The organism is Tardiphaga sp. (assembly GCF_041424195.1).
Taxonomy (GTDB): domain Bacteria; phylum Pseudomonadota; class Alphaproteobacteria; order Rhizobiales; family Xanthobacteraceae; genus Tardiphaga.
In genome coordinates this window covers 5,822-63,492 of record NZ_JBGMOE010000224.1, presented here as the reverse complement: position 1 = coordinate 63,492, position 57,671 = coordinate 5,822, and the positions used below count along the sequence as shown (strand labels likewise).

43 protein-coding genes and 1 tRNA gene (1 of these 44 cut by a window edge) are annotated in these 57,671 nt (G+C 63.2%); 22 read left to right on the top strand and 22 right to left on the bottom strand.

Annotation, left to right across the window (positions count from 1 at the left end; translation table 11 throughout):
• Positions 1-1,695: the 5' portion of an alkaline phosphatase family protein gene (locus tag ACEK02_RS30765; RefSeq protein WP_371425273.1), read on the bottom strand. The gene continues 135 nt to the left of window position 1, outside the view; only the first 1,695 of its 1,830 coding nucleotides appear in the window; the start codon lies at positions 1,693-1,695; its stop codon lies beyond the left edge, outside the window.
• A 156-nt stretch (positions 1,696-1,851) separates the two neighbouring features.
• On the opposite strand from ACEK02_RS30765, the gene ACEK02_RS30760 reads away from it, so the two are divergent.
• The 3 genes from ACEK02_RS30760 to ACEK02_RS30750 are packed head-to-tail and all read left to right on the top strand — an operon-like array spanning position 1,852 to position 5,045.
• A complete protein-coding gene (locus ACEK02_RS30760) occupies positions 1,852-3,867 on the top strand; it encodes an acetyl-CoA carboxylase biotin carboxylase subunit (RefSeq protein ID WP_371425271.1) in 2,016 nt (671 codons plus the stop codon).
• Positions 3,868-3,923: 56 nt separating this feature from the next.
• Positions 3,924-4,745, top strand: coding sequence for an oxaloacetate decarboxylase (locus tag ACEK02_RS30755; RefSeq protein ID WP_371425486.1), 822 nt, complete (start codon positions 3,924-3,926; stop codon positions 4,743-4,745).
• Positions 4,746-5,045: an acylphosphatase gene (locus ACEK02_RS30750; RefSeq protein ID WP_371425269.1), complete on the top strand. Its 300-nt coding sequence runs from the start codon at positions 4,746-4,748 to the stop codon at positions 5,043-5,045.
• 15 nt (positions 5,046-5,060) lie between these two features.
• Here ACEK02_RS30750 and lipB read toward each other — a convergent pair whose 3' ends face one another.
• Positions 5,061-5,789, bottom strand: coding sequence for a lipoyl(octanoyl) transferase LipB (gene lipB / locus ACEK02_RS30745; RefSeq protein ID WP_371425267.1), 729 nt, complete (start codon positions 5,787-5,789; stop codon positions 5,061-5,063).
• A gap of 81 nt (positions 5,790-5,870) precedes the next feature.
• Here lipB and ACEK02_RS30740 point away from each other — a divergent pair, with 81 nt between their 5' ends.
• Positions 5,871-6,113 carry a FliM/FliN family flagellar motor switch protein gene (locus tag ACEK02_RS30740; protein WP_371425265.1) on the top strand — a complete coding sequence of 81 codons (243 nt, stop codon included), beginning with the start codon at positions 5,871-5,873 and terminating at the stop codon, positions 6,111-6,113.
• A 101-nt stretch (positions 6,114-6,214) separates the two neighbouring features.
• Positions 6,215-6,299: transfer RNA gene (locus ACEK02_RS30735), tRNA-Leu, on the top strand.
• 94 nt (positions 6,300-6,393) lie between these two features.
• Here the strand turns inward: ACEK02_RS30735 and ACEK02_RS30730 are convergent.
• Entirely contained in the window at positions 6,394-7,959 is a 1,566-nt protein-coding gene (locus ACEK02_RS30730; protein WP_371425263.1) for a winged helix-turn-helix domain-containing tetratricopeptide repeat protein, read from the bottom strand.
• Between the two features lie 151 nt (positions 7,960-8,110).
• Between ACEK02_RS30730 and ACEK02_RS30725 the strand changes: the two genes are divergently transcribed.
• The 9 genes from ACEK02_RS30725 (at position 8,111) to ACEK02_RS30685 (ending at position 26,968) form a co-directional block, all read left to right on the top strand.
• Entirely contained in the window at positions 8,111-9,304 is a 1,194-nt protein-coding gene (locus ACEK02_RS30725) for an acyl-CoA dehydrogenase family protein (protein ID WP_371425261.1), read from the top strand.
• A 30-nt stretch (positions 9,305-9,334) separates the two neighbouring features.
• Positions 9,335-10,237: a GNAT family N-acetyltransferase gene (locus ACEK02_RS30720; RefSeq protein WP_371425259.1), complete on the top strand. Its 903-nt coding sequence runs from the start codon at positions 9,335-9,337 to the stop codon at positions 10,235-10,237.
• A 481-nt stretch (positions 10,238-10,718) separates the two neighbouring features.
• The gene (locus ACEK02_RS30715; RefSeq protein WP_371425257.1) at positions 10,719-11,585 is read left to right on the top strand and encodes an STN domain-containing protein; all 867 of its coding nucleotides are present in this window, start codon (positions 10,719-10,721) and stop codon (positions 11,583-11,585) included.
• Positions 11,586-11,633: 48 nt separating this feature from the next.
• The gene (locus ACEK02_RS30710; protein WP_371425255.1) at positions 11,634-12,158 is read left to right on the top strand and encodes an RNA polymerase sigma factor; all 525 of its coding nucleotides are present in this window, start codon (positions 11,634-11,636) and stop codon (positions 12,156-12,158) included.
• Between the two features lie 85 nt (positions 12,159-12,243).
• Positions 12,244-13,221 (top strand): FecR domain-containing protein, encoded by a 978-nt coding sequence (locus ACEK02_RS30705; protein ID WP_371425254.1) that lies wholly within the window; start codon positions 12,244-12,246, stop codon positions 13,219-13,221.
• 271 nt (positions 13,222-13,492) lie between these two features.
• Positions 13,493-25,813, top strand: a complete 12,321-nt coding sequence (locus tag ACEK02_RS30700) for a filamentous haemagglutinin family protein (RefSeq protein ID WP_371425252.1) — start codon at positions 13,493-13,495, stop codon at positions 25,811-25,813.
• A gap of 134 nt (positions 25,814-25,947) precedes the next feature.
• Positions 25,948-26,298 carry a transposase gene (locus ACEK02_RS30695; protein ID WP_371425250.1) on the top strand — a complete coding sequence of 117 codons (351 nt, stop codon included), beginning with the start codon at positions 25,948-25,950 and terminating at the stop codon, positions 26,296-26,298.
• On the top strand, positions 26,298-26,783 hold the full coding sequence (locus tag ACEK02_RS30690; RefSeq protein ID WP_371425248.1) for an IS3 family transposase: 486 nt from the start codon (positions 26,298-26,300) through the stop codon (positions 26,781-26,783). The genes ACEK02_RS30695 and ACEK02_RS30690 overlap by 1 nt, the downstream gene beginning before the upstream one ends.
• Complete coding sequence (locus tag ACEK02_RS30685) at positions 26,711-26,968, top strand: integrase core domain-containing protein (RefSeq protein ID WP_371425484.1); 258 nt, start codon at positions 26,711-26,713, stop codon at positions 26,966-26,968. Before ACEK02_RS30690 ends, ACEK02_RS30685 begins: the two co-directional genes overlap by 73 nt.
• A 254-nt stretch (positions 26,969-27,222) precedes the next feature.
• Here ACEK02_RS30685 and ACEK02_RS30680 read toward each other — a convergent pair whose 3' ends face one another.
• The 15 genes from ACEK02_RS30680 to ACEK02_RS30610 form a co-directional block, all read right to left on the bottom strand.
• Positions 27,223-27,876: a prepilin-type N-terminal cleavage/methylation domain-containing protein gene (locus tag ACEK02_RS30680; RefSeq protein ID WP_371425246.1), complete on the bottom strand. Its 654-nt coding sequence runs from the start codon at positions 27,874-27,876 to the stop codon at positions 27,223-27,225.
• Positions 27,845-28,246, bottom strand: a complete 402-nt coding sequence (locus ACEK02_RS30675) for a hypothetical protein (RefSeq protein WP_371425244.1) — start codon at positions 28,244-28,246, stop codon at positions 27,845-27,847. Before ACEK02_RS30675 ends, ACEK02_RS30680 begins: the two co-directional genes overlap by 32 nt.
• 170 nt (positions 28,247-28,416) lie before the next feature.
• A complete protein-coding gene (locus tag ACEK02_RS30670) occupies positions 28,417-28,902 on the bottom strand; it encodes a hypothetical protein (protein ID WP_371425242.1) in 486 nt (161 codons plus the stop codon).
• The gene (gene gspG, locus ACEK02_RS30665) at positions 28,877-29,341 is read right to left on the bottom strand and encodes a type II secretion system major pseudopilin GspG (protein WP_371425482.1); all 465 of its coding nucleotides are present in this window, start codon (positions 29,339-29,341) and stop codon (positions 28,877-28,879) included. Before gspG ends, ACEK02_RS30670 begins: the two co-directional genes overlap by 26 nt.
• A gap of 32 nt (positions 29,342-29,373) precedes the next feature.
• Positions 29,374-30,486 carry a type II secretion system F family protein gene (locus tag ACEK02_RS30660; RefSeq protein ID WP_371425240.1) on the bottom strand — a complete coding sequence of 371 codons (1,113 nt, stop codon included), beginning with the start codon at positions 30,484-30,486 and terminating at the stop codon, positions 29,374-29,376.
• A 197-nt stretch (positions 30,487-30,683) separates the two neighbouring features.
• Complete coding sequence (locus tag ACEK02_RS30655) at positions 30,684-32,384, bottom strand: GspE/PulE family protein (RefSeq protein ID WP_371425238.1); 1,701 nt, start codon at positions 32,382-32,384, stop codon at positions 30,684-30,686.
• 13 nt (positions 32,385-32,397) lie between these two features.
• The gene (locus tag ACEK02_RS30650; protein ID WP_371425237.1) at positions 32,398-32,796 is read right to left on the bottom strand and encodes a hypothetical protein; all 399 of its coding nucleotides are present in this window, start codon (positions 32,794-32,796) and stop codon (positions 32,398-32,400) included.
• A 197-nt stretch (positions 32,797-32,993) separates the two neighbouring features.
• Positions 32,994-33,578: a type II secretion system protein GspM gene (gene gspM / locus ACEK02_RS30645; protein ID WP_371425235.1), complete on the bottom strand. Its 585-nt coding sequence runs from the start codon at positions 33,576-33,578 to the stop codon at positions 32,994-32,996.
• Between the two features lie 92 nt (positions 33,579-33,670).
• Positions 33,671-34,711, bottom strand: coding sequence for a PilN domain-containing protein (locus ACEK02_RS30640; RefSeq protein ID WP_371425233.1), 1,041 nt, complete (start codon positions 34,709-34,711; stop codon positions 33,671-33,673).
• An 18-nt stretch (positions 34,712-34,729) separates the two neighbouring features.
• Complete coding sequence (locus tag ACEK02_RS30635) at positions 34,730-35,638, bottom strand: hypothetical protein (RefSeq protein WP_371425231.1); 909 nt, start codon at positions 35,636-35,638, stop codon at positions 34,730-34,732.
• Entirely contained in the window at positions 35,635-36,327 is a 693-nt protein-coding gene (locus tag ACEK02_RS30630; protein WP_371425229.1) for a prepilin peptidase, read from the bottom strand. The genes ACEK02_RS30635 and ACEK02_RS30630 overlap by 4 nt, the downstream gene beginning before the upstream one ends.
• 28 nt (positions 36,328-36,355) lie before the next feature.
• Positions 36,356-38,608: a type II secretion system secretin GspD gene (gene gspD, locus ACEK02_RS30625; RefSeq protein WP_371425227.1), complete on the bottom strand. Its 2,253-nt coding sequence runs from the start codon at positions 38,606-38,608 to the stop codon at positions 36,356-36,358.
• Between the two features lie 307 nt (positions 38,609-38,915).
• Positions 38,916-39,563 carry an RNA polymerase sigma factor gene (locus tag ACEK02_RS30620; RefSeq protein ID WP_371425225.1) on the bottom strand — a complete coding sequence of 216 codons (648 nt, stop codon included), beginning with the start codon at positions 39,561-39,563 and terminating at the stop codon, positions 38,916-38,918.
• Positions 39,564-39,833: 270 nt separating this feature from the next.
• Positions 39,834-41,960, bottom strand: a complete 2,127-nt coding sequence (locus ACEK02_RS30615; protein ID WP_371425223.1) for a tetratricopeptide repeat protein — start codon at positions 41,958-41,960, stop codon at positions 39,834-39,836.
• A 53-nt stretch (positions 41,961-42,013) separates the two neighbouring features.
• Positions 42,014-44,131 (bottom strand): tetratricopeptide repeat protein, encoded by a 2,118-nt coding sequence (locus ACEK02_RS30610; RefSeq protein WP_371425221.1) that lies wholly within the window; start codon positions 44,129-44,131, stop codon positions 42,014-42,016.
• A 412-nt stretch (positions 44,132-44,543) separates the two neighbouring features.
• Between ACEK02_RS30610 and ACEK02_RS30605 the strand changes: the two genes are divergently transcribed.
• Together ACEK02_RS30605 and ACEK02_RS30600 are read left to right on the top strand one after the other, a co-directional pair.
• Positions 44,544-46,283 (top strand): substrate-binding domain-containing protein, encoded by a 1,740-nt coding sequence (locus tag ACEK02_RS30605; RefSeq protein WP_371425219.1) that lies wholly within the window; start codon positions 44,544-44,546, stop codon positions 46,281-46,283.
• 92 nt (positions 46,284-46,375) lie between these two features.
• Positions 46,376-47,371, top strand: a complete 996-nt coding sequence (locus ACEK02_RS30600) for a UDP-glucuronic acid decarboxylase family protein (RefSeq protein ID WP_371425217.1) — start codon at positions 46,376-46,378, stop codon at positions 47,369-47,371.
• A 200-nt stretch (positions 47,372-47,571) separates the two neighbouring features.
• Here ACEK02_RS30600 and ACEK02_RS30595 read toward each other — a convergent pair whose 3' ends face one another.
• Both ACEK02_RS30595 and ACEK02_RS30590 read right to left on the bottom strand, forming a co-directional pair.
• Positions 47,572-47,874 carry a hypothetical protein gene (locus tag ACEK02_RS30595; protein ID WP_371425215.1) on the bottom strand — a complete coding sequence of 101 codons (303 nt, stop codon included), beginning with the start codon at positions 47,872-47,874 and terminating at the stop codon, positions 47,572-47,574.
• 248 nt (positions 47,875-48,122) lie between these two features.
• Positions 48,123-49,307, bottom strand: a complete 1,185-nt coding sequence (locus ACEK02_RS30590) for an MFS transporter (RefSeq protein WP_371425213.1) — start codon at positions 49,305-49,307, stop codon at positions 48,123-48,125.
• 460 nt (positions 49,308-49,767) lie between these two features.
• Here ACEK02_RS30590 and ACEK02_RS30585 point away from each other — a divergent pair, with 460 nt between their 5' ends.
• Positions 49,768-50,142: a hypothetical protein gene (locus ACEK02_RS30585; protein ID WP_371425211.1), complete on the top strand. Its 375-nt coding sequence runs from the start codon at positions 49,768-49,770 to the stop codon at positions 50,140-50,142.
• A gap of 6 nt (positions 50,143-50,148) precedes the next feature.
• On the opposite strand, the gene ACEK02_RS30580 is transcribed toward ACEK02_RS30585, so the two are convergent.
• Both ACEK02_RS30580 and ACEK02_RS30575 read right to left on the bottom strand, forming a co-directional pair.
• Positions 50,149-51,447, bottom strand: a complete 1,299-nt coding sequence (locus ACEK02_RS30580; protein WP_371425209.1) for a polysaccharide deacetylase family protein — start codon at positions 51,445-51,447, stop codon at positions 50,149-50,151.
• 105 nt (positions 51,448-51,552) lie between these two features.
• The gene (locus tag ACEK02_RS30575) at positions 51,553-52,380 is read right to left on the bottom strand and encodes a polysaccharide deacetylase family protein (RefSeq protein WP_371425207.1); all 828 of its coding nucleotides are present in this window, start codon (positions 52,378-52,380) and stop codon (positions 51,553-51,555) included.
• A 136-nt stretch (positions 52,381-52,516) separates the two neighbouring features.
• On the opposite strand from ACEK02_RS30575, the gene mgtE reads away from it, so the two are divergent.
• The 5 genes from mgtE to ACEK02_RS30550 all read left to right on the top strand — a co-directional run bounded on the left by mgtE (position 52,517) and on the right by ACEK02_RS30550 (position 57,575).
• Entirely contained in the window at positions 52,517-53,947 is a 1,431-nt protein-coding gene (gene mgtE, locus ACEK02_RS30570; protein ID WP_371425204.1) for a magnesium transporter, read from the top strand.
• 322 nt (positions 53,948-54,269) lie between these two features.
• The gene (locus ACEK02_RS30565) at positions 54,270-55,493 is read left to right on the top strand and encodes a CaiB/BaiF CoA transferase family protein (RefSeq protein WP_371425202.1); all 1,224 of its coding nucleotides are present in this window, start codon (positions 54,270-54,272) and stop codon (positions 55,491-55,493) included.
• A 178-nt stretch (positions 55,494-55,671) separates the two neighbouring features.
• A complete protein-coding gene (locus tag ACEK02_RS30560) occupies positions 55,672-55,992 on the top strand; it encodes a helix-turn-helix domain-containing protein (RefSeq protein ID WP_371425200.1) in 321 nt (106 codons plus the stop codon).
• Between the two features lie 95 nt (positions 55,993-56,087).
• Positions 56,088-56,906, top strand: a complete 819-nt coding sequence (locus ACEK02_RS30555; RefSeq protein WP_371425480.1) for an aldo/keto reductase — start codon at positions 56,088-56,090, stop codon at positions 56,904-56,906.
• 132 nt (positions 56,907-57,038) lie between these two features.
• Positions 57,039-57,575, top strand: a complete 537-nt coding sequence (locus ACEK02_RS30550) for a hypothetical protein (RefSeq protein WP_371425198.1) — start codon at positions 57,039-57,041, stop codon at positions 57,573-57,575.
• The last annotated feature ends 96 nt before the right edge of the window (positions 57,576-57,671 follow it).

The following is a 57,671-nucleotide window of genomic DNA, read 5'->3' as shown; positions in this document are numbered from 1 at the left end:
TGCCGTCGGCGTCTCGCCGGTCACCGTCGCTTCGCTCATCACGCGGCCGATCAGGCCGCCTTTGGCGTCGCGCTTCAGGCCAAGCAGATGCGCAGCGGTGATGCCGGTATCGGCATTGCTGACCGGCAGGGGATCGACAAAGCCGGCTTTGAAGTCCGGGCCGATCGCCGCCATGAAGTTATGGGTATCGCCGCGCCCGAATGAACCATGCATGCCCTGGCCCTGACGCAGCACGGTATCGGCGACCTCGATCTGACACGCCGCCGGCTCTTCGCAGCCTTCCGAATAGGAGCGGAATGAGACGGCGATCGCGGGATGCGGCGTCACGGCCTTGCCGGACAGGTTGATCGACGACAACGGCAATGCGCCGGGGAACGAGCCAAGCGCATCGTCGACGAAGATGCCGCTGATGTAATCCTGCTTCAGCAGCGCCTTCACGGTGCGGCCGGCGAGGTCCTTGTCGCCGCTCGGCAGATAGATCAGGTCGGAGCCGCCATTGGTGGCGATGATCAGCTCGGGCTTGTCTTTATCCGTGCCGATGAAGGCATTGCCGGCCTTCGGATAGGCGTTGTCGGCGACGGTCTTGAACCCGTCGTTGGGATCGAACAGCGGCAGGTCGAGCGACCTGGCGAGATCGATGGCCAGGAATCCCAGCGGCAGGAAACCTTCCGGCGTGTCGGTATAGGTGCCCTTGATGGTCGCGGAGGTCTTGCTCTCCTTGGAGATGGTCGAGAAGCCGTGATCCGCCGAAATCATGATGTTGGTATTGGCGGCGAGGCCGAGATCGTCGAGCGCCTTGCGCAGCTGAGCGAGATTGTCGTCGGCATTCTTGATGGAGGCCAGCGATGAGGGGCCGTTGATCCCCGGCATCACCTTGTTGAGGCTGTCGCCCTGATTGTGCTGGGTGCCGTCGGGATCGCGCGACCAGAACACCAGCACGAACGGCTTGTTGCGCGCCTTGAACATCGGCAGCACCACTTTGCTCGCGACATCGGCCATATAGGCCTGCTGCTTGATGTTGGCTTCAGTGGTGCCGGGCGTCTTGGCGTCGCCGGCCTTGCCGTTGTCGCCGCGGCCAGGTGTTTCCACCCCTAGGCCGGCCTTCGCGAGAGCGTCCTTCATTTCATCCGACAGAGGGATGCCGAGCAGCTTGCCTGATTTGTCGACGCCGCCGGTCTGGTCGTCGATGGTGATCGTCTCCTTGCCGGTGCGTTCGGTGTGGTCGAACATCAGCGTCGGGCCGACCTTGCCGATGGCGGCGGTGGAATAGCCGGCCTTGCGCGCAGCTTTCAGCAGCGTCTCTTCATTGAGGTAGTCGCCGTTGAATTGCTCGTCGAGGTCGCCCAGCACCTGATCATGTTCGATGAAGGGGATCGGGCTGTTGTTCTGCACCGGGGTGGGGTGGCCGGTATAGATCGAGTTCGAGAACACGCCGGTATCGCCGAGATAATGGCCTGAGGCCATGCCCGACGCATTGGCCATGGTGAAGGTCGGAAACAGCGAATGCGAGTTGCGGAAATTGACGCCTTTATCCCGCACTGCGGACATCGCAGGTGCCGTTTCCGGCGTCACTTTCAGCGCCCGGAGCCCATCAGGTACGAACAAAATGAGGTTGCGGGGAGGGCTGTTTTGGGCGAAAGCCGTTGTAGCGGATATAAAAGCAAGACTGAGGGAGAGGATGGTGGCGCAGCGCATGAAAAACCTCGCTTCGAACGAACTCGGCCGATCCGGTCCAGACGTCTTTTCTAGTTTTTGCCCGCGACAGAATTGTTACGACTGCGGCGCCATGCCACATTGTACCGTCGCCTCCATCTTCCCGATCCCGCCTCAAGGTTGCAAGTAAGACAGCTCATGTTCAAAAAAATTCTGATCGCCAATCGCGGCGAGATCGCCTGCCGGGTCATCAAGTCCGCCCGCAAGATGGGTATCAAGACCGTCGCCGTCTATTCCGAAGCCGATCGTGATGCGCTGCATGTCGAGATGGCCGATGAGGCCGTGTTGATCGGGCCACCGGCCGCGGCCGAGAGCTATCTCTTGATCGAGAAAATCGTCGAGGCCTGCAAACAGACCGGCGCCGAGGCGGTGCATCCCGGCTACGGTTTCCTGTCCGAGCGCGAGGCGTTTCCGCGCGCGCTGGAAGCTGCAGGCATCGTCTTCATCGGCCCCAACCCGGGCGCCATCGCCGCCATGGGCGACAAGATCGAATCCAAGAAGGCCGCAGCCAAGGCCAATGTCTCCACGGTGCCGGGCTATCTTGGCGTCATCACCGACGACAAACACGCGGTGAAGATCGCCGACGAGATCGGCTATCCCGTGATGATCAAGGCCTCTGCCGGCGGCGGCGGCAAGGGCATGCGCATCGCGCATTCGACCTCGGAAGTGGCTGAAGGCTTCAATCTCGCCAAGGCCGAGGCGAAGTCGTCCTTCGGTGACGACCGCGTCTTCATCGAGAAGTTCATCGTCGATCCCCGCCACATCGAAATCCAGGTGCTGGGCGACAAGCACGGCAACGTGATCTATCTCGGCGAGCGCGAATGTTCGATCCAGCGCCGCAACCAGAAGGTCATCGAGGAGGCGCCGTCACCGCTGCTCGACGAGACCACCCGCCGCAAGATGGGCGAGCAGGCCGTGGCGCTCGCCAAGGCGGTGAATTACGACTCTGCCGGCACGGTGGAATTCGTCGCCGGCCAGGACAAGAGCTTCTACTTCCTTGAAATGAACACCCGTCTGCAGGTCGAACACCCCGTGACTGAACTGGTCACCGGTGTCGATCTCGTCGAGCAGATGATCCGCGTCGCCGCCGGCGAGAAGCTGCAGCTTGCGCAGAAGGACGTCACGCTGACTGGCTGGGCCGTCGAGTCCCGTGTCTATGCGGAAGATCCGTTCCGCAACTTCCTGCCGTCGATCGGCCGTCTCGTGAAGTATCGCCCGCCGGCGGAAAGCAAGGCCGACAACATCACCGTGCGCAACGACACCGGCGTGGAGGAGGGCGGCGAGATCTCGATCTATTACGATCCGATGATCGCCAAGCTCGTCACCCACGCCCCGTCGCGCGCCGCCGCCATCGAGGCGCAGTCCCATGCGCTGGACGCCTTCTATATCGACGGTATCCGCCACAACATTCCGTTCCTGTCGGCGCTGATGAGCCATCCGCGCTGGCGCGAGGGCAACCTCTCCACCGGCTTCATCGCCGAGGAATTTCCGAAGGGCTTCACCGCCAGGCCGCCGGAGGGCGAGGTCGCCCGCCGTATCGCCGCGGTGGCCGCTGCCGTCGACGCCGTCTATGGCGAACGCAAGCGGCAGATTTCCGGCCAGCTGATCGGCCGTCCGGTGACCCGTGCGGGTCGCCGCGCGGTGTGGCTGGAGCGCGAGGAGATCGCGCTCGACGTGGCCCGTGACGGCGATGTCGTGACGGTGGCCTTTGTCGGTGCCGACGGCAATACCGGTACGCCGCATAAGCTCTCGTCGTCCTGGAAGCCCGGCGTGCCCGTCTGGGAAGGCACCATCGATGGCCACAGCGTCGCCATGCAGGTGCGCCCTCTGGCGTCGGGAATCCGCATCGCGCATCAGGGGTATGAAGTCGCCGTCAATGTCTTTACCGAAACCGAGGCTGCGGCCGCGCGCCTGATGCCGGTGGGCGTCAAGGCCGATACCGGCAAGAAGCTGCTGTGCCCGATGCCGGGTCTCGTGGTGTCGATTGCCGTGGCCGAAGGTCAGGACGTCAAGGCCGGCGAGACGCTTGCCGTGGTGGAGGCCATGAAGATGCAGAACGTGCTCCGTGCCGAACGCGACGGCACCGTCAAGAAGATCCATGCCGCTGCCGGCGCGACGCTGGCGGTGGATGCGCTCATTCTTGAATTCGCGTGACCACGTTCCGGCAACGCCGTTACGGGCTCCGGGCGATCCTGACCGGCGACCGCTGCATGCGTCCGGGATCGGTCTATGACGCGATCTCGGTGCGCATCGCCGAAGACCTCGGTTTCGAGATCGGCATGTTCGGCGGTTCGGCCGCATCGCTTGCCATTCTCGGCGATCCCGACGTCGCGCTGATCACGCTCACCGAGCTGGCCGAACAGATGCGACGGATGTCGCGCGCCGGCTCGCTGCCGGTGCTGGTCGATGCCGATCACGGCTATGGCAATGCGCTCAATGTCCGCCGCACGGTGGAAGAGCTGGAAGCCGCCGGCGCTGCCGGCCTGACCATCGAGGACACGCTGTTGCCCGCCGTGTTCGGCGAAGCCAGGGCGCAGTTGATCTCTGCGGAAGAGGGGCTCGGCAAGGTCAAGGCGGCGCTCAGCGCGCGCCAGGATCCGGCGCTGGTCATCGTGGGGCGTACCGCCGCCGCATCCATCACATCCGTGGATGATGCGATTGCGCGTGCGAAATCCTATGAAGCCGCCGGCGTCGATGCCCTGATGATCACCGGTCTCAAGAACCGCGCCGAACTGCAGGCGGTGGCTGCGGCGACCACGCTGCCGATCGTGCTCGGCAACCCCACCGACGACATGGACTGGGATTTCCTCAGCGCCCAGCGCGTCCGCATCGCCATTCAGGGCCATGCGCCGATCTCCGCGGCGACCGCCGCCGTTCATGCGACTCTTAAAGCAGTACGCGAAGGTACGGGGCCGAAGGAGCTGAAAAACCTTGCATCAGCCGAGTTGATGGAAAGCGTCACCCGCGGCGCCGTGGTGAAGCAGCGCGGCGCCGATTTTCTTGGCTTGAAAGATTCGGGGCTCAAGAAATAGATGGCCGGCGTGATCCGTCACGTAATGATCCTCGGCCGTGTGCAGGGTGTCGGCTATCGCTACTGGACCGGCCAACAAGCCTCGTTGCTCGGCCTCGAAGGCTGGGTGCGCAACTGCCGGGATGGCAGCGTGGAAGCTGTGTTTGCGGGACCCGCCGATATTGTCACTGACATGATCGAGGCGTGCCGCCGTGGTCCAACCGCCGCGCGCGTCGATAGTGTCGTGACAAGCGATGCCACGCCAGACATGCTTGCCCTGCGCGTCACCGGCGAGGTTTTCTCGCAATTGCCGACGCTGTAATTCGGATTGTGTCGCTCAGACTGCCGTTTCCGCCGCGAGCTGCTCGCTCTCCCCGAACACTTCGCCGAACGCCTGCCGCAGCGCCACGTCCACGTCGGTCATGCTGACGGGCAGGCCGAGATCGACCAGGCTGGTGACGCCGTAGCGCGGATCGACCACGCCGCAGGGCACGATGGCGTCGAAATGCGCGAGATCCGGTTCCACATTGATGGCGATGCCATGGAACGATACCCAGCGCCGCAGCCGCACGCCGATGGCGGCGATCTTGTCCTCGAATCCTGCGCCCTTGTCGGGGCGGGCGACCCAGACGCCGACGCGGTCCTCGCGCCGCTCGCCCCTCACGTTGAAGGCGTCCAGCGTCCGGATGATCAGGGCTTCCAGCGCCGCCACATAGGCCCGCACATCGGGCCGGCGCGCCTTGAGGTCGAGCAGCACATAGGCCACCCGCTGACCGGGGCCGTGATAGGTCACCTGGCCGCCGCGGCCGGTTTCGAACACCGGATACCGGGCATCGAGCAGGTCATCGGACTTGCCCGACGTGCCCGACGTATAGAGCGGGGGGTGTTCCAGCAGCCAGACCAGTTCCGCCGCCGTTCCATCGGCAATGGCCGCCGCCCGGGCTTCCATCTCGGCCACGGCCTCGGGATAGGGAATCGGGGTGTCCGACACCCGCCATTCCACCGCCCGGCCGGCCAAGCCCCGGGAAAACGGTGTCAAATCAAGGGTTTGGCGGTCATTAACCATTGGCTAACCATAACATGTTGATCTCGCAGGCACTGCAATCCTGCATCCGTGCGATCCTGCATCTGGGAATTTGGGGCCGACGTGCCAACCCTCGATAACATTTCCGTCGATATCATGGTGGTTCTCGGCACCACCTCGATGCCCGTTCACCAGGTGATGCGGCTCAGCCGCGGCGCCATCATCGAACTGGATGCCACAGAGCAGGACGAGGTCAAAATCCTCGCCAATAACCTGCCTGTCGCGTCGGGCGTGGTGATAGTCGATCGCAACCGGATTGCAGTCGAGGTCAAGCAGATGCTGCCGCGGTCCCCCGACCACAGATAGGTGGCCCGGAGAGGCCAAGAGGCCTTGTCTCCCCATCATTGGTTTGTTACATCGGCGCCGGTTGATCCGGCCGGGCGATTTGCCCTCGCCGGATTTCTTTAGCGCTCGTGGCGGAATTGGTAGACGCGCTGCCTTGAGGTGGCAGTCCGTAACAGGGTGGGGGTTCGAGTCCCTCCGAGCGCACCAATGGCATAAGTCATTGATGAAAAGATGTTTTCGCAATCGTTTTACTCCCGCGTTGTTACTCCGGGGTCGATAGCGAGAGAATGGCTGCGTGCCGTCAACTGGTAAGACCCGCCTTCCGTAAGCCGTCGAGAAAGTGTTCGCGGTCGGCGGGATTGCGGTACCTTTCGGCGCGGGCCCGGGCGAGGTCGAGGGTGCTCGCAGGCGCGGTCTGCCCATTCGCGGTCAGTTCACGACACCTCTCGCTGACGAATGCCTCCGCCTCGAATCGCGCCTCGCCAAGCTGCCCCATCTGCGCATGGCAGGCCGCAAGGAGTCCGTGCGACCACCTATCGAGGGCTCGCGCTTCCATCAGCGCCTTGACTGCCTGCTGGTACTCACGCCCCGAATAGAGGGCGAGCGCATGATACCAGTGGTACAGGTTGGGCGGAAAGGGATTGAGCCGTTTGGCTGTCCCGATCCATATGAGCGCCTCGCGCCACCGTCCCCAGTAGACGAGGATGTTCGCGAAAACGGCGGCGACATCGGCATCGTTTGGATTGAGCGCGAGCGCGCGGCTGAAATGGATTTCGGCCTTGACGTCTTCATTCAGCAGGAACAGGAGCTGTGCAAAGACGCCATGAGACCAGGCGTCGCCGTCGTCGATATCGAGGGCGGTCTCGATCTCGCGAAGGGCCTCGTCCAAGGTCGCGGTGGCGGGCGATTCGAGAAACACATCGCAGACGATGGTCCAGGCGATATTGACGTGAGCCCGGGCATATTGCGGGTCGAGTACGACGGCGCTCCGGAAATACTCCCTGGCCTCTGCCATCCCCTTTACGGTCAACTGGCGCCACCGCTCGTTCCCCAGCAGAACCAGGTCATAGGCGGTGATGCTCGAAGTCGGCTTGCGTCGGGCGATCTCGCGGCCGGCGTCCTCCAGCCGGCCCGGAAGGGCTGCAACGATCGCCCGGACGATCTCGTCCTGCAGGGTGAAGATGTCTTCGAGTTCGCGGTCGTAGCGCTCGGTCCAGAGACTGTAACCGCTCGCGGCATCGAGAAGCTGGACGGTTACCCGCACCCGGCTGCCGATCTTGCGCACGCTCCCCTCGGCCACGTATCTGACGCCGAGTTCGCGGCCGACCCGTTTGATCTCGGGCGTCTTGTCCTTGTAGGCGAAGCTGGAGTGACGGGCGACGACGAACAGCAACCTGAACCGCGACAGTTCGGCGATGATGTCTCCCGTGATCCCGTCGGAAAAATAATCCTGCTGGGGATCGCCGCTCAGATTCGAAAATGGAAGCACCGCGAGCGACGGCCTATTGGACACTGCATGTGCCGGTGACCTGGGCAGGCCGGCTCCGGATTCGGTGGCGACCAGCGGCCCGACATAACGGTAGCCGCGGCGCGGTAGCGTCTCGATCCAGGTCGCGCCTCCGTCGATATCGGCAAATATCCGCCGCAGGGCGGCGATCTGCACCGTCAGATTGCTCTCCTCGATCGCAAGTCCCGGCCACGCCGCCTGCATCAGCGCGTCCTTGGAAACCGGTGTTCCGGCGCGCTCGATAAGCAGCCGAAGCAGCATCACCGCGCGCCGTCCGAGCGCGAGCGGTTCGGACTCTCGAAACAGCATCTCGGCTTCCGCGTCGAGGCGGTAGGGACCGAATTCGTGGATCGTCGCCATGGCCTAGAGACTACATGTTCGGCGGAATTTGCAACTTTTTCGGAACAGATTCAGGACGGCCGGGGAACGGGCGATCATGCTGCGACCGTACTGAAAGACTTCGAGAGCTGCTCGATGCGCGATTTCTGCAGTGCGGTGGAGGCCGACGGTCATGGCGCAGTCTGATCTGATGGTTCGTGCCGTCCCGGCCATGATTGCCGATGCGCCCGACCGGGGTTGCCGGATGCTGGAGGCCGTCCGGGCGCTGGCCCCGCTGATCGCCGCGCAGCGCGACGAGTTCGACAGCGGCCGCCGATTGCCGGAGGCGGTTTTCGCGGCGCTCGCCGACGCAGGCCTATTCCGCCTATGGCTGCCCGAAGCACTCGGTGGCCCCGAACTGTCTCCCATCGAGTTCATGAGAATAGTCGAGGCCGCCTCGGCGTTCGACGGCTCGGTCGGCTGGCTCGTCGGCAACGGCGGCGGCATGAGCCGTATCGGCGGCTATCTCGGTGACGCCGTTGCACGCGACTGGTTCGCCGACCGGCATGCCTTCGTCGCCAGCTCGACCGGTGCGGTCGGCACTGCGACTCCCGTCGATGGCGGCTATTGCATCAACGGGCGATGGCCATTTGGCAGCGGCGCTCATCACGCGACGCGGTTCATGGTGCTGGCCAGCGTCAGGCCCGAGGATCCCAATTCGCCGCTTCTCTGCTGCTATCTCGGCCGGGCAGACGTGATCATCCTCGACAACTGGCATGTGTCCGGACTGCGCGGCACTGGAAGTTGCGATTTCGAGGCGCGGGATGTTTTCGTGCCGGCGGCTCACGCCCATCCGTTTCTCGGGCTGCAGCCGACCCAGCCCGGGCTGCTCTATCGCATGCCGCCATCATCGGTGTTCGCGTGGAGCATCTGCGGGGTGCCACTCGGCATCGCGTCCGGCGCCATTGCCTCTTTCGCGGAGCTGGCCTGCCGGAAAGGTCGCCTCGGCACCCGAGCCATGCTTCGCGATCACGAGACCGTTCAGGCGACGGTGGGGCGGACGAGAGCGATGCTTCACGCCGCCCGTGCCTTCCTGATCGATGCCATGGCGGAATTGATGGCGGCCACCGATACGGGCGGCCAGCGGCTGGTGGAAGCACGCGCGGACATTCGGATCGCTAACGCGCATGCGGCGGAGACTGCGATGTCCGTCACCGACATGCTGGCCGCCAGCGCGGGCGCCGCCGCCATCTTCGAGACCTGCGCCCTGGAGCGTGCGGTCCGCGATGTGCGCGCCGCGGCGAAGCATATTGCGATGAGTCCGAACAACTACATCATCGCCGGCCGGCTGGCCCTCGGGCTCGATCCCGGAGCGGCGAGGTTTTGAAGTAACGCGACCAACCAACGGAGTTACCCGATGTCTGTGGTCTGCCGGCCAGCGCGTGCGCAGGATCTGGAACTTGCGGATAGACTTGTCGTCTCCAGCATCAACGATCTCACGGAGCGGCATGGTTTCGGGCCCATGGCCGTCTGCTCGCCTCCCAAATTTCAGCTGTTTTCCTTGAAGGACGATGCCGACGGTCTCTGGGTGGCGGAGGAGGGCGAACGGATCCTCGGCTTCGCCTGGAGTTGGGTCTGCGGCGACATGTGGTTTCTGGCGCAGCTGTTCGTGTCACCCGATCACCAGGGGCGGAGCGTCGGCAACGAGCTGATCAGGCGGACTCTCGAGCACGCCGATAAATCGGGTGCTTCCAACAAGGTGCTCATCACCTTCAGCTTCAACACAGTCTCGCAAGGACTCTATATCCGCCACGGACTGCTGCCGCGATTTCCCATCTACAGTGTCAGTGCATCGCAAGAGCAATTGATCGGTAAATTGCACGGCTCGCGATACGACGTCACGCCGCTCAAGGAAGAAGCCTTGACCCTGCGTCGGCTCGCGCAAGCGGACGAGCGGGTTCTTGGCGTCTCGCGCGTGAAGCATCACCGCTATCTGATCAATGAGGGCGGGGCGAGAGGGTTCAATCTCCACGACGGAAACGACTGGGCCGGCTACGCCTATGTGGACGCCGGCGGACATATCGGACCGCTCGCAGTCATGGAGCCCCACGCTGTCGCTCCCGCCTTGAGAACAGCGTTGCATCTGGCGGCCGAGAGCGGCTCGTCGCAGGTATCGGCGTTTCTGCCTGGCACAGGCGAGGCGGCTCTCAACGTCGCGATGGAGCACGGAATGCGGATCAAATTTCCCATGTTGCTGATGTCGTCGCGAGAATTCGGCAATTGGGCCCAGTATCTGCCGCGCAACCCCGGCTTCATGTGATCGCAAACGGATGAGGCGCACGCTGTTGCGCCATGGTCAGCGCCATGCGTCGGCAACAGGATATAAGCACCGCCTGAATCCAGGATTTTAGGATGGGTAGCAAAGCGCGCCGGATACCAGACGATGCGCATCGACCCCAGATGATAGGTCGCGCGCAGGTGCAGCACCTTCTCGACGATCTCCGGAGCCGTGCGATTGGCGGGATTATTCGGCGCTGTTTTGCGATTGGTGGACGGGCGACCAGCCGATCAGTCCGAATTCAGCGTCGATCGGACGGAGAGGGGACTTTAGCACTGTTGAATCAATAGCCTGGACCCACCGATCGCCATTGTTATCCTGATGTCACGATAGGGACTGCCCTGGCTTTGCGGCAACTCGGAATTCTCCTTCTCTGGTTGCAACCTGTCTGGACGTGGCGACGATCAAACGCGCGCTGGTTGTCATCCAACCATTTTATTTGCCGTGCTAACTTTCACGGGGATTGTCGTTTTTACTCAAACCGGGGACGGCTTTGGGCGTTCGGGATTTGGGTCCTGCGGGCAAATTCAAACCCATAAACGTAGAGGGGCGCGGGGCTTTTGGTTTAGCGCGCGGTTGTTGGCATGCATGGTCGAAGCTCGGTTCCGCCACTCGCGTCCTCCGATTGATCAGGATGGTCTGCATGGTGCTGATTGCGGCAATAGCCACCAGGGAGGGAACGGCAGGCGTGCATGGCTTGCTGCGGTTCACCTCGTCCGCCAGGGCCGAGACAGCGCGCGGAATTTCATTCGACATTCCGTCGCAATCGCTTGAGGCGGCGCTCGATGCCTACGGTGCGAGCAGTCGGACCCAGGTCCTCTATGAAGCGGCGTTGGCGGCCGGCCGGCGGTCGAGCGGGATCAGAGGCCTGTACACGCCGGATGCCGCGCTGCGGCTGCTGCTTTCAGGAACCGGTCTTGATTTCGATTATACGGCGGAGCGCGCCATCACATTGGTGCCGGCGAAAGCACCGGACCCTCGTGTGCGCGCCGAGGCGGAACGTCATCGGTACATCGCCAGGTTCGATCATTTCCTCGGTGGTGTTCAGGCCGGGATCATAGCGGCGTTGTGCCGTTATCCGGAAACGCGGCCAGACGATTTTGAAGTTGCTATGCGATTCTGGGTCACGGGGGCGGGCGCGATCGCCAACCCGATGCTGCTCGCTTCGACTGGCAAGCCGGCGCGCGACCGCGTGATCGCCAGTATCTTGTCGCGCCTGTCCTTCAGCGAACCGCCTCCGTCTGAAATGCCGCAGCCGATTACAATGATGTTGACCAACAAGACATCGTCGCGCGATGGAGATATTTGCGCCGAAGCAGGAAAGGACTGAAGACAAAATGTCTGGCGCAGCTCGCAAACGGTTCGCATGTGATGAACGATGAGTCACCAATATAACGAAACAAGCTGGGCTGCGCTAAGGCAACTGCTCGTCGATCATTACGACGATCTGCGGCGGCGTCTGACCAGACGGTTGGGCTCGGATGACCTCGCTCGTGAAACCTTGCATGAACTCTACTTGCGAATGGATCGATCCGGATCGGCGGGGACGCTCATTCGACCGTCGACCTATCTTCTCACCTCGGCCGTTAACCTGGCGCGTGACCGCTGGCGCACCGAGAATCGTCGGGCCCGTCGCGTCACGGTCGATGCGCTTTATGATCTGATCGACGAAAATCCGGGCCCCGATCGCACGGTTGAAGCTCAATCCGAGTTCGAGGCGTTCAACCGCGCGCTCGCCCGATTAACGCCACGGCAGCGCACGATCGTGGTGGCGGTGCAATTCGAACAGTTGTCTCGTTCGGAAATAGCCAAACGTCTGGATATTTCCAGAAGCCTCGTCCAGCTTGAACTGCAGCGGGCACTGGAACTTTGTGAAATCTTTCTTGAAAAAAATTGTTCATAAAAGATGTCGTTGTCCGCATTTCATATCGTCTTAGTAACAAGAGGCGGCGGTTTTGGTCGCCGGCCGGCTGCCAGAGCACTGAACGATGATTGAATCAAGCTCTTCTCAGGATGAGGCGTTGCGACGTGAGGCACTCACCTGGCTTACGCGGATTGCGCTGGGCGAAGCCACGAAGTCGGATATGGAATCCCTGCGCCGGTGGCGCGATACGAGTCCGGCGCACGCTGCTGCGCTGGCGCGCGCAGGCCGTCTCTGGCGGGGAGTTGAGGCGGCGGCGGCCGTGCTGGTCCGCACTGGTGCCGTTTCTGTGCCAGTCGGCAAGCCTGCGGGCTTTCGGCCGAGTCGCCGGGTCTTTCTAGGAACAGGGGCGGCTATGGCCGCGGCGGCAGCCGGATTCATGGTGGTGCAGCCGCCGCTTCACCTTTGGCCGTCGCTGGCCGAATTTGGCGCCGACTACAGAACGACCACCGGTGAGCAGCGGCACGTGACCCTTGCCGATTCAATTTCCCTCGAGATGAACACGCAGACCAGTATCGCGACGCGGTTGGCCGATGCGGTGCCGGGAATCGATCTCATTTCAGGTGAGGTCGTCGTCACGATTGCGCCGACGATGCAGCCGCAATTGGTCGTCACAGCCGGCTCGGGCCGGATCACGACGCCGCGCGGCACATTTAACCTGCGCCGCGACGGCACCGTGGTTGGCCTGACTTGTCTCGACGGTGAGGTCAGCCTTGACTGCGAAGGTCGGTCCGTCACGTTCGGAGCCGGCAGGCAAGTGTCCTACGACACGCGCGGCTTGGGCGAGGTCGCCACCGCTGATCCGGAAGCGGTGGCTTGGCGTGACGGCATGCTGGTGTTCCGCGATACGCCGCTCGCCCGGGTGATCGACGAAGTCAATCGCTATCGCACCGGCAGGATCATCTTGATCGACAAGGCGCTCGGGAGCCGCACTGTCAACGCGCGCTTTGAACTCAATCGCCTTGACACGGTGATGTCGCAAATCCGTCATGTCTTTAAAGCGCCGGTGAAAACACTCCCGGGTGGAATTGTCCTTGTCGGTTGAAGTCGTGCTTCACTACGTGATGCAGCGACGTTTTGCCGCCGTGCGCGCAACGCGCAGGCAATGGTCGCGGCTTCATTAAAAAATCCTGAAAAATTTTTGGCGTTCGCCCGCGATCATCTCGTCTAGCGAAGAGAGAGAGAAGCGGACGGAGCGACTGCGCGCCGACGCTTCTTGTTCCATGGCTGGAATCCATGGTTTGGAATTCGGAAGGGCGCCTATGTTGAACCGCACGTCTGCCGCTACGCCAGTTCACGCCTGTTCATGGCGTGCCTTGACACTGCATGCCACAACACTACGTGCTTCGACCTCCCGCCATTTTTTCCATCGCGCAGCCCTTCTCGCCGGTGTCAGCGCGGTGACGTTGCTGGCCGCGATCCCGGCCCAGGCGCGCTCGCTGGGCGGCGGCCGGGGCACCGCAACGATGGTCACGTCGGCAACGGATGCCGCTTCGATCGGCGCGCAACAGGCGGCTGCGCTGGCCAAGCAGAGTACGAATGCGTTGCTGCGGGCAACCCAGGCACTTCAGGCCATGCGCGCAACGCAAGATATGGCGCGCCAGGCGGCGGTTGCGGCGCCGAGCAATGTTCCCAACGGCCTCGCCGGTCTGGTGCCAGACCCGCGGATCGCGGCGGGCACGACCAATCTGTGGGTCAACGCTGGAGCTCCTGTCGAAACCAGCAAGGGCGACCAGACCATTGTGACGATCGGGCAGACCGCGTCGCGCGCAGTGTTGACCTGGCAGAAATTCGATGTCGGCGCGAAGACGACACTGGTCTACGACCAACAGGGTAATCGCGACTGGATCGCGCTCAATCGTATCGACGCGACCGGCTCGCCAAGCAAGATTGCGGGACAGATCAAGGCCGACGGCACGGTGCTGATCATCAATCCGAACGGCATCATCTTCACCGGCACCAGCCAGATCAACGTCAACTCGCTGATCGCCACCACACACGACATCAGGTCGAGCGGCGCGGCGACCGCGTTCAGCAATTCGGGCGGTATCGGCACGCCCACTTATGTGCAAGCGAGCGGTCAAAATTTCTTCGTCCCGCCCAATGAGGGGTCCGCCAACACCTATTTCCTCCAGAATGGCCTGTTCACACTTGCAGACGTGAGTGGCCGCACCGGCAACTCCGTCGTGTTCGGCATGGGCGATCAGACGCTCGGATCGCTCGGCGGCGGCGCTATCCAAGTGCAAGCTGGGGCGAGCCTGAATGCGAATGTGAGCGGCTCGAATGATGGTGGCTACATCGCGTTGATGGCGCCCAAGGTCATCAATAGTGGCAGCATCGCGATCAGGAACGGCTCTATCCATTTGCTCGCCGGCAACACCGGCAATCTGTCCGAACCGGTCGCGACCGCCACCGGTACGAAGGCCAACGTAATCGGTCGCGTCTTTTATCCAAACGATGCGGGTGCAACACTGCCGATAGGCTCCCCGGCGATTCCAGGGGGCGGTGTCGTCGTCAACGAGACCGACGCGCTGCTGGTGGCGCGCACCGGCGCTGTCAGCATGACCGGTGAAACGCTCGGGCAATTCGGCGGCATCGATGTCACCACCGGTGTCAACCGGTCCGGATCGATCAGCCTGTATGGCGGCACCGGCTCCAGCGGGTCGAGCGGCACGGTCGGCCGGATCATGTTCGGCGCGAAGAGCATCCTGTCGATCCTGCCCGAGCAGGACGGCGCAACCGTGGTCGCCGGTGCGGTCAACAAGGACAATTATTTTGCCGGCAACCTGCAACCCCAGATCACGATCGCATCGTCGTCGATCGTGATCCCGGACGGAATGCTGATCAAGGCGCCGGGCGCGAAGCTGGCGCTGGTCGCCGACGGCACCGGCGACGCCTCTCAGGCGGTCGGCAACATCGTGCTCGAGGCGGGCAGCACGATCGATCTCTCCGGCCTGACCGGCGTCACACTGCCGATGTCGGCCAACCTCGTGAGCATTCTGGTGACGCCGAACGAGATCGCCGACTATCCGCTGGCGAGCGCGCTGATCGGCAAGACTGTCACGATGGATATCCGGTTGCGCGGCACCCGCGCCGACGGCACGATCTGGGTCGGCTCGCCGATCGTCAACGCGGCCGGCTATGCCGATGCGATTCCGGTATCGATCGACCAGTTGCTGACGGCGGCGGGCAGCTTCGACGCGCGTGGCTGGACAGTGATTCAAAAGCCCGGCTCGGTGCTCAATGTCTCCGGCGGCTACGTTCAGTACAGCGGCGGTATGGTCAACACGACGCGTCTGCTGGGGTCTGACGGGCGGATGTACAATATCGGCAAGGCCGACCTGCCGCTGACGCTCGCCTACACTACGGTTAGTGGCTTCGCGGTGAACCACGCGCATTGGGGATTCGTTGAGATCTACAATAGTCCGCTGGACAAGAACGGGTACCTTGAGCCCGGCTATATTGCGGGCCGGAGTGGAGGTGCGGTCGACGTCGTCGCTGCAAATCCGATTCTGCAGGGAACGATCATCGGTGACATCGTTGCCGGCCGGCGGCAGCGGTCGCTCGCACAAGGCGGAGTTACGCGGACCCAGGCCGGACTCGACGAGCTTCCTGCCGGTGCAGCGCTCAACGTCACATTCGGGCTGCGCGGCAATGAGGGTTATTTCGTCCAGTTGCGGTCGTCGCCGACGACGTCCGATCCGTTCGACCTCGCCAGCTATGCGCCGACGATGGCGCAATGGATGCCGCAACTGAGCGGCGGCATCTTTCCGATCTTCACCGATACGCTGAATGCGACCGGCTTCGGATCGATCTCGATTACCGGCGCCTATGACCTGAGCATGGCCACCGGCAGCACGCTTGCGGTGCGGCCAGGCGGCAGTATCACGCTCAAGAATGTCAGCACCATCGATGGCACGCTGCGTGCGCCCGGCGGCAGCATCGCGCTCGCCGGCTACGATCCCATCGCGTCGAACTATTTGCGCGAGAGCATCTATGTCGTTCCATCGACGCCGGCGGTGGTGATCGGGCCGCATGCGATGCTCGATGTGCGCGGCCTGTGGGTCAACGATACGGGCGCATATGACGATCCGACAGGCGCGGCTTTCATCAATGGCGGCTCGGTCAGCATTACCACGTTCAAGCACAGCGAAGTTGTGGATCCGGACGCCCTGATCGTGGGTTCTCCGGACCAGCACATCGTCTTGTCGAAGGACGTCACACAGGGCATCGTGCTGGCGCCGGGCAGCGTGATCGACGTTTCGGGTGGCGGCTATATCGGGGTCAATGGTCGCTTCAAGACCCTGTCGGACGGCTTGGCGGCTGGCAAGGGCGGCAATCTAACTTTGACGAGTTATGCCGGCGCCGACGGCACCGGCTGGCAGGTCTATGGGGGCCGCGATCGACAGGTCGCCGCCAGCGATCTTGTGATCGTCAGTCGAAATGTAGATGGAACGCCGGGAAGCCACGTCTACGGGACGATCGCAACGGGATCGCTATATTACTATTATCCGCAGAGCCCGGCTGGCGGTCCGCTCGGCGGCTCGGTCGACGCCACGCGGCTGATCCCCTTCGCTGCGCTGGGTGACGACTATCTTCCGGATCACGGCAATATCGTGCTGGGTGGCACCGTCTCTGCCGCGGGATTCGCCGGCGGCGGCACGCTCAGCCTGCAGGCGCCGACCATCCGCATCGGGGACGGCGCGGCGACGATCACGAGCTACAACAAGGCGTCGGTGATTGGCGATATAAGCGCGCGAGTGGCAGCGCCGACCGGCGGCTCCCCGGCATCGATCGCAAGCTGGTTTACGTCCGGCGGCGCGGCCGGTTCCGCGACTGCGGCAGGAACGCTGGTGGTACCATCGTCGTTTTTCACCGACAACGCCTTTTCGAGCTATTCGCTCACCAGCACCTATGGCGGGCTGACCGTCACGGCCGGCACGACGGTGGCTCCGACGCAGGTCAACTATCTGGCGCCGGTAACGGCGAATACGGTGCCCACGGGCACGCCGGTGCGCGTTTTCGCACCGATGGGCCGACTGGCCGACGGATATCGCAAACCGGCCAGCCTGACACTGAGTGCCAATGCTTTCATCAGCGATGCAGCCTCGTCGGCGCATGGTTTTTTGCTCGATCGCGGCGCCAACCTGATCGTCGAGCCGCAAGGCAACGTCACCGTCGTCAGTCAAAGCCTGGCGCGAATTTTCGGCAACATCGTCGCGCCGGCAGGCGAGGTGGGCGCCTGGGCGACGAGCTACAGCGTGAATGGCGCCATCACCAACGGAGCCTTGTGGATTGGACCCGACGCACTGCTCGACGTCAGCGGCGCTTTCTTGCCCGATCCGCGAAATGTGAGATACCAGGCCGGCGCCGCGCTCGATGCTGGGACCATCACGTTGTCGTCGCCGCTGACGGTGGTGCAGGCGGGCGCGCGGCTTCTGCTGCGCGGGGCCTCGGCGAAAATCGATGCGCCGGCGGGTGGTGGACTTGACCGGAGGGTTTTGCCGCAGGCGGTCTGGAGTGACGGCGGCCATCTGCAACTGGCTGGGTTGGCCAGCGCCGCAACCGGCAGCAGCGATAGTAGTCTATATTTTGCCGGAAAGGTCGATGCGTCCGGCGGGGCGCCGGAGGCAACGGGCGGGATCCTGACCATCGGGCGCGTGGATGTGTCGTCTGCCCTTGCGGCACGGGTCGGCATTGCCAGCAAGCTGCTGGATGGACCGTTCAACATCGTGATCGAGCCGGATAACGTCAACATCGTCGCGCCTTTCGGCTCCGCACCGGCCACCGTCGAGGCGCTCGGCGCCATGGTCCCTCGATTGCCGGCGAGCGGCGCCGTGCTGACCAGCACAGCGTTCATCGGCGCCGGTCTGCTGAACGGCAGCGGTTTCGATTCCGTCAGTCTGACGGCACCCGGCAATATCGGGATCGCCGGTTCGCTCAGCATTAAGGTTCCGGGAGCGCTGACGCTGCAGGCCTTGAAGGGCAGCATCGTCCTGCTTCCGGCAGCGTCCGGGCTATTGCCATCCGATTTGTCGGATCAGCCGAGCGTGCCAGGCATCCCCGACCTTGCCGGCTATGTCGCGGGTGCCAGCATCGGTCAGCCCACCGTGACGCTGGAAGCGGGCTATGTCCGCCTCGTCGGGTCCGATAACAACGGCAGGCCAGTCGACTCGCTTGCCAGTTCCGACGGCACGTTCAGTGTCTCCGCCGGGTGGATCGACCTGCAGCGGTCATTGGTGATCGGCAATGCACGCAACGTATCGCTCACCAGTGCGTCTGCCATCCGTGCCCTGCCGGACAATTACGGTTTCGAAACGCTGGCGCAGCTCGCCGCGCGATCATCGTTCGGCGGCGCATTCTATGTGCCGGGCAACCTGACGCTGGCGGCGGCGGAGATCTTTCCGGTTACCGATACGCATTTCCTGATTGAGTCCACCGGCACCGTGGCTGGATTCGATAGCATCACGATCCGCCAGAACGGCACGGCATCGGCGCCGCTTAGCGCCGGCGGCGGACTTTACATCAACGCACATAACATCGTGCAGGGTGGCACGCTGTGGGCTCCGCTCGGCAGTATCGTGCTCGGTCTGACCGATGTCTCGCAGCTTCCTGCCGCCGTCACCGATGTGTCCACCGGTGCGGTTGTGACCCAAACCGCAACGGTGACGCTCGGTGCCGGCAGTCTGACCTCGGTTTCCGCCGCCGGACTGACTGTACCCTACGGCCAGACGATCGACGGAGCGGCCTGGTATACCGGGAATTACACGAACCTTAGCGCGGAGATCGGCGCTCCGCCGGTCAAGGAGATCGGCTTCAACACGGCCAATCTCGCACAACAGGCCGGCGCGGTGCTCGACATCAGTGGCGGCGGCGAGATTTATGCGACCGAATTTATCAAGGGCGTCGGCGGCTCGCGCAACATCCTTGCCAGCTATCAGGTGACGCCGGATACGTCGGCGCGGCGCTTCACGACCGCGACGCAATATGCCGATGGCCGGCAGGTCTATGCCCTGGTGCCGAGCTATCTTGCGCCGGTCGCCGCCTATGACCCAACCTTTGCTACCTATCCGTATTTCTCCGGCGGCAGGACCGCGGCACCCGAAACTGCCGGGACACCCGCGACGCTGGCGGGCATCGCCCCCGGGACTGCGGTCTATCTGGACGGCGGCAACGGCGTTGCGGCCGGCACCTATACGCTGCTCCCCGGAATGTATGCGACGCTGCCCGGCGCCTATCGCGTGGTGCAATCGGCCGGCAATCTCGTCCGATCCTTCGCCATGACGGCAAGCGGCGCCGACGGCGCGCAATATGTAACGGGTCATCTGACCAATGCATTGACCGGCAAGCGCGACGCGACGAGTAGCCTGTTCCAGTTGCAGTCGAACGATGTCTGGACGCGCTATTCGCGTATCGATATCACTGGCGGCAACCGGTATTTCGCCGATCGCGCCAATGCTGCTGGCAAAGTGGCGCCGCGCTTGCCGATCGATGGCGGGCTGCTCTCGGTCGGGGCGACATCGTCGCTCACCCTGGCAGGTACGATACTGGCGGCGCCGGCAGCGGGCGGACGCGGCGGCGTGCTCGGCATCTATGCCGAGAACATCCTGGTCAAGAGCGCATCGCGCGATGCGCCGGCGTCAAGCGCCGGCTATCTCGTGCTTGATGCCGATCAAATCAGTAATTCGGGCGCCGGACAGATCGTGATCGGCGGGCAGGTAAGCTATCCGACCACAGGCGCTGCTGATGAAATCGGCAAGCAAACGATCGATGCCGTGGCCAGGCATCTGGAGGTGCTCACTGATGAAGCGCATCCGCTCGCGGGCCCATCGGTCATCCTCGCCAGTCGCAATGGTGGCCTCGGCATCACCATCGATGCCGGCAGCGTGATCTCCTCACACGGGCTGCCCGGTGCGGTGGATCAGACGCCCATCGTGGCCAAGGCTACCGCCAGCGGCAATCTCGGTTCGCTGCTGCGTGTCTCGGCCGGTGGACTGATCGATGTCACCCGAAGGAGCTTTACGCTGGCGAGCGATCCGGCGGCGACGGGGGGCGCCATAACCATCGGCACCAATCCGGGCACCTCCATGCTTGCGACGGCCGGCACGCCCACGTTGATCGAGACCACTGCCTTGTCGATCGACACCAGCGGCAGCTTCTCGTTCGGCGGCAATGTCATCCTGCACGCGCAAGAGTACGATATCGCAGGTCCCGTGCTGAGCCTCGGCAATATTGCGGGCCTGAGCGGCGGCGTGCGGCTGTCGGCGCCCGATTTCGGTCGGTTCGCCGGCGCGCGGTCGCTGCGGCTGCGCAGCGCATCCGTGTTCAATCTCTATGACGCCGGCGGCACTGTTCTCGGCGACACGTTGAACCGGATCGGAACGCTGACATTCGATGGCGCCGGATTCTATCATCAAGGCGGGCAGGCGATCATCGATGCGCGGGACATCGTTCTGACCAATAGCCGCGGCTCGACCAGCACGGCTGGTGCACTCGGCGGGACCGGAGGCACGCTGGGCCTGGATGCGGCCGGCACACTGATCGCGGGCGCCGGGGCATCGAAATTCTCTGGCTTCGGACGCATCGACATCACCGGCGCAAGCGGCATCGTGTTCGCCGCCGACGGCAGCATCGATGCGGGCATTGCCGACGTGGTCCTCGCGGCGCCCGCCCTCGTGGTGCGCGCGGGGATCGACCAGTCGCTCACCACCACGGGCGGCATCACCATTCAATCGTTGGCCGGCGTCTCACCGCTGGTTGCCGCCACCGACATCGGCGGTTCGCTGGCGCTGACCGGCGCGCGGATCACCGACGGCGGCACGATCGTCGCCCATTCCGGAAAAGTGACATTGACTGCGACCAGCGGCGATGTCGCATTGACCGGCAGCGCATTGATTGACGCCACCGGTTCGACGGTCACTGTGCTCGACCGGACGACCTACGCCCCGGGCGGAACGGTCCGGTTGATCGCCAACAGCGGTAGCGTGACGATCGGCGGCGGCTCGACCGTCGATGTGTCGGCGTCCGGGCGCGGCTATGCGGGCGCGCTGACCATCGCCAGCGCCGACGCCGGCACAGTGGCGCTGTTCGGGACGATCAAGGGCGTTGCCGCTTTCGACGATCTCGGCGGTACCCTGTCGATCAATGCCGGCCATCTGGCCGGCGATCTGCCGTGGTCCGGTTTCACCAGGAGTTTCGCGCTGACGCTTGGCCATGGCGATCTGCAAGTGCGAAGCGGCGTCACCCTGACCTCGGCTGAGGTTGATCTGACCGCCAATGACGGCAGCGTCATCATCGACGGCACCATCGACGCGCGTACGTCAGGTGGCGGCAGCATCAAGCTGTTCGGCGCGGGCGTCGCTGGCGCCGGCGGCGCGCGCAGCGGCGGGGTGAGCATCAATGCGGGAGCGAGACTCCACGTTTCTCACCGGCGCGACGATCCCGCAAACCCGCGCTATACCAGCACATCGACGCAGATCCCCAATGGCGGCAGCATTACGCTCGGCACCACCGGTACGCCGAACGGCACCTATCATGCGGTTTACGGCTATCAGAACGTCGATCCGAGCGGATCGGGTCGTGTGTCCGTCGCTGCGGGCGCGACGCTAGATCTCAGTCCGGGTGCGGGCGGGAAGGGCGGCGAACTGACGGTCCGGGCGCCGCTGCTCACCGACAACACTGTCAATGTCAGCGTCAACGGCCAGATCGTGAACACCTCCGGCGTCGTGCTCGATGCCTATGCAACCTGGAGCACCGCCGATACCACCACGGGCGGCCTGCATTTCGATGGCATCATCGATCCGGCTGGCTGGTTCAAATACAGGGCTGATGGCAGTCTGGTGATGGTCGATGGCACCTGGACGATGATGCGGGGGCTCACCGTCGACAACGTTTACGCCCCGGTCTTCAATCTGATCCAGACCGACGGCAATCTGAGTGCTCCGCCGGCCGGTGTCACGGTGCTGACGGGATCCGGATATTTCACGCCGGGCGCGGGACAGGTCGTCTCGGATCACGTCACGTTCTATCAGACGACGCTGAAGAACTTCGTGCAGACGCTGTTCGCGGGCAACACCGCCGCGGTGAAGGCCGCGAGCTTCGGTTCGGTCGATGCATCGCTGGTGCATTTGCGGCCGGAGATCGCGCTCGTGAATCCGCGTAGCAGTGTCAATGGCGGCAGCATCACCGTGGCCAGCAACTGGAATTTCGGCGCCGGTACGGTGACCAACGCGGCCGCAGGCACGGCCGATCTGGCCTACCGCACCAGCGCCGCCAAGGAGGCGGGCACGCTGACGCTGCGCGCGCTCAACGACATCCAGGTGCGCGCCACGATCAGCGACGGCTTTTTCACCACGGCAGCTGACGGCAAGGCGCTGATCGCCAATATCGTCGCCAACAGCATCGCCAACAATCCGAACTGGACCGGCACCAACTCCAACGTGCTGGTCGAGACCTACAAGCGCAACACCACCACGGTTGCCGATCTGATGCTGGCCAGCATCGCCAGCGCCGGTTCGTTCTCCTACGACTTCGTGGCCGGCGCGGAGGGACTTGGCAGTGCCAATCCGGGCGATCCCGCCATCGCGCCGTCGGTCAATCCCGGCGCTGTCAGGATGTCGCAGTCGTCCGGTGGCGACATCACCATCGACGGGCATACCGGCTATGTCAGTCTCGTCGGCACCAATCGCGTTCAGTACATCCCCAGCCTGGTGCGCACCGGGACCGGCTCGATCACTTTCAGCGCGGCGCGCGATGTGAAATGGCTCGATGTTCTGGCGCCCGGCGCGGTCTATACCGCCGGCAGGGTGGTCGATGTGCCGAGCGATTTCACTAAGCCGGCGTTTACGCTTGGCCTTCCAAGGACATGGAGCGGAATAGCTACGCACCCGGTATGGGCGATCGACGGCGGGGCAGTGGCGATCAATGCCGGCGGCTCGATCATTGGCATCGAGGCGTCGACTCTGGACCGCAATACACCTCTCGGCAATGGCAGTCAGACCGGCGTTGGCTTTGGCTTCACCGGTCAATTATGGAACGCCTGGTATACCCGCGTGGGGAACGCCAATGGCAGCAACACGCCGTTTTCCGGCTCGGGTTTCCAGCAGACCGCTGCCTATGTCAATTTTGGCAGCGTTCTCCGCGGCGTCAGTGCTTTGGGTGGCGGTGACGTCACCATTACGGCCGGCAAGGATGTCGTCGATCTCCAGGTTTCGATCCCGCAAAGCATTCTCGTGCATGGTGGCAACACCGTCGGCTCGCTGCCGCAGATCAAGTATTATGGCGGCGGCGACCTCGTGGTGCGGACAGGCGGCGATTTCACCAGCGGCTCGCTTCTGGTCGGTCGCGGCAATGGCGATGTCCGCGTCGGCGGCGCGGTCCAGGTCACCGCGACCAATCCGGTCACCGGGCTCAGGACCACGGGAGGTGGATCCAGCAACCAGCTAGAGGACCTGAACCTCTTCCTTGCCGTCCAGGACGGCTTTATCGACCTGACAGCGAGGGGTGCCGTCGCCATCTCCGGGATTTATGATCCCGCCTCGACGGCGGGGGCCGGTCCGACATTCACCAGTTACGGCATCGCTCTGCCTGGCGGTCTGCCGGCAGCGAGCGGCAGCGGCGTCGCGCTCACAAGTCTGCTGGGCGGTGTCTCGATGCTCTCGCTGTCGGACAGCACCGAATTTGGAGTATTTCTGAAAGGCAGAAGCGTCGATCCCAGCGCCGCCACGGGTATGCTCTGGCCGGCCAAGGTGGCATTGACCGCGCTCAACGGCGACGTCACGCTGAAGCTTGTCCAAGGTCGTAGTGTCAGTATCTGGCCGGGGCTGGTGCCGTCGAGCGATGGTGGTCTCGATATCCTGGCCGCCGGTTCGGTCAATTGGACCGGGGCGCTGAACATGCCGGATCTGCTGGCGAGCTCCTCGCAATATATCGGCAGCGTGCGCGTCGTCCTTGGGCAATATATCAGCCCGCTGGGTATTCCGCTCTCTAATCTGACGACGCCCTTGCACGCCGGCGACGCCGAGCCGTCGGTCATTGCAGCCGGGCTTGATATCATCGGCAATGCGACCCAGGTAAATTCCTACGGAAGCAATCACCTTTCGCTGATCGAACCGGCGCTGATCCGGGCTGGCCGCAATGTCGGCGATTTCAGTCTCACCGGTCAGAACAACCACGCCGACGACGTCACCAGTGTGATCGCCGGGAAGGATATGACCGGCGGCGCCTTCACGATCTATGGCCCCGGCGCATTGCTGCTCTCAGCCGGCCGCAATATGGGCCCGTTCCTGCAAAGCGGGTTTAGCGGCACCGGTACCAGCAATCCGCTCTACAGGGGCGTGCTCGCGATCGGCGACGGCAGTAATAATGCAGGCAACAGCAACGGCCTCGCCAATATTGAAATCAGACCGTATCTGCCGCGGCAGAGCGCCGATCTCCATCTGCTGTTCGGCGTCGGTGCGGGCATCAACCATGCCGGCGCGATCGATCAGTATGTTGATCCGGCGCATGCCGGCGGTATGGGCATCGATCTGCTCGCGGGCATCGCGACGAGGCTCGGCCAATCGCGCAACGAAGCCTGGGCGAGGTTCCAAAGTCTGCCGCCGGTGCGGCAGCAACTTCTGGTCCAGCGCGTCTTCGTGGATTTTCTCAGCCAGGTCGCGCGAGACTACAAGGATCCCGCGAGTTCGTATTTCGGTCAGTACCAGCGCGCCTATGATGCCATCGCCACCTTGTTCCCGGAAAGCCTAGGGTATCCGAGCGGTCGCGACGGCGTCGGGGCGCCCACCGGTCGGCTCAATGTCGCGCTGTCACTGGTGCAAACCCAGATGAACAGCAACATCACCATCCTCGGGCCCGGCGGCGGCATCGTCGCCGGCACCTCCGGACGCGACATCCTCAATCAGAACCAGCAGGGCATTGTCACGACAGCCGGCGGTTCGATCGGCATCTTCACCAATCGCGACATCCGGACCAATCAGAGCCGCATCACGACAGCGCAAGGTGGAGACGTCGATGTCTTTGTCGCCAATGGCGACATCGACGCCGGATCAGGGCCGAAGACGCTGATCAGCAGCCCGGTGATTTCGCTCATCTGCGACGTCGGCGGCTATTGCCGCGTCAATCCCAACGGCCTCGTGACTGGCGCAGGCATTGCCGCACTGGTGACGTTGCCGGGACAGGATCCGGCCAACAGCAATGTGACATTGGCGGCGCCGCGCGGCGTCATCGACCTCGGCGCTGCTGGCGTCCGGGCCGCCGGCAATCTGACCCTGGTCGCGACGCAGGTTCTCAACGCCTATAATGCCCAGGTCGGCGGCATCACCGTCGGCATGCCGTCGGCGCCCGCGGTGAATGTCAGCGCGCTGACGACGGCATCCAACGCCGCTGCCGCGACCCAGCAGGCCTCTGCGCCGGCTGCGAACACCAGCGCCAATCCGTCGGTTATCATCGTTGAGGTGGTCGGTTACGGCGGTGGCGACGGCAGCACGCCCGAAGCCCCGCCAGCCGAGGTCTACACTATCAAGAAGCGCCAGAGCTACAACTACAACAGCGCGCTCCAGGTGACCGGACTCGGTGAAGCGAACAGCGATGAGCAGAAGCGATTCACCGGCCGTCCGGGGAATGCGTCGGCGCCATAATGCGGCGCCGGATAGGCGGGCCGCTTGTCAATCGGCGTTCAAATTTGACCCCGGATTGGAGTGGGCCCCCCGGGGTGGACGGGTTGGCTTTCAGTAATTGACCGGACGGCCGGGCTTTCAGAGGATGAAGGCCGATGGCAAAGCAGCGAACCCACAGCGTCGAGTTCAAACGGCAGGTGTCGCAGGACTATCTGAGCGGCGAGACGCTGCACGGGCTCGCTAAGCGGCACAATGTCTCCCGTAACCTGATCCGGATCTGGGTCGACAAGTATCAGGCCGGCGCGCTCGACGAGGACGTCGCTTCCGCCGATCTGCTCGAGACCTACGAAGCGCGCATTGCTGCGCTCGAGCGCCTGGTTGGCAAGCAGGCTCTCGAACTGGAGTTTCTAAAGGGGGCTCTTCGGCCACGACCTCGGCCGAGAAGCGAGACCACATCCGCTATTGTAGGCCCCGCGGCATCAGCGTTGCCGAGGGATGCAGGCTGATGGGAATGGCCCGCTCCACTTTCTACGACGAACCGATCCGTGCGGCCGACGACACCGCCATCGTCTCGGCGATGGCTGGGATCTGCGACGAGTTCGGGCACTATGGCTGGCGCCGGGTCCAGGCCGCCCTCAGGCAGCAAGGCGTGGTCGTCAATCACAAGAAGGTCCGCCGTCTCATGCGCGAGCATGACCTCCAACCCAGAATGCGACGCCGATTCACGACAACGACCGATAGCGATCACGACCAACCGATCTTTCCAAACCTTGCCAAGACCGTGGCCATGGACCGACCCGACCACGCTCGCTGCCCTTTCCGTCGCGATCGAGGGGCGACAGCCGCCGCCCGGCTGCGTCCATCATTCCGATCGCGGATCCCAATACGCCGCCAAGGTCTACCGCGACTGCCTGGCCGATCACGGCATCGAAGGGTCCATGGGGGCGGCGAGGCAATCCGTACGACAACGCCAAGGCCGAAAGCTTCATGAAGACGCTCAAGGTTGAGGGTGTCTATCCAATGGCGTTCGAGACATTCGCCGACGTCGTCGAAAATCTTTCCCAATTCGTCGATGGCGTCTACAATACCCGAAGGCTCAACTCGGCCCTCGGCTATATTAGTCCTGTACAGTTTGAGACCCAACACGCCCGGCAGACAGTCAATCCAGTGGCCTGACCCCGTCCACCTCGGGGGGCCCACTCCATTACGGGGTCAATATTGCAGGCCGAATGACAGGCCGCTTATGCGGGACCGCAAGCCGGGGACGCATCCGGTGCATCACACATCCGTCTGTCGGGACCGGGCGGCGCAACAATAATGCGAAGCGGTCGCCGCTTCGCATTAAAAAACGCGCCACGACAAAACAGGAGGCTCGCATGCCAGGGGCAGTTCGAGCCTGGCTCCTGCGCTAACGACGCTGGCCGTCCCGATCACTGGCTGGTCGCGCGCGTTGTCGCTGGCCCCTTCGGTGCCTGCGCAACGATCGGCAGTGCTATCGGGATCGGTGCCGCGCCGTCAGCAATCGGACTGACCGTCAGTTCGACGCGTTGCGGCAGGTCCTTGCGGTCGGACCACCTCTCAGGGCGGCTGCCGTCCGCGCCGACGGGAGCGAAGGAGAACCGGAAGGCGCCGGTCATGATCGCAGTCGCCGTGCCGAACGAACGGGGATCGACATCCAGCAGATACGGGCTGAAGCGGCCAGAATAGTTGACCAAAGCGTCACCGCTGCGCGTCCGTTCGATCACATAGGCGCTGATCAGCAGCCCGCCGGCCTCGCTGCCAGGGCGTGCCGGCCGCACGAACACCACGACGTCGCGGCTGGTGCGGAACGCGAGTCCGCTCTGTCCTGTTCCCGGCAGCGGGATCGCCTGCGCGAGGTCGGCGGAGAGGCGGGCCGTCAACTGCATCCAGGCGTCGGAATCCTGGATCATGGCAGCGCCGCGCCACCACTGTTCGACCATCCGGCCGACGAATGGTAGCACCATCGCCGCAAATGCAGCCGTCAGCGCCACCGCGGCCAGCACCTCCAGTAGTGCAAAGCCGCGGCGACGATTACCTCGGTGCGTCGAGCCTGATGGCTTCAAACGACAGTCTCCTTCCGGATGGGCCACGTACAAAGATCGTCATCTGTTGTGGGCGCGCGCCGCCGACATCGGCCGCGCGTAGTTTCTCCATCGCCTCGAGCCTGTCGGGGGCAGGGGCCAGCCCGCTCTCGCGCGCTTCGATGACGAGCGGGGCGATCTCGGTCCTGTAAGCGAAGCGGCCGACCTGGCCGTCGCCTCGAAATCGTCCGTTATCCGATGAGGCCTGGCTGGCAATGCTGCGCGCGATATTTAATGCTGCGACCCGCTCCATGGGGCGCTTGTGGCCCTGCCACGCGCTCGCGAGGACCTGCGCCAATACGCCGATGAACAGCGCGGCAACAGCCAGCGCGACGAGGACGTCGAGCAGCATGAAGCCGGCGCGGCACTCAGTGCGCCTCGCGGCAAACCGGACTCTGCCGTTCGGACGCATTCTGTCTTCTCCGTCAAATCCACATGGACCGTTGGAAGCTTCGAAGCCGCTTCTCCAGCACGGAGCTCTGCGCATCTGCTGAGCGACGCCGGCTCCCTGACCCAGGATGGCTATCCACTGCCTTGCAATATCTCGACATGACCGGTGAGCCAGTTGAGGCGAACCCGGCTGGTGCGATCACCGCGGGCGAAACGGAACACGCCGCCGCAATTGCTGCCGTCCGCACGAAACGCGATCACGATGCGCTCGCCGCTTGCTTCGCAGCGGCTTCCTGCCAGCAATCCGACCTCGACATCGGTAGGAATGGAGACGACGTGCTTTCCCGTCTGGATAGTCCGGCGGCGCCGGTCGAAAACGGCATAGACCTCGCTGCCACGGGCGATGGCACTCGTGCGCGCATCGCGCAGCAGCGTTGCCGTGCCAATCGACAAGGCGCGAAACCTCGGCTGGTTGGTCCCTTGCGTGAGCGCAGGAAAAGCCATCACGACCAAAAACCCGATCAACGCCAGCGCGGCGACCAGTTCAAGCAGGATGTAGCCGGCCGAGCCGCCGTTATGTGGCCTCGATGCGCTACCAGCTCGTGACGTCCGCAGCACTGTCGTTTCCTCCCTCGCGGCCGTCGGCACCGAGCGAGACGATTTCGTAGGCGCGCCCGTCTTTGCCCGGGGATTGATACAGATAGTCATGATTCCAAGGATCGCGGGGAACGGTTGTCGACTTCACATAGGGTCCGTTCCAGCTACTTCCGCTGGACGGGCGCACGACCAGTGCCGCGAGGCCTTCGCTGGTGCTCGGATAGCGGCCGGTGTCGAGAAAGAAAAGATCTAGCGCGCTCTTGAGGCTTTCGACCTGCACCTTGGCGGTGCGGCTCTTTGCCTGAGCAAGCTGGTTGAACACGCGCGGCGCGGCGAGGCCGACGATCAGCCCGATAATGGCGAGCACGACCAGCATCTCGACAAGCGTGAAGCCCGCGCGACGCGCAATGAGTGTTCGCGAACGACCGCGGCGATCGCGCTGTCGTAACACACTTGGCATGTCATCGGATCGTGTTGTCATCTTCCGCCCCGCTATTGAACCGCGTCATTTACGCTGATGAGCGCCGACATGATCGTGACCATGAGGCCGCCGATCAGCCCGGCGATGCACAGGATCGCGATCGGGCCGATCAGGCCGGCGATCTGATCCAACCGCTTTTCCAGCTTGCGTCCGTATAGCCCTCCGGCCTCGGCTGCGACCTTCGCCAATTCGCCAGTCTCTTCGCCGATTCGCACCATGCGGATGGCCACCGGTGGGAAGAGACTGCTGGCACCGAGCGCTTCGTGGAGCCGTCCGCCCCGCCGCACCGCATCTCGCGCCGTTGCAAGTGCCGTTCGTGCCTCGATGCCGAACATGTTTCCAAGCACGGCAAGGGCCTCGGTCAGCGGAACGCCCTGGCCGACCAGAACTGCGAGGTTTGACAAAAAACGCGTCGTCAGCCACAGCGTGGCGACTCCCCGGATCACCGGCAGCCGCAACAGCGACAGGGTGATGGCGGCGCGCGCTGCCGGACTTCGCCAGGTCGCGAGCGTCGCCGCAAGCAGCAATGCTGCGCAGATCGCAAGCGACTGTCCGTTGTCGACGAGCAGGCGCGACAACTCCATCAGGCCGCTGACGAGAATGCCGGGATCCTTGCCTGAGTCGGCGAACAGCGACGAGAATTGCGGAATGACCTGGACCAGAAAAAACACCAGCACCAGCACTGCCGACGAGATCAAAAAGGCGGGATAGCGAAGTGCGCCTTGTACTTTTTCGTTCAAGCGATGTCCGCGTTCGCGTTCGGCGGCGCTGGCTGCGATGACGCCGTCCAGGTCGCCTGTAACCTCCGCGACCCGAGTCATCGCGACGAGATCGCCGGAGAACACGTCCTTGTGCCGCCCAAGCGCCTGCACCAGGGTCGAACCGCCCAAGATGTCGCTGCGCAATTGCGCCACCGTTTGGGCGAGGCGGGACGGCAGGTCACGGCCGGCGACCTCCAGCGCTTCGTCAAGCGGCAGCCCGCTTCGCAGCACCAGCGCCAGCTCGCCCAGAAAGGCCGTCACCGCGCGCTGATTGATCGGCCAGGAAAGAAACGCACCGTTCTGGCGGTCGCCGAGCTTTTTGATAGAGACGAGCATCAGCCCGCGGCGGCCGAAATCGGCCACGAGCGCCGCATCATCCGCCGCCTCGACCTCTCCCGTGAGCGACGCTCCTTCGAGCGACAGGGCGGTATATTTGAAACGGGTCATGGCGATGTCCGCCGTTATTGTCATCGGCTCCATTACCTAAGACAACCGATGCAACCGAATGCGAAATCGTCTGCGTGATTGATCTGCATCCGCCATCCATCGTGGCCGCCTCGTCACACCTCGTCATCGCCCAGTCTGGTCGCGCGCAGGGCGGCAACCCGGAAAACCTCGTCGAGCGAGGTCACGCCACTAAGGCAACGCGCACGGCCGTCTTCCACCATCGTGGTCATGCCTTCGCCGCGCGCGGCCTGTTCGATCGCGGCGTCGTCGGCGCCGGCGAGGATAAACCGGCGTATTGCGTCGGTAATTTCCAGTACCTCGAAAATTGCCCGCCGGCCGCGATATCCCGTCTGGTTGCAGCGCTCGCAACCGACCGGTTCGTAAAGCGTCATGCCGGTTTCGATGGCAAGCGCGACAAAACGCGGATCGCGTTGTCGCCGCTCCTCGGTCACCTGTGTCGTTCGGCGGCAGTCGGGGCACAGGATCCGCACCAGCCGCTGTCCGATCACGGTGGTCAGGGTCGAGGCGAGGAGATAAGGCTCGATGCCGATATCCACCAGACGGGTGACGGCTGCGGCTGCGGTATTGGTGTGCAAGGTCGTCATCACCAGATGACCGGTCAGCGAGGCCTGGATGGCGATCTTGGCGGTTTCCGCATCGCGGACCTCGCCGACCATGATGACGTCGGGGTCCTGGCGCAGGAATGCCTTCAGGGCCGTGGCGAAGGTCAGCCCGACGGCTTGCCGAACCTGCGATTGGGCGACGCCGGGAATGGCATATTCGACCGGATCCTCGATTGTCAGGATTTTGCGCGTGGCATCGTTGAGCAGCGCGATCGCCGCCGCGAGAGTCGTAGTCTTGCCGCTGCCGGTCGGTCCTGTGACCACGAACAGGCCGTGCGGCATGTTGAGCTGCCGCCGTAGCACGTCGTCGTCGCGCGGGCTGAAGCCGAACTGTCCGAACTCCACCAGGCGGTTGCCGCGTTCGAGCAGGCGCAGGATTGCTGCTTCGCCGCCGGTGGTTGGCATTGTGGCGACGCGGATGTCGAACTCGCGGCCGCGGGCCCGAATCCGCGTCCGGCCATCCTGGGGGACGCGATGTTCGGCGATGTTGATGCTCGACAGGATTTTCACACGCGAGATCAGTGCCCGCAGCGCAATGCCGCGGATCGGCGGCAGCGTCCGCATGATCCCGTCAACCCGGACGCGGACCTGAAAGTCACGCTGCGATGGCTCGATGTGGATATCAGTCGCCCGCATGGCCACGGCGCGATCGAAGATGTCTTCCAACGCTCGCACCACAGGAGCGCCGCTGGCGAGGTCGCGCAGGCTGTCGATCTCGTCGCTGCCGGACGGATCGTCGCTGCGCTGATCGCTCGCAGCCGCCTCGGTGTCGCTGCCTTTGTTGAGCGCGATTTCGATGTCCTCGAAAGTCGCAATTTCCAGGATGATGTTGTCACCCATCGTCAGCGCGATCGCGTCGATGGCGTCGCTCTGGGCCGGATCGGCGATCGCGAGTCTCAGTTCGCCGTCGGCGGTGCAGTACGGGTAAATGCCGGCGTCGTGTAGGAATGATTGCGAGAACCGGTCGGTCAGCGAAGTCCCGCTGCGAAGGCCTTCGAGGGTGACGCGCGGAAAGTTGTATGCGCTGGCGATGAAGTCAGCGAATTCTGTAGGCCGGATGCCGGAGACGTCAAGTAACTTGCGATACGAGCCGATCGTCGCAACATCTTCCGCGGCGGTCATCGCGCTGGCGACGCCGGGCGCAAGCGCGCCGATGTCGACGAGCCGTTCGGCGAAGAGGGCTAGATTCACGGCACCGGCTCCATCAACGCGTTAATTCAGCCCGCCGCGTCGGACCGGCGGGAAGTGGAACGGGGGCGTTGGCGCGCTTCAAGAATTCCAGCGTGACGGATTGCGCGTCGTTGGCGAGAACGACGTGATTGGGGGCGATTTTGGTGACCAGCCATCCGTCAACCTCGGTGCCCATGGTAACCGGGAACGCTTTCGTGTCCCTTCCGCGTTTGAGCAACGCCATCTGGATACCGGAACCAAGGATGATCGCGTTGAGAGTGACGTTCGGCTGTTGCGGCCGCAGTGCATCCGCTGTCTGGCGCGGTCTCTCCTCCGGCGGCGGTCGCCGCGTCGACGAGAATAGCGGACGTTGCCGCGTGGCAGTGAGCCGGTCGAGCGTCGGCATCTCGGCGGCATCGACCGCTGTCGGCACCAACAAAGTCGGGTAAGCACCGATTGTGCCTAGAAGCAGAGCACTGCAGGAGAGGATGCCGTGGCGAATTCGGGCGCCGATCAAGTCACGCGCGCGTCCGGATGTTGCGCATGGTCCAGCGGGGCAGCGAGATCGAACGAGATTGCAACAGGATCGCCGTCTCTCAGGCGATATTTGTCCCTGCGGATTCGGCATGATCACGGTGCACTCCGCCAGAATGCGCTCAGCGTCAGCGATGCTTGCAGCAAGGGCATCTGCGCTTTCTCGTTCTTACCCGATGAACGCTCCACGAGCTGCAATGCAAGGTCATCGATGAAGATCAACGGCGCGCCGATCTCGAGATTGAACAATGTACGTTGAATGGCTTCGATCTGCCCTTCGATGACTGCCTGTATTTCGATCCGCCGCGTCGTCGTATCGTTGCCGCGTTCGATGGAGGCCTGCGTTGACAACACCGCGCCATTGGCCTTCATGACCACAGCACGAATTAGCCGATCGACTTCGGCAGCCGCTGTGGTCTCGGTCTCCGCCGCGACGAAGGGAAGGTCGGGGACCGTGATATCGGTTGTCGTCACGGTCGCGTTGCCCTTTGCGCGGCCGGACAGTCGCTCGATCAAATCCAGCTTGGTATCGCGCTCGACTCGCGCGATGTCCAATCTGTCCTGCGCTATGGCGATGTAGGAAATAATTCCTCCAAAGAGACTGGCGATGACCGCAGGTGCGGCAATGCGGCGGTCCAGTGTCAAATTCTTCGTCGCAAGGCTTTTGGCGAAGTGGTCCATGGTGAATCGCCAGCTAGATATTCTCGTCAAGCTCGTGATGAGAATTTGATACGCATCTCTGACGGGATTGGTAGCGCGCTTTCCGGCCGGGATCATCGTGCAGCCCCCGGTGCATCGGCGGCACGCATTTCCAGGTGGAAACGGTCCGTTCGTCCGTCTTCGAGCCGTGTCGTTGCAGCCGTGTATTTGACATCGGTAAAGCGTCCTGACCGCTCCAGCGCAGGCACGAGCTCAAAACTTCGAGCCGAGATGCCGGAAACGCGGATCAGATCTTTCTCGAAACGCAAATCGACCAGATAAGCGTGATCGGGCAAGATCTGAGACATGGCATCGACGAGTTCGACGACATAGGGCCGCGACGCGCGCTGTATGCGCAGCGTTTCCGCGGCAGTCTGGCCGGAACTGCCACGCCCGGCGGCGAGCTGCGCCTTGCGGGCTATCATCTGCTGGTCGAGTTCGACTAGTTCCGCATCGATGTCGGCCATGCCCCATTGCACGCTGGCGAACCAGCCGGCGATGGCGACAGCAACAAGCACAAGCGCCATCACCACCATACGTCGGATGGAGTTCCGCTGCGTATTGTCCTTGCCGGCGACCGGAATGATCAGGGCTTCGCGATCGTCGGCTCGGCGCGACACCAGCTGCAATCGGGCCGCAAGCGGCGCGAGCATGGCGACGATACGATCGACGGCTGAGCGCGGCACGATGCCGACTTCCACGGCGACCCGCTTTGAATCGTCGAGCATCGGCCGGCTGATGATCTGATGATAGACATCGGTTGCGCGCCATGGGCTGATGCGCTCGATATGATGTGATACGAAAGCGTCGAGATAGGCGACATTGTCGATCCCGATGGGCTGCAGATGGCGCCGCCACACCCAGGCGGTCGGCAACTCGATGTCGATCGAACTGCCTGCGAGCTGCGCGGCGAGGCTCGGCGGCTCGAACCGCAATGCGGCGTCACCCGCCACGAGTCGTCCGAGCGGCCGGTGGTGCGCATCGAACACCGTGTTGTCGGCGGCAAGATCGATCTGGAAGGCCGGCCGCCTGTCAAAGCGGACGACACCAGCGGTGACCGCTTCGCTCAGCCCGTCGACCAACCACCGCAGGGACGCCTTGACCGCTTTCAGCATGGTATCCTCCGATTATTGTCAGAGATCGAGCGGCTGCCATGAGAGCACGCGTGTCTCCGCCTTCGGCCCCTCTGGAACTGTGATGACGAATTCGTAGGTGCGTCTGAAACGATGATCGACAGCGACGCGGGCGATGACCTTGACGGCCCGCACGGGTGGAAATCCGGCATAGGGGCGCGTCGCTGCCGGGAGCTGGATCAGCGCGTCGTCCACGGTCGCAAAACCGCGGCGGCGGCGCTCGAGAAAATCGTTGGCGCGCTCCTCGTCGCCCTCCATCAGCGCCGTTACGACGAGGCGATCCGCCAGCACGGGGTCCACCTTGGCCGATCTGCTCGCCACCGTGAGCGCCGGGCGGATCGTGCGGTACAACGGTTCCGGCACCCCCCAGGCATCGATGATCTGCTCGGTTCGCACGAAGACGAGAGCGGCGCCATTCGCAGCCGTCGGTGAGGAATCCAAAGCGGCCGGACGTGGCGACGTGGGCTGCTTGCGGCCTTGGCTCCATTCCGCCCGGCTGGCGAGTTGGTCGGCAAGGTCGCGATCCGCGCCCGCGGCGACAAACAGGGCGGCGAGCAATTTCGGTGGCGCGAGATTGATATCGATCCGTGCCGTTTCGGCGACATACTGGATATCGACGCTCGAGAACGGCAGCCGCGCGATGAAAGACCCGCCGCGCCGGACACCCGGCAGATCCGACTGCAGGTGATAGGCAACAAGCTGCGCCGCATCGCGGCCAAGTTCGTCCGCGCGCATTTGATCGGTGAACACGGTCGCCGCCGCGGCGCCGCTGACCGATACGCGCAGAGCTGCGATGGCTAGGTTGGAAATCAGGGTGACGAATACGAGAACGACAAGCAGCGCGGCGCCCCGTCGTGGATGGGCCAGATCAGTCAAACACTCGAAGCGCGATACGGGATGCGTCGTCATGATGCCCCCCCGAGCCAGTCGGACGATAGTGCATGCGCCATGTGCGTGAGCCATGCCGCCGGCGCCAGAAATGCGCCGAAGGGCAGGACGCCGCCGCGGCGTGTGTCATTGCGGGCCTCGACAAGAACGATGGCCAACGCCGCCAATGCGGCGAGTTCGAGCGCGACGGCCTGCTGCACCACACCGAGCCAGATGCCGGACGCGCCCATCAGCTTGACGTCGCCGAAACCGAGTCCCTCGCGTCCGCTGATGGCGCGAAATCCGCGGCCGACGAGCCACAGGAATACGGCGGCGGTCAGACCTCCGGAGAGCACGGCGCCGAGTGTCGTCAGGCACGCCGCCGCCGACTGGCCGGCCATCACGGAGAGCGTCGCGATTTGGGCGAGCCCCAGCACGGCGATCATGCCCGATGCTTCGTCCGGAATTAGGAAGTCGGCGAGATCGTTGCGGATAACAACGAGGACTAGCAACCACCATGCGGCGGCAAACGATCCCTGGTTCAGGTCCAGAGTCGCAAGCGCGGCTACCACGCCGGCGCTGCCCGCCGCGATCTCGATTGGTTGGACCGGAGCGGTTCCGCAGAGTTCGCCGGAAAACGTCATCACGCGTTGCCAGACGCGGTCAAAGAAACGCCTGCGCGCGGGATGACGGTCCACAGCTTCTTCCGCGTTCGCTTTGGCGGTATTCATCACTTTGCCCCCACTCGTCCCGCAATGTTCAATACCTGCTGCGCACCACGACGCCCCTGCCGGCTTCGATGCTGCGCATGCGGCCTAGGAACTCCTCGGTGACGCGCTGCGCATCCTGACCGCTGGCGATGATCCTCGGCTTGATGAAAATGATCAGTTCGGTGCGCGTCGCCTTGCGGTCGTGCGATGACAGCAGATCGTTCAGGATCTTGATTTCCGACACCACCGGCAGGCCGCTGCGGTCGATGTTGTGTCCGTCGGTAATCAGGCCCGCCAGCAGCACGGTCTGTCCGCTGGCGACCGAGATCACGCTCTTGACCCGGCGCTGCGACAACGTCGGTGTCAGCGTTTCCGGCTGGGCCGATGCGACATTGCTGATCTGCTGCTCCACATTGAGCGTCACGATGCCGTTGGCGTTCACTCGCGGCAGCACGTTCAGAATGATGCCGGTATCCTTCAGGTCCACGCTGTTGACGGTCGCCGTGCCCTCGCTCGACGTCAGCTGCCGGGTCAGGATCGGAACCTGGTCGCCGACCTGAAGGACGGCCGGCTGCCGGTCGACAACGACCAGTGACGGTGAGGACAACACTTTCACGCTGGTGAACTTGGACAGCGCATCGAGCACGATCTGGGGGTCCTGCAAGGCGCCCGAGACCAGATTGAGTCCGGGATAGGTGGTCTGCAGTGGTACGCCGCTCGCGCCGCCGAGGCCCGCAGAGAATTGTCCGTTCTTGAGAAAGAACTGGACGCCGTATTGTAACTCGCTGGTGAGTGTGATCTCGGCGATGGTGACTTCGATGCTGACCTGCGTCGGGAAGCGGTCCATTTCGCGGATCGCGCGCTCCACCATTTGATAGGTCTGCGGGCTGGTTTCAATGAACAGCGCGTTGTTGCTGATATCCGGCGTGACGCGAACCTTGCCGTTGCCCGATCTGCCGGACCGCGGTTCGAAGCCGCCGTTGTCATCGGCGCCCGCCGTCCTTTGCGGGCTGCCGTCGGTGAGCGCTGTCTTGATGACGTTGGGCGCGTTGGCCGTTCCGCCGCCCGACGCCGTCGTCGGCGTTGCCGAGCCGTTGGCTTGGGCAAGCTGCGCAGTCGCGATCTTCTCGCTCCCGAGATTGTCCTGGCCATCCATTCCGGGTTCGAGCTGGTCCGCATCACCCTGGCCGGACGTCGACGCCTGACGTCCGCCGAACATCCGGTTGAGCATCGCCGCCACCGTCTTCGCCTGCGCATATTTGAGTCGATAGACTTTAACCCCAGCGGCGTTCTGATCGGCCTCATCTAGTCGCATCACCCATTTGGTCACGTGGTCGATGGCGTCGCGACGCGACGACACTGCGAGCACGGCATTGAGCCGGCCGATCGGCTGCAACTGAACGACATTCTGCGACAGGCCGCCTTCGCCGGTTCCAAGAATGCGGTTGATCTCGGCGATGACGGTTTCCGGCGCGGCGTGCTCGACGGGCAGGATCGCAACTGATTTGGTCCGCATCCAGTCGACATCCACCATGGCCGCCGCGCCGAGCAGTGCCCGTCGCTCCGCGGTCGTGCCCTGGATCATCAGGAGATTGGCACCGGGTTCGACCCGCACGGTGCCGGTGCGGCCGCCGAGGCCGTCGAGAACCTTGGCGAGATTGGCGGCCGGCATGTATCGGGCGGCGATGACAGTGGTGCCATAGCCATCGGTGACCGACTGGAATCCTACATTCAGGAGACCACGCGCATCCGTGATCGGCGAGATGCGATAGATCGCGCCATCCTTGTTCAAGGTGGCATTGATTGTGAGCAGCGAGGCCTCAAGCAGCGCAATGAGGCTGCTGCGCGGGATCGGCTGGGACGACGCCAGATTGATCTGGCCGGTCACCCGCGGGTCGATCATATAGTTGGCGTTCATGATGTCACCGAGGATCGCCTTGCTGACGGCGGCGACATCGGTGTTTTCGAAATTGAGTTGATACGATCGACCATCCGAACTTGGCGCGACCGGCGATACGGTGCCGACGGTCTCCGATGATCGTCCGGACTCATTGATGGATACGCGGTCCGGCGCCGTTCCGGTAAAGACCTGTCCCGCCCTGGCAGCGCTGCTGCCTGCCACGGTTCCATAGCCGCGGCTTCGCACGACAGGCGGTGCAGCCGTGTCACCGAGACCGAAACCTGAAAAGCGACTATCCGGTGCAAACTTCTTACCGCTGTCGTCGATGACATCCTGCAAGTCAGTCGTCGTGCAACCCGCAGCGATGAATGCGATGGTGACGAGGAGGCCGATCGCACGCATGCGGACGCATGGACCTTGCTTCAACCCATTCGACAAATGCCCACCAGACTGTGTGCGGCGGCCAAGACGCGGATCCCACATCACTTCACTCCAAGGTAACTCGGCCTTCGTTCGGCGCACTACATTTCACGCGCGGGCAGTTCCAAATGAGCGACCGCGTCTGAGAGGTGAACGAAGCTCCGATGGAGCAGCGTCGCATCGTTTCGGCGCATATTTCTCTTCCGCACGACCTATTGCGTCAGTGCATTTGCACACCGCCGCTTGCTGCAGAGACAATCGTGGACATCGGAATGCGAAGGACGATTGGTCAATTCTTCGCTTTGGTAGTCCTGATCTTCATGTCCGCCGTGAAAGCTTCGTTCATCTCCGATCGACGTCCCGAATTGATCACCCGCGGCTTCCGCGTCAGCGTTGCCTGCGAACCGCGGTCGAGATGTTGGGCACAATGAAGGATGGCGTGCTTCAGTTCGATCTGGATCGTGCGCACGGTGACCTCAAAGCGCTTCGCCAGGACAGGTATGGGGACATCGTTCAATGCGACCGCGACGATGATGTCGCGGCGTCGACGCGGAAGTTCGTGCAGCGCCCGCGTGAGCGCCTCGATCTCCGAGCGGGACTCGACGATCCGAACCTGATCGGGAGTGTCGTCTGCGATATCGAGCAATGCGTCGAGATCCGAAGAGATTCCCCGACGTTTTTCGGAGACAAGCCGGTTAATCGCAAGATTGTAGGCGGCGCGGAGCACGTAAGCGCGAGGTTTTTGCACCGACTCCGGAATGGCGGAAGAGCTCAAGCGCAGAAACGTGTCCTGCAAGGCCTCGCATGCAAGTTCGGCCGAACCCAGCCGGGCGGTTAAGCGCCGCTTGAAATCGTCGTATCCGGTCACAAGAATGTCCAGCAAAGCAGATTGGTTCGTCTTCGACATCACCCGCGCCCCCGCGACCGTCTCGACCACAGCCGAAATGGTATCATCCTGAAGTTGTGTTACACCGAGAGTGCAGCGAGGTGACTTGGCGATGACGTGTCGATGGCAAGTGAGTCTAATTGATGGGTCATGTGCAGAGCGCTGACGCTGTTCGTACCTGACGCGATCCGATAGGCGCGCACGGCGCTGTCGCGATCGTCGTGTCTGCAAGGCGAACGCGAGCGGCGCGATCTCCAATCCTGTCAGCGCGCATCGCAATCCGGCCGGCAGATTGCGTCATGCGAAACAAAAGAGTCTGCATCATTGTGATGCGTGTGTCCCAACGCTTCGTGGCACGCGCTGTCTAATCGCCTCCAGCGCCTCGCGTGCGAGTGCAAGCGTGGGATCGAGCGCAAGCGCGTATCGCAGGCTGATCTCGGCCCCAGCAAGCTGCTGCATCGCAACCAATGTCTGTCCCAAGGCCAGGTAAAACGCCGGCGACTGACGCTGATCGAGTTGGACCGCGTGTTCGAAATGCTTCAATGCCGTTTCGAAATCGCCGTTTGCCCGTGAGGCGAGGGCGAAAGCCGCGTGGGCAGGCGCGCTGCGCGGCGCGCGGCGAAGAGCGTCCCTGTATTGTGCGGTCGCATCTTCGATGCGGCTCGCTGCGACCAGGGCGTCGGCAAGTGCTAGTCGCGCGTCGATCAGCTCGGGCGCCAGCTCCACTGCACGCTGCGTTAGCGCCAAAGCGCGGTCGTTGTTGCCGTCCGCGCGCTCCAGGGCGCCGAGATTGCATAATGCATTCACATGATCGGGGTCGTTCAATAGAAGACGATCAAAGCATGTCTTCGATCGGCGACTGTCATTGTCGCGATGATGTCGAACCCCTCGAGCGAATAGCGCGTGGGACAGGGCGTCATCGTTGGTCCGCCGGCGCGGTATCTCGGCCGCGTCGATGGGCGGCTCTGCGCGCACCCACGACCATAATGCTTGTCGCACCTCCAGCACGACCGTGTCCCAGTCGTGCAGTGTGTGCTGACGAAACAGCCTGGCTTGTGGATACCATGGTGTAGTTTCGCAGCGTCGCATCCAGCGCCAGTCGTTGCGTGCGGCCAGAAGAATCCAGACAGGCTTGGCGAGAGCGCCCGCAAGATGCGCCACTGCACTGTCGATCGAGATCACCAGATCCAGATTGGCAACGATGGCGGCTGTGTCGGCGAATGACGATATTTCGTGCTTTTCGCCCGGATCGAGAAGGGCGCATCCGGCACCCGCGAACTGTTCGTGGCCCGCACCGAATTGCAGCGAGACGAACTGCGCAGCGGGGCAGGCGAATAGCGGACGCAACGCTGCTAGCGGCATCGATCGCCAGCGATCGCACGCGTGAGCAGGATTGCCCTGCCAGACGATACCCACGGCAAGCCCTGGCTCCAGGCCGAGGCGTTGTTTCCATCGTGCCGTCAGTTCCGCATCGGCGTGAAGATAAGGCAGCTCGCCCGGAACATTGTCGGGCACCGTCCCGAATAGGCCGGGCAGAGACATCAGGGGCGCCCAGACGTCACAGGCGGGCGCTGGCGCCTGCATGTCTGCGAACTGATCGATGCCGGCGACCGTGCGCAGCAGCGGTATCAATGCCCTTTCGGCCTGCAGGACGACACGAGCGCCGCGCGCCTTCACCAGAGCTGCATAGCGAACGAACTGGATGGTGTCGCCGAGACCTTGCTCCGCTTGCAACAGAATGGTCTTTTCGGCCAGAGACTCGCCTGTCCAGCGTGGGGCATCGACTGTCGCCGGGGCGTGTTGATAGCGGGGATCCCGCCAGCGCCATTCGTATTCGTGCCATGCACTGACCCAATCGCCGCTGGTGAACAGGCTGACAGCGAGCGCCGTGTGAATCTCGGCGCGTTCGGGCTCGCGCGCCAACACTCTTGCGAAGAGGGCCAGTGAGCCTTCGGTGTCGCCGGTGTCGCTGAGCAGCGCAGCAAGGTCGGCCTGCAGCTCGAAATGATCGGGCATGCAGGCCAGCGCGTCGCGGTAAGCATCTATCGCGAGATCAAACAGGCCGAGCTCGGCGTAACATTTCGCGACGTTCAGGCGCGCGATCTGATGTTGTGGCTGCAGCAACAATGCCGCTTCGAAGGCGGCTGCGGCCGGCGCGTAACGGGATTCTCTGAGCAGCAATACGCCGAGATTGGCATGCACCGTTGCATCGGCGGGATCGAGTTTGATCGCGATCGACAGCAATTCCTGGGCGCGCTCGGTCTGTCCGAGTCCGGCAGCGACTAATCCGCGCATGTGCTGCACGAAGGCGCTGCCCTGCGAGCCATTCGCTATCGTCTGAAGTAGCGCTTCGGCACCGTGGAATTGCCCCTCGTTGAACAGGGCCACGGCGCGCTCGAGAGCGGCCTGCCGCATTCCAGGCTGGTTGATCGTGTTCGATATCGCCATCCGCGTCCCCCGAGACCCGATGCGACGACGCACAGGCGCCGCGCGAATTCCCGTCACGCCGGTTGGCGTAAAGGCTCACCCTCGGCTGCATGTGCACGCCGCGCCGCGCACCAGTCAGCCCACAATCGTATCAACTCCCGAGCAAGATTTTGCGCGAAGCGCGGCGCGTCGCAGAGCGGCGAGCTTGCCAGGCGCGCCCGCAAGCTGCCGCGCAGCGCGTCGAGATCGTTGCGACGTCGGCTCCAGTCGATGGCCAGCGCAACGTAGTCTTCGCGCGTCTTCGCGCAGAATTCCGGAAGGCCCGCTGCGGTCAGGTGACTGGCGGAATGGCGGCCCGCGAATGTATCCCCGACGAGCGTCACGACTGGCACGCCCATCCACATCGCTTCCAGAGTGGTGACACCGCCCGAATAGGGGAATGGGTCCAGCGCGAGATCCACATCGCGATAGGCGCGCACCAGGCCGGCCTGTTCTTTCTCGCCGACGAGTTCGACGCGCTCGGGATCGATGCCACCGCGCGACAGCACCCGGAGTACAGCCGCGCGCGTCGCGGACTCATCGAGCCCGCCATAGACCATAAGCAGGTGGGCGTCCGGCAGCTGGGCGAAGATGCGGCCCCAGCTTTCGGCCACGGCTGCATTCAACTTGGCGGGTCGATTGAAGCAACCGAATGTGAAGCGCTGCCGCACAAGGCTCGGAAGCGGCCCGACAGACGGCGCATCGATCGGTGGATGGTAGCTTACATAGCAATCCGGCAGTCGGATTACCGGTTCGACATAGCAGTCGTCATGACCGGGCGGGATCTCCACGGCATCGGCCAGAATGCCATCATAGGTGTCGAGGCCGACAGTGCCGACATAACCGGCCCAGCCGAGTTGAATCGGTGCCGCGCGACGCTCGAAGACGCCAAGCCTACTGCCTGCAGTGTGTCCGGAGAGGTCGAAGAGGATGTCGATGCCATCGGCTGTGATCTGCTCGATCACGGCCGCATCGTCGCGGTCAGAAATGTCGCGCCAGGCCACCGCCGCAACCTTGAACCGCTCGCTGAAATCGTCGTCGATCCGCTTGCGGTCGGTCTTGTAGCAGACGATCGGGAAACCGATCTGCGCCAGTTGCTCGAAGGCGGGAAGCGTGAGAAATGCAGCAGCATGGCGGTGCAAGTCGGCGGATACGATGCCCAGCTTCGGCTTCCGCTCCGGTTGCGGCGCATTGCGGAACAGCAGGCGGTCGTGAGGTGGACTGAGGCGAAAAAGCTCGGCCCATCTCTTGTGTTCATTGAACAATTCCCGTTCCGTTACTCCCGGCTTGTGCTGCAGGGCGAACAGCAGCGTTCCCGCGATCTGCGAACTGTCGGGGTTGAGCTTGGCGGCATGACGAAACGCCCCGACGGCTTCCTCGACACGACCTTGGCCGAGTAATCCGAAGCCGCGCGCGATATAATTCTCGGCATATAAAGGGTCGATCGCGATCGCTCGCTCGACATGGTCGAGGCCACGCTGAAAGTGGCGGTGATTGATCAGATACTGGCCGTAGTAATATTGCGGCAGAGCGAGATGGGGTGCGATTCTGGCGGCGGTCTCGAACAGTTGTCCCGCCTCCCTTTCGCGTGCAGCCAGGCCGAAGGTGCGACCGAGCTCGATGATGGCATTGGAGTTGTTGCTGTCGAGCGCCGTGGCGGCGCGCAGATCCTCAACCGCGCGCTCAAGCTGTCCGTCCATCGCGAGCGCCAGGCCCCGGGTGCGATAGGCATCCGCACAGCTGGCATCCAGCAGCAAGGCTTGGTCGAGCGCTTCGAGCGCTTCGCGCCGGCGATTTTCGGTCAGTAGTGCCAGCCCCAGACTGAATTGAGCTAGCGGCATGTTGGGATGTAACCGCAGTCCGCGCTGCAGAAACGGGATGCCTTCGGCAGGGCGCCCCGTACGAGCGAGACAGGTGCCGATCTCGGCGGCTGCCGGTCCGTGCTTGGGCGACACGTGCAATTCGCGGTGGAATGCCGTGATCGCATCTTCGAAACGATCTGCGCGGCAAAGCGCAACGCCGAATTCGAAGTTCAGGTTCGGCAAGTCCGGCGCCAGCCTTATGGCATCTCCAAAGGCGGCGAGCGCCGCCTTCCACTGGCCATCCCGCGCGTGTTCGATGCCTTGGTGCTGCAGGCGTTCGGCTCTGCGCACACGCGACGGATTGGATGCAACACCACAGCTTGCCCCGCTATTTGCATGTGACCCATGCAAATTTATCGCGCTTAAGTTGCCGCTGGGATTGTCTTGCATAGGAAGCCCCGCCGGTGATGCTGCCATGAAGCAGCACCAGCATAGCTCGATCGAAAGAAAACAAAAGTAAATGTTATATGAAAATCATTCGCTGGAGAGATATCAAAGATGTCTAACAGATGCGACGGCGGAAGAGCGGTGATATTAAAAGTATTACTAAGATGGATGTGTCAATTCCATCTTCAGAATACTTTTAACTAGCCGGCATTCACCAGATTCAATCTGATCAATAAAGCATTCATCGGAGAGAATGGCCACCCGCCCGCGCGGGAGCGCTGCCGCATGTTGTCACGCAAACCCTAGGAGCATCTCGATGTCACGGCACTTCAGAACAATGCGCCTGCACGGCACCGCATCGGTGCTGGCGCTCTCGACCGCAGCACTGATCGGCTCGTCTGCAATGCAGCCGGCCAACGCCCTCGACGGCATTTATGGCGGCGGCAGCTCGCTCGTCTCGCTGGCTATGCGCCAGATAATGGATTGCTACGGCACGCCGCTCGATCCGAACGCCAATCCGCCTGCGACATGCCCGCTGTCACCCGACGTGCAGGGACAATATGCTGCTGTTGGCAGCGGCAATGGCTTCCGCGGTTTCATTTCCAACGATCCGCATCAGCTGTTCCTCGGCAGCCCAACGCCGACCATTGCCATGCCGGCCAAGCCGCCGGTCTATGTCGATGAAACCGGCGGGCCGCTCTCGACCTATCCCTATCCGAACATCGATTTCGGTGCGAGCGACTCGCCGCTGTCCTCGGCCGCCGCTCCGGTCACGACGTCGTTCGTCACATTCACTCCGAGCGCGAACTGGGTGACGACCACGACGACGTTCTCTCCCGTCACGGCGACCGGCTCGGTGACCACGACCTACGCAACCGCCGCTTTCGGCGCGCCGATCCAGTTGCCGCTGATCGAGGCACCGGTGGCGATCGCGATCAACACCAACACCCTCACGGTCAAGTCTGCCTCGTCGACGCCGTCGAACGCGGGCGGAGCCATCCAGCTCAGCACGGCCCAGATCTGCGCGATCTTCTCCGGCGCAGTGACGAACTGGAACAGCACGGGCTCCATCAGCTTCATCAACAGTTCTGGCGCTCTGTCCACGCAGGCTTTCAACGCCGCCAATATTGGGGGCGGGTCGAGCGCCGCCGTGGCTTATTCCGGCAGCTCGCTGCCGATCAAGGTCGTCCATCGCTCGGACGGCAGCGGCACGTCTTTCATCATCACCAACTACCTGAAGAGCGTCTGCCCGCAACTCGATGACGGCAGCAACAAATACGCCCAGATATTCACGGGCAGCCTGCCGTCGAACTCGTTCAGTCAGCTGATCGCCAATATCAACGCTGCATTCCCCGGTGCCGGTCGTACCACCAATTGGGTCGCTACCGACGGAAGTCAGAACGTGGCGCAGGCCATCAACAACTCGTCGGGTGGGAGCACCTTTAACGGGCGCATCGGCTATCTGAGCGCGGACTTCACCCAGCCTTATCTGTCGGCATCGGTAGCGAGCTATGCTCCGCTGTCGGCGAGCGTGCAGAACGAGGCGCTCCGGGTGGCCGGGACCTATCTGCCGGCCGCGTCGTCGGGCGGCAGCAACGCGCCGACATTCATCCCGCCGACCCCGGCCGGTGCGGACGTCGCGTTTGGCAGTCTGACGGTGCCCGCCGCGGGAGCCACGCACAACGACTGGAACGTGTATGGCCAGGTTTGGCCGGCCACGGTTAATGGCGGTGTGACCATCACCGGTCTGTCCAAGCTCGGCATTCCGACCGCAGCAAACAGCTATCCGATCGTGGGAACGGCATTCGGAGCAGCCTATAGCTGCTATCGTGCTGACGGCGGTGCGATCGTCCGTGCCACGCGGATCAAAGACTTCTTGAACTGGTATTTCGAACCCGATGCCACGTCGCCGCCAGCAAACTCCGTTGCGAAGGAGATTCTCGCCCAGAACGGCTTCGGAGCTCTTCCGACGGCTCTCCGAGCGGCGGCCCGAACCAAGGCGAATACGATCGAGGCGGCCGGCAGCGGCACCTGCGCCACTATGGCGGGCGGCTGACCCTTAGCCACGCGCTTCAATGCCAACGACCTGCTGCCTCGCACGAGGCGGCAGGTTTCAATCGGTCAAACCGTTTCCCGTGAGAGATTGCCATGGCCTTTGCGCAGACGTCCGCATCCAGCCTGTCCGCTTCCCGCATTCTGGTGACGGGAGGCGCCGGCTTCATCGGTTCGCATCTGTGCGACCGTCTGATTGAAGATGGCCAGGAAGTTCTCTGCGTCGACAATTACTATACCGGCCGGCGGCAGAATATCGCTCATCTCGCTGGGCAGCCGGGCTTCGAGACGCTGCGCCACGACGTGACGCTTCCGCTCTATGTCGAGATTGACCAGATCTACAATCTGGCCTGTCCGGCCTCGCCAGTGCACTACCAGTTCGATCCGGTGCAGACGTTGAAGACCAGCGTGCACGGCGCGATTAACATGCTTGGCCTCGCCAAACGCACAGGGGCCAGGATATTTCAGGCATCGACCAGCGAGGTCTATGGCGATCCCACCGTTCATCCGCAACCGGAGACTTATTGGGGCAACGTCAATCCGCTTGGCACCCGCGCGTGCTACGACGAAGGCAAGCGGGCGGCAGAAACGCTGTTCTTCGATTATCGGCGCCAGCACCGCGTCGCCATCAAGGTCGCCCGTATCTTCAACACCTATGGGCCGCGCATGCATCCCAATGACGGTCGGGTGGTGTCGAACTTCATCGTCCAGGCACTGCAGAACGAGCCGATCACCATCTACGGCGATGGCTCGCAGACGCGTTCGTTCTGCTATGTCACCGATCTGGTCGATGCGATCGTGCGCCTGATGGCGACGCCCGATGACATCACTGGACCAATCAATCTCGGCAATCCAGCGGAATTTACCATTCGCCAGTTGGCCGAGATGGTGATCGCGCTGACCGGTTCGCGTTCGAAGCTCGAATTCCGGCAACTGCCGCCGGATGATCCGCGTCAACGCCGGCCCGACATCGCGCTGGCGCGGTCGCTGCTTGGCTGGCAGCCCAAGGTTGCCCTGGCCGACGGCCTGATCGAGACCATCGGCTATTTTCGTGAGTGTCTTGGTGTTCCAAAGATTAGAGTTGCGGTGTAATGACATTCCGCAGCGGGATAGCGTGGAAAGAAAAACAAAAACAAGTTCGTCTGGCGCTTCGCGAACACGGTCGAGAATTGTCTATAGATAGACATGTTGCCGCAGAATGGAGCCGGCCTTGTCACGATTGTGGTGTCGTTGAGCACCAGCCGATCCCTCATGTGATCGCGCCGCGAAGTGGAGTGTTGGTGGGACAGGCGCTAGGTCGCGCCAGCCAGGGTGTCGCCAGAGCGAAACGATCCGGAAGGAATCAAAAACAGGCTGAACGAGATTCCCCGGACGATTGCTATCCAGCTGGATGGAGCCAACTGAAGGTCCGTCATGGCCAGCCATACCATGTCGACCATCGTCAGGCCGATGATGACGGACCACACGAGCTTCATGAGCCGTCTGGCTGTTGCGCCGCCGCGCGCCAGAAGTGCTACGTGAGTGGTGATGGTGACCAGAAAGCCAAGCGACGTATCAAGCGACGTATTAAGGTTGCGAGCACCGCGCGCGTTCACCGCATCTCTCCGAAACATCCAGCAACAACTGGATGCTCCAAGTAGCAGTCACTCACCTACAGGTGGTGTTTCTTTATGAAGCGGGCCGGCCGTTTGCCATCTCAGGGTTTCGAATGAGCGAAAAAGCTAGCTTCAATTTGATCGGGTCAATGGCGTGCGAGCCGATCCCGGCAGCGGCCGGCGGCTAGTCCCGCTTCAATCGCCTGGCGATGCAGACACAAGGAAGCAAGGCAGGGGGCGGCCTGGTCTCAGCCGCTCGACGCCAGCACCAGCGCGCAGAGCGCCGCGACAGCGCCGATCACGAATGTCGCGCCATAGCCAAACAGCCCGGTGGCATAGCCGACCGCGGGCGCCGTCAGGCCGATGGCCAGATCGAAGAAGGCGATGAAATTCGCCACCGCGCGGCCGCGCTGTTCGATGGGCACGCGGCGCGTGGCCTCGACGCCCATCGAGGGGAAGATCAGCGAGAAGCCGATGCCGGTGACCAGCGCGCCGAGCAGTGCGAGCACGGGGCCTGTCGAGAGCCAGATCAGCGCCTGACCGAGCGCTTCGATCGCCAGCGACACCATGGCGACGCGGGCGCCGCCGAACTGGTCGGGCAGGTGGCTCCCGACCAGGCGCAGGACGATGAAGCCCGTCGAGAACGCCGCCAGCGCGATGCCGGCGCCGGACCAGCCACGCTCCACATAGGTCAGTGCCAGAAACCCGGTGATGCCCGCGAAGGGAATGGTAGCCAGGAACAGCACCGTGCCGGAGCGCCAGATCAGGCCGATCACCTTGTAGAACGGCGTGCGTTCGGTGCTGCCCGACACCGGAACGTCCGGGATCGTATAGGCGATGGCCAGTGCAACCAAAGGCGATAGCGCCGCAAGCACGCCGATGCCGGCAAAGCCGATCGATGCGTAGACCGCGAGGCCGATCGGCGCGCCCAGTCCAATCGCCGAATACATGGCGATGCCCTGCCACGACATCACCAGGCCGGTGCGCTGCGGACCGAGCCGTCCGATGCACCAGCTCATGGTGCCGGTGATGAACAGGCTTTCGCCGAAGCCGAGCGCGACACGCCCGGTCAGCAGCAGCGCGAGTTTGCCTTCGGCCGGCAGCGGCAGGGTGGCAGCGAGCAGATAGAACAGGCCGGCCAGCGCCGACAGCGGCAGGCCGAGCCGGATCGCGTGACGCGCACCGTGGCGATCGCTGAGCGTACCGGCGCGATGGCGGGTGAGCACCGTCACCACCGACTGGAGGCCGATGGCGAAGCCGATCACGCCGGCGCTGAAGCCGAGCTGGTCATGGATGTAGAGCGAGATCGGCGGCAGCGGCAGGCCGACCGAGAGGAAGCCGAAAAACACGATCGCGACCTGCTTGATCAGGCTCTTGCGGTCGTCGCGGCTGAGCGGTGCGGGTCTGGATCGAAGGGGAGCGTTCTGGTTCATGTCGACGTGCTTTCGAGGCGGCCAGCCACGTTGGGGCTGTCCGGAGCTGAGCACGTTGAGTGACGTTAACGCTTACGGCGGGGGCACACCCAGCAATGACGGCTGGTTACGTCGAACCCCGTTCTGCTGTCAAGGTTGTACAAGGCGGGAAGCGCTGCTGCACGATGGGCCTATGTTGCGATGTCCGAACATGACGCCGTGACATCGGTGCCGAAGCAGCCGCGGAGGTCGCCGTGCTGGCCGGACGATGCCAGCCATTCGTCGTTCGTCTGGCCGGCTCCGTGCTGCCAGGTCCGTCCCGCACCTTCCATTGATAAAAGTCGGTGAGTGGTTCGCGATGAAAGGCGCAGATGCATTGCAGTTGTCATCATCCTTTAGCGCTCAGGTAACGACTTGCCGGTAGCAACGCCGCCATCCGGCAGTCAAGCAAGGCCGGGAGCGTCGATCTGCCGGGGTGGTCATGAAATATCTGAGCTATGCCTATCGTTTCCTCTCCAACTTTGCCTTTCTGGCGCTGGTCTTTTTCAGCCTGAATTTCGTCGGCACCTATCAGCAGCGCGCCATCGTGGCAGCTCTGGTGCTGGCCTATGCCGCCCTGCGCGCGATCTCGGCGCTGCGCACATTCGTCTTCTTCAAGGCGATCGAGAAGCTCGAGCTTGAAGCACGGCGGCTTGGCGGACTGGCCGGTGAAGGCCCCTCCGCCGTGGCGTCGCGCAAGGCGGTCGTGAAGGACGTCGTCGACCTGCGTCAGGCCGGCGAGATGAAGTCCTATATCGACCTGCTGTTCCTCGGCATCATCGTGGTGCTGTGCATCGCCAAGATCGTCACCGAATAATCGCGCTCAGCGCGGGGCGGCGGTCGCGGTCGGATGCAGGCCCGGCGGAATGGCGCCGGGGATGGTGCGCCTGGCGGCGCTGGCATCGATCGAGATCAGTTTTCCGATGGCGTCTGACTGAGCGGCGCGGACCGGAACGGTCTGCTGCGCGTGATGCGGCAGCCGGATCAATGCGTTGATCGGCTGGTTGCGGTGCTCTGAAATCTCGAACAGGTCTGAGGCCGGCACCGGCAGCGAGGCGCTGCTGGTCATCGCATGCAGCGTCGCGTTGCGCGGCCATGGCGCCGGTTCGGGCAGCGACACGGCACTGCGCGGCCGGCGCACGCGATCGAAATTCTCGGTCAGCGACAGCATCTGGTCGGAAGCGGAGATCGTGGGCACGGGCAGCATGTCGTCATGGGCGAAGGCGAAGGTCGGCACCTTGTGCCAGCGCGTGACGGCCACGGTCTCCGACACCGGATGCAACTGCCACTGCTGCGGCTCCGTGGGTGTCTTGGGCTTGCCCGGCGTCGCCGCCTCGACATGGACGATGTGATAGCCGCCAGCCTTGAGGTCGCGCAGGATGCGGGGCAGGGCGGCCACGGTGCGCGGCTGGATATCATGCAGCAAGAGGATGCCCTTGCCCTTGGCGGCAATGCGCGAGATCGCGAGGTCATGGACCTTCTGCGGTGACACATGGCGCCAGTCGTCGGCCGGAAAATCGGCGCTCCAGGTCTGGATCCCGCGTGACGCGAGATAGTCCTCGACCGCACTCGCGCGCAGCAGGCCGGGAATGCGGAAGAACGGCGACAGCAGCGCGGGGTCACCGAGCGCCGCCGTGGTGTTGGCGATGCCGTCCTCGATTTCCTGCTGCGCCTTCTCGATCGGCATGCGGTTCATGCTGAGCGGGTGGTTCTGGCTATGGGTGCCGACGGTATGGCCGAGCGCGATCAGCTTGCGCACGCCTTCGGGATGTTCCTTCGCCATCCGGCCGATGATGAAGAAGGTCGCCTTCACGCATTCGGAGGCGAGAATATCCAGGATCGCGTTCGAGTGCTTCGGGATCGGGCCGTCGTCGAAAGTCAGAACGACCTCCTTGTCCCGGAGCGGCAGCGTCTCGGCATATTGCATGGTGCCGATCTTGGTGTGCTCTCGAGGGTCGACCACGATGGTGCGCGAGGTGCCGAGCGCGTCGGGATTGCCGGGGCACGCTTCGGCCGACAAGGCACGGGTGGTGGAGGCTGCGGCGGCGGTGAACAGGGTCAGGCCGGTGAGCAGGCTCAGGCACAGAAGGCGTCGCGCCCGGTCAGTCGTCGCCTTGTCCATTAGTCGATCCGTCACTCGCTTTGATGTCAGCCGCGAAGTTACCGGGGCGGCTGTGAACGCAATGTTAATCATATCGGCCCGCCGACGGTATTTTCCGCATACCGTCTATTGGGATTTGCTCTGTTGGGAGCCGGAGCGGGCCGGGGTGCCGGCGTCAGGTGGCACGATATGGACGACCCGGTAGCGGTTCTCCCGGAGATAGCGCAGGAAATCGGGCAGCATCGCGGCAGTCTGCGCCTTGGTGTCGTGAAACAGGATGATTCCCCGCCCGGCGGCCTTCAGGCGACCGGTAATCAGCTCCAGCTGCTGCTGCGGAGTCATGGGGTTCCAGTCGCTGGCCCAGAAATCCGCGCCGAACACTGCGATCTGGCGGGACTGCAGCAGGTCCAGCAGGGCCGGTGTCGACTCGAAATAGGGGAACCGGAAGAACGGCGTGGTCGGCACGGTGGTGGCCTTGCCGTTCAGGGCCATTTCGTCGGCGCTGATGCCGCGGTCGATCTGTTCGACGGCGGCTGAATTGCTGATCTTCTTGAGGTCGGCATGGGCCAGGGTGTGATGGCCGATGGTGTGTCCTTCGGCGGCCATGCGTTTCACCAGCGAGGCATTGGCCGTGGCGCTCTGGCCGATCAGGAAGAAGGTCGCACGAACACATTCGCGGGACAGCGCCGTGAGAATCTTCGTCGTGGTCGGCGCATGCGGGCCATCGTCGAAGGTCAGCACGACCTCGTGGTCTTGCAGCGGCAGCGTATCCGGAAAACTCTGGGTTCCGACGCGCGGATAGGTCCTGGGATCCACCGTGAGAATGCGCGCGGTGCCGAGCGTATCCTTGCGCGGGCAATCCTCGGCATGGGCGGCGATGGTGGAAGCAATCAAGGCAAGGATGGCGGCCTTCAACACGATCACGACACTTTCCCGGCCGCTGATTTCGCGCACCGCGTTTTTCCGATTGCATCAGGCATTGCGCATTGGGTAATGCCTGATGCGAGCTTCTGTTCACAGATGGATTAGCGCATTTCCCAGGGGATAGCGCTAGCTCCGTCACCCCCCAAACAAGCAGGCGAGGTGCGGCATGGCCGATGATGTCGATCTCGCTCAACCGGTCGCTCCCGAGGGATTGTCGGCGCTCGACAGGATGCCGATGCGCAACGATGACGGCGACATTCGCCCCGAATTTGTCGAGGCGATCTCGCACGCGGTTCAGGTTGCCGATACCGCATTTCTCAAGGAGATCGTCGGCGAGCTGCATGAGGCCGATCTCGGCGACCTGATCGAAGCCCTCGACGCCGATGAACGCATCAGCCTGATCGAGCTGACCGGCGCCGATTTCGACTTTTCGGCGCTGAACGAGGTCGACGACACCGTTCGTGAGGAGCTGCTCGAGGATCTGCCGCCGGAAACCGTGGCCGAGGGCGTTCGCGAACTCGATTCCGACGATGCCGTCGAACTGCTTCAAGGCGTCGACGAGGAGGTCCAGGACGAGATCCTCGAGAAGCTGCCGCTGTCCGAGCGCGTGGCGCTCGAGCGCAGCCTCACTTACCCCGAGAACTCCGCCGGCCGGCGCATGCAGACCGAGTTCATCGCGATGCCGCCGGACTGGAATGTCGGTCAGGCCATCGACTACATGCGCGAGACCCCGGACCTGCCGGACCGGTTCTACGAGATCTATTCCGTCGATGCCGACCAGCGCTGGCAGGGCGCAGTATCGCTGGACGCGCTGTTGCGCGCGCGCCGTCCGGTGCCGCTGGCCGACCTGATCGACGAGGACCGCCGCCGCGTCTCGGTACTGGACGATCAGGAGGAAGTGGCGCGGATGTTCGGCAAGTACAATCTTGTCGCGGCGCCCGTCGTCGATACCGACGATCGCCTGGTCGGCGTCATCACCATCGACGATGTCGTCGACGTCATCGAGGAGGAGGCCGACGAGGACCTCAAGGCGCTCGGCGGCGTCACGTCGGACGAAGAACTGTCGGACAATTTCTGGACCATCGCCAAGGGCCGCTTTACCTGGCTGCTCATCAACCTCGCCACCGCTTTCATCGCGTCGTCGGTGCTGGGCCTGTTCGAGGACCAGTTGCAGCAGATGGTGGCACTGGCGGTGCTGGCGCCCATCGTCGCCAGCCAGGGCGGCAATGCCGCGACCCAGACCATGACGGTCGCGGTGCGCGCATTGGCGACGCGGCAGCTCAATCCCAATAACGCGATGCGTATCGTGATCCGCGAAGGCCTTGTCGGCCTGATCAACGGATTGGCCTTTGCCTTGATCACCGGCATCGCCGCCTTTGCCTGGTTCAAGACGCCCGGCCTTGGCATCGTCATCGGCCTCGCAATGATCTGCAATCTGATCGCCGGCGCACTCGGCGGCATCCTGATCCCGATGGTGCTGGAACGGGTGAGAGCCGACCCTGCGGTTGCCTCCGGGACATTCGTAACCACGGTGACCGATGTGGTGGGCTTCTTCGCTTTCCTGGGAATCGCGACGCTGTGGTTCGGGCTGAAGTAGGGATCGTTCGCGACGTTTCAGCCGTCGTGAGACTGGCAAGCAAGAGCTGAACGCTGTTGCCTGCGCGACGCCGCGCTCATGTCTCCTTCTGGCGCAAAGCGGTCGGTCTTACTCTGGATGCGGTCTTACCCCTGACAATGCGTAGGGGCTGCTCAGTCTTGAAATTTCGGCGTCCGGAAATCCAGAGCGCTGTTCCGTGCCCGCTTGAATGGGATAGCCCTCATGCTCACAAAGCAGTGCAATCGGGGTGATTTTCCTGTAAGCGCTCGCTCCACACGTTCACCGTGGCGGACGTGACGCATCGATATAACAGGAGGAATGCATGCCGGCTCTGCCGCTCTCGGGTATCAAGGTTATCGATATGACTCGGGTGCTTGCCGGCCCGATCGCAGGGCAGATGCTCGGTGATTTCGGCGCCGAAGTCATCAAGATCGAGAGACCCGGAAGCGGTGACGATTCCCGCGCATTCGGCCCTCCTTATCTGAACGATCCGGACGGCAGCAGACGCGACAATGGGTTCTATCTCTGCGCCAACCGCAACAAGAAGTCGGTCACGGTCAATGTGGCCAAGCCTGAAGGCCAGGAGATCATTCGCGAACTCGCCAAGACGGCCGACGTCTTGTTGGAAAACTACAAGGTCGGCGACCTCAAGCGTTATGGCCTCGACTATGACGCGATCAAAGCCATCAACCCGCGCATCGTCTACTGCTCCGTCACAGGCTTCGGACAAACCGGTCCCTATGCCACGCGTGCCGGCTATGATGCGATCCTGCAGGCGATGGGCGGTCTCATGAGCGTGACGGGCCATCTCGACGGCGAGCCCGGCGAAGGCCCCATGAAGGTCGGTCCTTCGATCGTGGACTATATGACCGGCCTGAACGCCACCATCGGCGTGATGTCCGCGCTCTATCACCGCGACGCTGGCGGCGGCGAGGGACAGCAGATCGATGCTTGTCTGTTCGATACCGTGATCGCCTCGCTGTCGCACTGGCTCCAACCCTATCTCATCCACGGCAAAGTCCCGCCGCGCCGCGGAACATGGGGCAATGGCGGCATGCCCGCCGGCGTCTTCCGTTGCACCGACGGCGAGGTGATGATCGTGAACGGCAATGACGGCCAGTTCCAGCGGACATGCGAAGTGCTCGGAGAGCCGGACCTGGCCAAGGATCCGCGCTTCCTGAAGAACAACGATCGTGTCCAGCACGGCAAGGAGATCATGGCCATCTTCGCCGGTCTTTTCCTGAAGCAGCCGGTCGCCTACTGGCTGGAGCGTCTGGAGGCGGTCGGCGTACCGTCCGGCCCGATCAACGACTTCGATCAGGTTTTCGCGGACCCTCATGTGAAGTCCCGCGGCATGCGCGTGAGCTCAAACCATCCCTTCGAGCCTGCGCTTTCGCTGGTACGAAATCCGCTGATGTTTTCGGGCACGCCGATTACCGAATATCGCGCGCCGCCACTTCTCGGCTCCAACACGGACGAAATCCTGTCCACCATCGGCTACGACGGCGAACGGATTGCCGCGCTGAGAAAGACGGGCGTCGTCTAGACCGCTGTCGAGCTGCACCGTGCCGCATTGCCAGGATCGCCCCAGCCGATCGCGCAGTGTGAATTCCAGCTTCGGGCTACTTGGACGTCAACGCGGGTGGAGAGGGGCAGCGGTGTAGTTCGCGTCTTCACCGCTCCTTAACGGTAATCGCCGACCATCACGCGCAATGAGGTCGAACATGCGCTTGCGGTTGAAGGCTGACGGTCGGATTGTCGAATTGCGGGACGGGCACGAGGTGCCGCTGGTTCCCGATATGCCTGTTGCGCCGGAGCCGGTCGCGGTGCGGCCCGGCGAGGCAGAAGTTCGCGATCTGCGCCGCCGTGCGCAGCTGACCCAGATGGAATTTGCCGCGCGTCTCGGCGTTCCCGTCGAGACCATCCGCAACTGGGAGCAGGGCAAGCGCATGCCGCGCGGTCCGGCCCGTGCCTTGCTGGCGGTGATCGCTCACGCGCCCGAGACGGTATTTGCGGCGCTCGCGCCGGTTGCTGCGGACGCCTGAACAATCGTGGTGGATAATCGTTGGCGCTGACGCGCCGGCCATGTCCAGGAAAGGCTTGCGGCGCTCGTATCGTTCCTCTGTGAGAGGCGAAGATGATGCAGTTCGTGGAGGCAAACGGCGCCCGCATCCCGGCCATTGGCCTCGGGACATGGGAATTGCGCGGCCGCGTTTGTGCCCGCGTCGTCGAGCAGGCGATCCGGCTCGGCTATCGCCACATCGACACCGCACAGGTCTATGAAAACGAGCGCGATGTCGGCGAGGGCATCCGTGCATCGCGCATTCGCCGCGACGAGATGTTCGTCACCACAAAGATCTGGACGACGCATTTCGCGCCCCACAATCTCGAACGTTCCGTGAAGGAGAGCCTGACGCGGCTGCGGATGACCGAGGTCGATCTGTTGTTGCTGCACTGGCCGAACCCACAGGTGCCGCTGGAGGAAACGCTCGGCGCGCTGGCCCATGCGAAGCAAATGGGCCTGACCAGACATATCGGCCTGTCGAATTTCACCGTGGCGCTGATCGAACAGGCGGTGGCCGCATGTCCCGCGCCGCTGGTCTGCGATCAGGTCGAATATCATCCCTATCTCGACCAGGCGAAAGTACGCGAGGCCTGCCGGCAGAATGGTCTGGCCATGGTCGCCTACAGCCCGATCGCCCAGGGCAGTGTCCGCGGCGATGAAACGCTTGCTGACATCGGCAAGGCACATGGCAAGAGCGCGGCGCAGGTCTGCCTGCGCTGGCTGGTACAGCAGGGCGCGGTAGCGATCCCGCGCACCTCCAAGGTCGAGCGCCTGTCGGAGAATATCGACGTGTTCGATTTCATGCTGTCCGAAACCGAGATGTCGCGGATTTCGCAGCTGGCGCATCCGAAGGGGCGGCTGACCGACTACGGCTTCGCGCCGAAATGGGATTGACGGTTGCTCGCAGCAAATTGACATGGAAGTCAGTCGTTTCGAGGGCACCTATGATATTCACATTTGTTTCTTTGACTGGCGCTACCGTTTTTCTCGGCTGATTTTCTCAGCTTGATCAAGCGGTGAAATCTTGTGGCAAAAGCTGCGCGGCTCAGATTTTGGGTAGCGATCGGGGCCATCGTCGCCACGACGCTATCGTTGCTTCTCAGCCAGCTTTATTTTGCTGATGTGATCAGGAATGAAGTGACTTCCTGCTTCCGTTCCGCCACGCCCATCGGCGTCTTGAAGGAGCACCTCGGCCTTTCGTGGCCTTGGCTTGTTCTACTCATGTTTCAGATTGTCGGAATTTCCGTATCCCGCTTCTTCTGGCTGAGCGTTGCCGCTGGAATAGTCACAGCGTTGCACTCGGTTGGCCACTTCGACATCATCTTCCCAAGCGGGACAACCGCGAAGTGGGAATGCACTGATTGGAGTTGGTATGACGAAATGTTCGGCGAACGGGCTTTCGCCTTCTTCGTGCTGCTTCCGCTGGCGATTTTGTTTGTCGTCACCGGCGCGGTCGGATTGCTATGGCGTCTGACGGGCGCTCGGTTGATCGACGGCGCCGCGCCCTGCAGCGCAGGCAAGACACCCGGCGAGGCTAATCATCCTTCGCCACCTTCGCCCTAGATGTACGGCATCGGCTCACCTCCGGCAGCGGCTTTGTTGCTCGAAATGGGATTGATCCATCAGGCCAGCCTGCATTTGCCGCATTGATCTTACAGA

Coding starts and splice junctions, on each gene's coding strand:
- ACEK02_RS30760 (WP_371425271.1), top strand. CDS start 1,852: ATGTTCAAAAAAATTCTGATCGCCAATCGCGGCGAGATCGCCTGCCGG.
- ACEK02_RS30755 (WP_371425486.1), top strand. CDS start 3,924: ATGCGTCCGGGATCGGTCTATGACGCGATCTCGGTGCGCATCGCCGAA.
- ACEK02_RS30750 (WP_371425269.1), top strand. CDS start 4,746: ATGGCCGGCGTGATCCGTCACGTAATGATCCTCGGCCGTGTGCAGGGT.
- lipB (WP_371425267.1), bottom strand. CDS start 5,789: ATGGTTAATGACCGCCAAACCCTTGATTTGACACCGTTTTCCCGGGGC.
- ACEK02_RS30730 (WP_371425263.1), bottom strand. CDS start 7,959: ATGGCGACGATCCACGAATTCGGTCCCTACCGCCTCGACGCGGAAGCC.
- ACEK02_RS30725 (WP_371425261.1), top strand. CDS start 8,111: ATGGCGCAGTCTGATCTGATGGTTCGTGCCGTCCCGGCCATGATTGCC.
- ACEK02_RS30720 (WP_371425259.1), top strand. CDS start 9,335: ATGTCTGTGGTCTGCCGGCCAGCGCGTGCGCAGGATCTGGAACTTGCG.
- ACEK02_RS30710 (WP_371425255.1), top strand. CDS start 11,634: ATGAGTCACCAATATAACGAAACAAGCTGGGCTGCGCTAAGGCAACTG.
- ACEK02_RS30705 (WP_371425254.1), top strand. CDS start 12,244: ATGATTGAATCAAGCTCTTCTCAGGATGAGGCGTTGCGACGTGAGGCA.
- ACEK02_RS30695 (WP_371425250.1), top strand. CDS start 25,948: ATGGCAAAGCAGCGAACCCACAGCGTCGAGTTCAAACGGCAGGTGTCG.
- ACEK02_RS30690 (WP_371425248.1), top strand. CDS start 26,298: ATGGGAATGGCCCGCTCCACTTTCTACGACGAACCGATCCGTGCGGCC.
- ACEK02_RS30675 (WP_371425244.1), bottom strand. CDS start 28,246: ATGCTGCTCGACGTCCTCGTCGCGCTGGCTGTTGCCGCGCTGTTCATC.
- gspG (WP_371425482.1), bottom strand. CDS start 29,341: ATGCCAAGTGTGTTACGACAGCGCGATCGCCGCGGTCGTTCGCGAACA.
- gspM (WP_371425235.1), bottom strand. CDS start 33,578: ATGGACCACTTCGCCAAAAGCCTTGCGACGAAGAATTTGACACTGGAC.
- ACEK02_RS30640 (WP_371425233.1), bottom strand. CDS start 34,711: ATGCTGAAAGCGGTCAAGGCGTCCCTGCGGTGGTTGGTCGACGGGCTG.
- ACEK02_RS30635 (WP_371425231.1), bottom strand. CDS start 35,638: ATGACGACGCATCCCGTATCGCGCTTCGAGTGTTTGACTGATCTGGCC.
- ACEK02_RS30630 (WP_371425229.1), bottom strand. CDS start 36,327: ATGAATACCGCCAAAGCGAACGCGGAAGAAGCTGTGGACCGTCATCCC.
- gspD (WP_371425227.1), bottom strand. CDS start 38,608: ATGCGTGCGATCGGCCTCCTCGTCACCATCGCATTCATCGCTGCGGGT.
- ACEK02_RS30615 (WP_371425223.1), bottom strand. CDS start 41,960: ATGGCGATATCGAACACGATCAACCAGCCTGGAATGCGGCAGGCCGCT.
- ACEK02_RS30605 (WP_371425219.1), top strand. CDS start 44,544: ATGTCACGGCACTTCAGAACAATGCGCCTGCACGGCACCGCATCGGTG.
- ACEK02_RS30600 (WP_371425217.1), top strand. CDS start 46,376: ATGGCCTTTGCGCAGACGTCCGCATCCAGCCTGTCCGCTTCCCGCATT.
- ACEK02_RS30590 (WP_371425213.1), bottom strand. CDS start 49,307: ATGAACCAGAACGCTCCCCTTCGATCCAGACCCGCACCGCTCAGCCGC.
- ACEK02_RS30585 (WP_371425211.1), top strand. CDS start 49,768: ATGAAATATCTGAGCTATGCCTATCGTTTCCTCTCCAACTTTGCCTTT.
- ACEK02_RS30580 (WP_371425209.1), bottom strand. CDS start 51,447: ATGGACAAGGCGACGACTGACCGGGCGCGACGCCTTCTGTGCCTGAGC.
- mgtE (WP_371425204.1), top strand. CDS start 52,517: ATGGCCGATGATGTCGATCTCGCTCAACCGGTCGCTCCCGAGGGATTG.
- ACEK02_RS30565 (WP_371425202.1), top strand. CDS start 54,270: ATGCCGGCTCTGCCGCTCTCGGGTATCAAGGTTATCGATATGACTCGG.
- ACEK02_RS30560 (WP_371425200.1), top strand. CDS start 55,672: ATGCGCTTGCGGTTGAAGGCTGACGGTCGGATTGTCGAATTGCGGGAC.
- ACEK02_RS30555 (WP_371425480.1), top strand. CDS start 56,088: ATGCAGTTCGTGGAGGCAAACGGCGCCCGCATCCCGGCCATTGGCCTC.